The 55812-nt window shown below is 74.2% G+C and carries 53 protein-coding genes and 1 riboswitch (2 of these 54 only partly in view); of the genes, 27 read left to right on the top strand and 26 right to left on the bottom strand.

The features are described 5' to 3' along the window. From ACZ6J5_RS14730 to tyrS, 3 genes are all read left to right on the top strand, one after another. A protein-coding gene (locus ACZ6J5_RS14730) for a TldD/PmbA family protein (RefSeq protein WP_469391299.1) crosses the window boundary here: on the top strand, positions 1 to 1405 show its 3' portion. It extends 128 nt beyond the left edge of the window; 1405 of the gene's 1533 nt are visible here — the last part of the coding sequence; its start codon lies off the left edge, out of view; it ends in the stop codon at positions 1403 to 1405. Further along, positions 1402 to 2793, top strand: a complete 1392-nt coding sequence (locus tag ACZ6J5_RS14725) for a metallopeptidase TldD-related protein (protein WP_469391297.1) — start codon at positions 1402 to 1404, stop codon at positions 2791 to 2793. The genes ACZ6J5_RS14730 and ACZ6J5_RS14725 overlap by 4 nt, the downstream gene beginning before the upstream one ends. A gap of 61 nt (positions 2794 to 2854) precedes the next feature. Further along, positions 2855 to 4120 carry a tyrosine--tRNA ligase gene (gene tyrS / locus ACZ6J5_RS14720; protein ID WP_469391295.1) on the top strand — a complete coding sequence of 422 codons (1266 nt, stop codon included), beginning with the start codon at positions 2855 to 2857 and terminating at the stop codon, positions 4118 to 4120. Between the two features lie 261 nt (positions 4121 to 4381). On the opposite strand, the gene ACZ6J5_RS14715 is transcribed toward tyrS, so the two are convergent. After that, positions 4382 to 4657 (bottom strand): GlsB/YeaQ/YmgE family stress response membrane protein, encoded by a 276-nt coding sequence (locus ACZ6J5_RS14715; protein ID WP_362476881.1) that lies wholly within the window; start codon positions 4655 to 4657, stop codon positions 4382 to 4384. A 168-nt stretch (positions 4658 to 4825) separates the two neighbouring features. Here ACZ6J5_RS14715 and ACZ6J5_RS14710 point away from each other — a divergent pair, with 168 nt between their 5' ends. After that, positions 4826 to 5161, top strand: a complete 336-nt coding sequence (locus ACZ6J5_RS14710; protein ID WP_469391293.1) for a DUF3099 domain-containing protein — start codon at positions 4826 to 4828, stop codon at positions 5159 to 5161. 183 nt (positions 5162 to 5344) lie between these two features. Further along, positions 5345 to 5584, top strand: a complete 240-nt coding sequence (locus ACZ6J5_RS14705) for a hypothetical protein (protein ID WP_469391291.1) — start codon at positions 5345 to 5347, stop codon at positions 5582 to 5584. On the opposite strand, the gene moaA is transcribed toward ACZ6J5_RS14705, so the two are convergent. The 3 genes from moaA to ACZ6J5_RS14690 form a co-directional block, all read right to left on the bottom strand. Continuing rightward, the gene (moaA, locus tag ACZ6J5_RS14700) at positions 5567 to 6556 is read right to left on the bottom strand and encodes a GTP 3',8-cyclase MoaA (RefSeq protein ID WP_469391289.1); all 990 of its coding nucleotides are present in this window, start codon (positions 6554 to 6556) and stop codon (positions 5567 to 5569) included. The two genes, ACZ6J5_RS14705 and moaA, sit on opposite strands and share 18 nt — an antisense overlap. A 163-nt stretch (positions 6557 to 6719) precedes the next feature. Continuing rightward, positions 6720 to 8369 carry a solute symporter family protein gene (locus ACZ6J5_RS14695; RefSeq protein WP_469391287.1) on the bottom strand — a complete coding sequence of 550 codons (1650 nt, stop codon included), beginning with the start codon at positions 8367 to 8369 and terminating at the stop codon, positions 6720 to 6722. Next, positions 8366 to 8737, bottom strand: a complete 372-nt coding sequence (locus tag ACZ6J5_RS14690) for a DUF485 domain-containing protein (RefSeq protein ID WP_469391285.1) — start codon at positions 8735 to 8737, stop codon at positions 8366 to 8368. The genes ACZ6J5_RS14695 and ACZ6J5_RS14690 overlap by 4 nt, the downstream gene beginning before the upstream one ends. Before the next feature lie 272 nt (positions 8738 to 9009). Between ACZ6J5_RS14690 and ACZ6J5_RS14685 the strand changes: the two genes are divergently transcribed. Both ACZ6J5_RS14685 and ACZ6J5_RS14680 read left to right on the top strand, forming a co-directional pair. Next, entirely contained in the window at positions 9010 to 10545 is a 1536-nt protein-coding gene (locus ACZ6J5_RS14685) for a S8 family peptidase (RefSeq protein WP_469391284.1), read from the top strand. A 106-nt stretch (positions 10546 to 10651) separates the two neighbouring features. After that, complete coding sequence (locus ACZ6J5_RS14680) at positions 10652 to 12034, top strand: CoA transferase (protein ID WP_469391282.1); 1383 nt, start codon at positions 10652 to 10654, stop codon at positions 12032 to 12034. On the opposite strand, the gene ACZ6J5_RS14675 is transcribed toward ACZ6J5_RS14680, so the two are convergent. The 3 genes from ACZ6J5_RS14675 to ACZ6J5_RS14665 are packed head-to-tail and all read right to left on the bottom strand — an operon-like array spanning position 12024 to position 14627. After that, positions 12024 to 13067: a zinc-dependent alcohol dehydrogenase family protein gene (locus ACZ6J5_RS14675; protein WP_469391280.1), complete on the bottom strand. Its 1044-nt coding sequence runs from the start codon at positions 13065 to 13067 to the stop codon at positions 12024 to 12026. The two genes, ACZ6J5_RS14680 and ACZ6J5_RS14675, sit on opposite strands and share 11 nt — an antisense overlap. Positions 13068 to 13122: 55 nt before the next feature. Then, positions 13123 to 13779 (bottom strand): lysoplasmalogenase, encoded by a 657-nt coding sequence (locus tag ACZ6J5_RS14670; protein WP_469391278.1) that lies wholly within the window; start codon positions 13777 to 13779, stop codon positions 13123 to 13125. Further along, positions 13776 to 14627 carry a sterol desaturase family protein gene (locus tag ACZ6J5_RS14665; RefSeq protein ID WP_469391276.1) on the bottom strand — a complete coding sequence of 284 codons (852 nt, stop codon included), beginning with the start codon at positions 14625 to 14627 and terminating at the stop codon, positions 13776 to 13778. Before ACZ6J5_RS14665 ends, ACZ6J5_RS14670 begins: the two co-directional genes overlap by 4 nt. A 148-nt stretch (positions 14628 to 14775) precedes the next feature. Here ACZ6J5_RS14665 and ACZ6J5_RS14660 point away from each other — a divergent pair, with 148 nt between their 5' ends. Continuing rightward, entirely contained in the window at positions 14776 to 17853 is a 3078-nt protein-coding gene (locus tag ACZ6J5_RS14660) for an NACHT domain-containing protein (protein WP_469391274.1), read from the top strand. A 9-nt stretch (positions 17854 to 17862) separates the two neighbouring features. On the opposite strand, the gene ACZ6J5_RS14655 is transcribed toward ACZ6J5_RS14660, so the two are convergent. Genes ACZ6J5_RS14655 through ACZ6J5_RS14635 form a run of 5 tightly spaced genes read right to left on the bottom strand, consistent with a single transcriptional unit; the run spans position 17863 to position 22846 of the window. Then, positions 17863 to 18576: a VIT1/CCC1 transporter family protein gene (locus tag ACZ6J5_RS14655; RefSeq protein ID WP_469391272.1), complete on the bottom strand. Its 714-nt coding sequence runs from the start codon at positions 18574 to 18576 to the stop codon at positions 17863 to 17865. A 24-nt stretch (positions 18577 to 18600) separates the two neighbouring features. Then, positions 18601 to 19827 (bottom strand): amidohydrolase family protein, encoded by a 1227-nt coding sequence (locus ACZ6J5_RS14650; protein ID WP_469391270.1) that lies wholly within the window; start codon positions 19825 to 19827, stop codon positions 18601 to 18603. Further along, positions 19824 to 21116, bottom strand: coding sequence for an amidohydrolase family protein (locus ACZ6J5_RS14645; protein WP_469391268.1), 1293 nt, complete (start codon positions 21114 to 21116; stop codon positions 19824 to 19826). Before ACZ6J5_RS14645 ends, ACZ6J5_RS14650 begins: the two co-directional genes overlap by 4 nt. Before the next feature lie 12 nt (positions 21117 to 21128). Beyond that, on the bottom strand, positions 21129 to 22013 hold the full coding sequence (locus ACZ6J5_RS14640) for an SDR family NAD(P)-dependent oxidoreductase (protein ID WP_469391267.1): 885 nt from the start codon (positions 22011 to 22013) through the stop codon (positions 21129 to 21131). Next, positions 22013 to 22846: an acetoacetate decarboxylase family protein gene (locus tag ACZ6J5_RS14635; RefSeq protein WP_469391265.1), complete on the bottom strand. Its 834-nt coding sequence runs from the start codon at positions 22844 to 22846 to the stop codon at positions 22013 to 22015. The genes ACZ6J5_RS14640 and ACZ6J5_RS14635 overlap by 1 nt, the downstream gene beginning before the upstream one ends. A gap of 98 nt (positions 22847 to 22944) precedes the next feature. On the opposite strand from ACZ6J5_RS14635, the gene ACZ6J5_RS14630 reads away from it, so the two are divergent. The 6 genes from ACZ6J5_RS14630 (at position 22945) to ACZ6J5_RS14605 (ending at position 28433) form a co-directional block, all read left to right on the top strand. Next, a complete protein-coding gene (locus ACZ6J5_RS14630) occupies positions 22945 to 23637 on the top strand; it encodes a TetR/AcrR family transcriptional regulator (RefSeq protein WP_469391264.1) in 693 nt (230 codons plus the stop codon). Between the two features lie 61 nt (positions 23638 to 23698). After that, positions 23699 to 24673: a DEDDh family exonuclease gene (locus ACZ6J5_RS14625; RefSeq protein ID WP_469391262.1), complete on the top strand. Its 975-nt coding sequence runs from the start codon at positions 23699 to 23701 to the stop codon at positions 24671 to 24673. A gap of 64 nt (positions 24674 to 24737) precedes the next feature. Next, complete coding sequence (locus ACZ6J5_RS14620) at positions 24738 to 24971, top strand: hypothetical protein (RefSeq protein ID WP_132919147.1); 234 nt, start codon at positions 24738 to 24740, stop codon at positions 24969 to 24971. 68 nt (positions 24972 to 25039) lie between these two features. After that, a complete protein-coding gene (locus ACZ6J5_RS14615) occupies positions 25040 to 25843 on the top strand; it encodes an SURF1 family cytochrome oxidase biogenesis protein (protein ID WP_469391260.1) in 804 nt (267 codons plus the stop codon). 39 nt (positions 25844 to 25882) lie between these two features. Further along, positions 25883 to 27673: a glycoside hydrolase family 15 protein gene (locus ACZ6J5_RS14610; protein ID WP_469391258.1), complete on the top strand. Its 1791-nt coding sequence runs from the start codon at positions 25883 to 25885 to the stop codon at positions 27671 to 27673. A 4-nt stretch (positions 27674 to 27677) separates the two neighbouring features. Then, on the top strand, positions 27678 to 28433 hold the full coding sequence (locus tag ACZ6J5_RS14605; RefSeq protein WP_469391257.1) for an SDR family oxidoreductase: 756 nt from the start codon (positions 27678 to 27680) through the stop codon (positions 28431 to 28433). A gap of 7 nt (positions 28434 to 28440) precedes the next feature. Here the strand turns inward: ACZ6J5_RS14605 and amaP are convergent, their stop codons facing one another. Genes amaP through ACZ6J5_RS14580 form a run of 5 tightly spaced genes read right to left on the bottom strand, consistent with a single transcriptional unit; the run spans position 28441 to position 30789 of the window. Further along, a complete protein-coding gene (gene amaP, locus ACZ6J5_RS14600) occupies positions 28441 to 29034 on the bottom strand; it encodes an alkaline shock response membrane anchor protein AmaP (RefSeq protein WP_469391255.1) in 594 nt (197 codons plus the stop codon). A 4-nt stretch (positions 29035 to 29038) separates the two neighbouring features. Beyond that, positions 29039 to 29749, bottom strand: coding sequence for a DUF6286 domain-containing protein (locus ACZ6J5_RS14595; RefSeq protein WP_469391253.1), 711 nt, complete (start codon positions 29747 to 29749; stop codon positions 29039 to 29041). After that, positions 29746 to 30096, bottom strand: coding sequence for an Asp23/Gls24 family envelope stress response protein (locus ACZ6J5_RS14590; RefSeq protein WP_469391380.1), 351 nt, complete (start codon positions 30094 to 30096; stop codon positions 29746 to 29748). Before ACZ6J5_RS14590 ends, ACZ6J5_RS14595 begins: the two co-directional genes overlap by 4 nt. Positions 30097 to 30111: 15 nt before the next feature. Next, entirely contained in the window at positions 30112 to 30303 is a 192-nt protein-coding gene (locus ACZ6J5_RS14585) for a hypothetical protein (protein ID WP_362476925.1), read from the bottom strand. A 30-nt stretch (positions 30304 to 30333) separates the two neighbouring features. After that, positions 30334 to 30789, bottom strand: coding sequence for an Asp23/Gls24 family envelope stress response protein (locus tag ACZ6J5_RS14580; protein ID WP_469391251.1), 456 nt, complete (start codon positions 30787 to 30789; stop codon positions 30334 to 30336). A gap of 120 nt (positions 30790 to 30909) precedes the next feature. Here ACZ6J5_RS14580 and ACZ6J5_RS14575 point away from each other — a divergent pair, with 120 nt between their 5' ends. Further along, the gene (locus ACZ6J5_RS14575) at positions 30910 to 31575 is read left to right on the top strand and encodes a hypothetical protein (protein ID WP_469391249.1); all 666 of its coding nucleotides are present in this window, start codon (positions 30910 to 30912) and stop codon (positions 31573 to 31575) included. Positions 31576 to 31600: 25 nt separating this feature from the next. Here ACZ6J5_RS14575 and ACZ6J5_RS14570 read toward each other — a convergent pair whose 3' ends face one another. The 3 genes from ACZ6J5_RS14570 to ACZ6J5_RS14560 all read right to left on the bottom strand — a co-directional run bounded on the left by ACZ6J5_RS14570 (position 31601) and on the right by ACZ6J5_RS14560 (position 34730). After that, positions 31601 to 32401 carry an enoyl-CoA hydratase/isomerase family protein gene (locus tag ACZ6J5_RS14570; RefSeq protein WP_469391247.1) on the bottom strand — a complete coding sequence of 267 codons (801 nt, stop codon included), beginning with the start codon at positions 32399 to 32401 and terminating at the stop codon, positions 31601 to 31603. A gap of 129 nt (positions 32402 to 32530) precedes the next feature. Beyond that, positions 32531 to 32752 (bottom strand): helix-turn-helix domain-containing protein, encoded by a 222-nt coding sequence (locus tag ACZ6J5_RS14565; RefSeq protein WP_006123601.1) that lies wholly within the window; start codon positions 32750 to 32752, stop codon positions 32531 to 32533. Between the two features lie 379 nt (positions 32753 to 33131). Next, positions 33132 to 34730 carry an ABC-F family ATP-binding cassette domain-containing protein gene (locus tag ACZ6J5_RS14560; protein WP_469391245.1) on the bottom strand — a complete coding sequence of 533 codons (1599 nt, stop codon included), beginning with the start codon at positions 34728 to 34730 and terminating at the stop codon, positions 33132 to 33134. Between the two features lie 220 nt (positions 34731 to 34950). Here ACZ6J5_RS14560 and ypfJ point away from each other — a divergent pair, with 220 nt between their 5' ends. After that, on the top strand, positions 34951 to 35841 hold the full coding sequence (gene ypfJ / locus ACZ6J5_RS14555; protein WP_469391243.1) for a KPN_02809 family neutral zinc metallopeptidase: 891 nt from the start codon (positions 34951 to 34953) through the stop codon (positions 35839 to 35841). A gap of 61 nt (positions 35842 to 35902) precedes the next feature. Then, positions 35903 to 36307, top strand: a complete 405-nt coding sequence (locus ACZ6J5_RS14550) for a VOC family protein (protein WP_469391241.1) — start codon at positions 35903 to 35905, stop codon at positions 36305 to 36307. Positions 36308 to 36398: 91 nt separating this feature from the next. On the opposite strand, the gene ACZ6J5_RS14545 is transcribed toward ACZ6J5_RS14550, so the two are convergent. Next, the gene (locus ACZ6J5_RS14545) at positions 36399 to 37778 is read right to left on the bottom strand and encodes a hypothetical protein (RefSeq protein WP_469391239.1); all 1380 of its coding nucleotides are present in this window, start codon (positions 37776 to 37778) and stop codon (positions 36399 to 36401) included. Positions 37779 to 37879: 101 nt separating this feature from the next. Further along, positions 37880 to 39007 carry an alpha/beta hydrolase gene (locus ACZ6J5_RS14540; RefSeq protein ID WP_469391237.1) on the bottom strand — a complete coding sequence of 376 codons (1128 nt, stop codon included), beginning with the start codon at positions 39005 to 39007 and terminating at the stop codon, positions 37880 to 37882. Positions 39008 to 39366: 359 nt separating this feature from the next. Between ACZ6J5_RS14540 and ACZ6J5_RS14535 the strand changes: the two genes are divergently transcribed. The 7 genes from ACZ6J5_RS14535 (at position 39367) to ACZ6J5_RS14505 (ending at position 47799) form a co-directional block, all read left to right on the top strand. Beyond that, positions 39367 to 40656 (top strand): inorganic phosphate transporter, encoded by a 1290-nt coding sequence (locus ACZ6J5_RS14535; protein WP_469391235.1) that lies wholly within the window; start codon positions 39367 to 39369, stop codon positions 40654 to 40656. Positions 40657 to 40672: 16 nt separating this feature from the next. Next, positions 40673 to 40894, top strand: coding sequence for a hypothetical protein (locus ACZ6J5_RS14530; RefSeq protein WP_351664959.1), 222 nt, complete (start codon positions 40673 to 40675; stop codon positions 40892 to 40894). 134 nt (positions 40895 to 41028) lie between these two features. After that, a riboswitch (cobalamin riboswitch) is annotated at positions 41029 to 41148 on the top strand. A gap of 32 nt (positions 41149 to 41180) precedes the next feature. Beyond that, positions 41181 to 42173 (top strand): cobalamin biosynthesis protein, encoded by a 993-nt coding sequence (locus ACZ6J5_RS14525; protein WP_469391233.1) that lies wholly within the window; start codon positions 41181 to 41183, stop codon positions 42171 to 42173. Further along, a complete protein-coding gene (locus tag ACZ6J5_RS14520) occupies positions 42170 to 43678 on the top strand; it encodes a cobyric acid synthase (protein ID WP_469391231.1) in 1509 nt (502 codons plus the stop codon). The genes ACZ6J5_RS14525 and ACZ6J5_RS14520 overlap by 4 nt, the downstream gene beginning before the upstream one ends. An 85-nt stretch (positions 43679 to 43763) precedes the next feature. Then, positions 43764 to 45839, top strand: coding sequence for a putative cobaltochelatase (locus ACZ6J5_RS14515; RefSeq protein WP_469391230.1), 2076 nt, complete (start codon positions 43764 to 43766; stop codon positions 45837 to 45839). Then, positions 45839 to 46447, top strand: coding sequence for a cob(I)yrinic acid a,c-diamide adenosyltransferase (gene cobO / locus ACZ6J5_RS14510; RefSeq protein WP_469391228.1), 609 nt, complete (start codon positions 45839 to 45841; stop codon positions 46445 to 46447). Before ACZ6J5_RS14515 ends, cobO begins: the two co-directional genes overlap by 1 nt. Continuing rightward, positions 46441 to 47799, top strand: a complete 1359-nt coding sequence (locus ACZ6J5_RS14505; protein WP_469391226.1) for a cobyrinate a,c-diamide synthase — start codon at positions 46441 to 46443, stop codon at positions 47797 to 47799. Before cobO ends, ACZ6J5_RS14505 begins: the two co-directional genes overlap by 7 nt. Before the next feature lie 2 nt (positions 47800 to 47801). Here ACZ6J5_RS14505 and ACZ6J5_RS14500 read toward each other — a convergent pair whose 3' ends face one another. Beyond that, complete coding sequence (locus tag ACZ6J5_RS14500; protein ID WP_469391224.1) at positions 47802 to 48530, bottom strand: ZIP family metal transporter; 729 nt, start codon at positions 48528 to 48530, stop codon at positions 47802 to 47804. A 60-nt stretch (positions 48531 to 48590) separates the two neighbouring features. Here ACZ6J5_RS14500 and cobC point away from each other — a divergent pair, with 60 nt between their 5' ends. Further along, positions 48591 to 50159, top strand: coding sequence for an Rv2231c family pyridoxal phosphate-dependent protein CobC (cobC, locus tag ACZ6J5_RS14495; RefSeq protein WP_469391222.1), 1569 nt, complete (start codon positions 48591 to 48593; stop codon positions 50157 to 50159). A 133-nt stretch (positions 50160 to 50292) separates the two neighbouring features. On the opposite strand, the gene ACZ6J5_RS14490 is transcribed toward cobC, so the two are convergent. Both ACZ6J5_RS14490 and ACZ6J5_RS14485 read right to left on the bottom strand, forming a co-directional pair. After that, positions 50293 to 51276, bottom strand: a complete 984-nt coding sequence (locus ACZ6J5_RS14490) for an SCO1860 family LAETG-anchored protein (RefSeq protein ID WP_469391220.1) — start codon at positions 51274 to 51276, stop codon at positions 50293 to 50295. Positions 51277 to 51622: 346 nt separating this feature from the next. After that, a complete protein-coding gene (locus tag ACZ6J5_RS14485) occupies positions 51623 to 52354 on the bottom strand; it encodes a siderophore-interacting protein (protein ID WP_469391219.1) in 732 nt (243 codons plus the stop codon). Positions 52355 to 52482: 128 nt separating this feature from the next. Between ACZ6J5_RS14485 and ACZ6J5_RS14480 the strand changes: the two genes are divergently transcribed. Together ACZ6J5_RS14480 and ACZ6J5_RS14475 are read left to right on the top strand one after the other, a co-directional pair. Then, entirely contained in the window at positions 52483 to 54636 is a 2154-nt protein-coding gene (locus tag ACZ6J5_RS14480; protein WP_469391217.1) for a penicillin acylase family protein, read from the top strand. 5 nt (positions 54637 to 54641) lie between these two features. Continuing rightward, the gene (locus ACZ6J5_RS14475) at positions 54642 to 55232 is read left to right on the top strand and encodes a GNAT family N-acetyltransferase (RefSeq protein ID WP_469391379.1); all 591 of its coding nucleotides are present in this window, start codon (positions 54642 to 54644) and stop codon (positions 55230 to 55232) included. Between the two features lie 123 nt (positions 55233 to 55355). Here the strand turns inward: ACZ6J5_RS14475 and ACZ6J5_RS14470 are convergent, their stop codons facing one another. Beyond that, a protein-coding gene (locus tag ACZ6J5_RS14470) for an amidohydrolase family protein (RefSeq protein ID WP_469391215.1) crosses the window boundary here: on the bottom strand, positions 55356 to 55812 show its 3' portion. 638 nt of this gene lie beyond the right edge of the window; only the last 457 of its 1095 coding nucleotides appear in the window; its start codon lies off the right edge, out of view; its stop codon occupies positions 55356 to 55358.

Below are 55812 nucleotides of genomic sequence, written 5' to 3'. Positions count from 1 at the left end.
CCGCAGCGCCTCCTGGCGGCTGCGCGACGCCAAGCCGTCCGGCTCCTCGGACACCACCGACCTCGGCTACGCGGTGCGGGTGGTGCACGGCGGGGCCTGGGGCTTCGCCTCCGGCGTCGACCTCACCATGGACGGCGCCGCGAAGGTCGCCTCGCAGGCGGTCGCCATGGCCAAGCTCTCCGCCAAGGTGATCGCGGCGGCCGGCTCCAGCGAGCGCGTCGAGCTGGCCGACGAGCCCGTGCACGCGGACAAGGTGTGGATCTCCTCGTACGAGATCGACCCCTTCGCCGTCTCCGCCGAGGAGAAGAGCGGACTGCTCGCCGACTGGAGCGCCCGGCTGCTGCGCGCCGACGGCGTGGCGCACGTGGACGCCTCGCTGCTCACCGTGCACGAGAACAAGTTCTACGCGGACACCGCGGGCACCGTCACCACCCAGCAGCGGGTCCGGCTGCACCCGCAGCTCACCGCCGTCGCCGTGGACGAGTCCACCGGCGAGTTCGACTCCATGCGGACCCTCGCGCCGCCGGCCGGGCGCGGCTGGGAGTACCTGACCGGCACCGGCTGGGACTGGGACAAGGAGCTCGACGAGATCCCCGGGCTGCTCGCCGAGAAGATGCGCGCCCCGAGCGTCGAGGCGGGCCGCTACGACCTGGTCGTCGACCCGTCGAACCTGTGGCTCACCATCCACGAGTCCATCGGCCACGCCACCGAGCTCGACCGCGCCCTCGGCTACGAGGCGGCCTACGCGGGCACCTCCTTCGCCACCTTCGACCAGCTCGGCAAGCTGGCCTACGGCTCCTCGATCATGAACGTGACCGGCGACCGCACCGCCGAGCACGGGCTCGCCACCATCGGCTACGACGACGAGGGCGTCCAGGCCCAGTCCTGGGACCTGGTCAAGGACGGCACGCTCGTCGGCTACCAGCTGGACCGCCGGATCGCGAAGCTGACCGGCCTCGGGCGCTCCAACGGCTGCGCCTTCGCCGACTCCCCCGGCCACGTGCCGGTGCAGCGGATGGCGAACGTCTCGCTCCAGCCCGACCCGGGCGGCCTCTCCACCGAGGACCTCATCGGCGGCGTGGAGCGCGGCGTCTACGTGGTCGGCGACCGCTCCTGGTCGATCGACATGCAGCGCTACAACTTCCAGTTCACCGGCCAGCGCTTCTTCCGCATCGAGAACGGGCGGCTCGCCGGGCAGCTCCGGGACGTCGCGTACCAGGCGACGACCACCGACTTCTGGGGCTCCATGGAGCAGGTCGGCGGCCCCCAGACGTACGTGCTCGGCGGCGCCTTCAACTGCGGCAAGGCCCAGCCGGGCCAGGTCGCGGCCGTCTCGCACGGCTGCCCGTCCGCCCTCTTCCGGGGCGTCAACATTCTGAACACGACGCAGGAGGCCGGTCGATGAGCCGCGTCAGCAAGCCGTACGAGATCGTCGAGCAGGCCCTGGAGCTGTCCCGCGCGGACGGCTGCGTCGTCATCGCCGACGAGGAGTCCTCGGCCAACCTGCGCTGGGCCGGGAACGCCCTCACCACCAACGGCGTCACCCGGGGCCGCACCCTCACCGTGATCGCCACCGTGGACGGCGCCCAGGGCACCGCCTCCGGGGTCGTGTCCCGCTCGGCGGTCACCGCCGCCGACCTGGAGCCGCTGGTCCGCGAGGCCGAGGCCGCCGCACGGGCCGCCGGGCCCGCCGAGGACGCCCAGCCGCTGGTGTCCGGGGTGCCCGTCTCGCCCGGCTTCACGGACGCGCCGGCCGAGACCACCTCCGCGGTCTTCGACGCCTTCGCGCCCGCCCTCGGCGAGGCCTTCGCGCGGGCCCGGGCCGGCGGCCGGGAACTGTACGGATTCGCCAACCACGAGCTCACCTCCAGCTACCTCGGCACCTCCACCGGGCTGCGGCTGCGGCACGACCAGCCGAACGGCACCCTGGAGCTCAACGCCAAGTCGCCCGACCGCTCGCGCTCCGCCTGGGCGGGGCGCTCGACCCGTGACTTCAAGGACGTGGACCCGGCGGCCCTCGACGCCGAGCTCGCCGTCCGGCTCGGCTGGGCCGAGCGCCGGATCGAGCTGCCCGCCGGGCGCTACGAGACGCTGCTGCCCCCGACCGCCGTCGCCGACCTGCTGATCTACCAGCTCTGGTCGTCCATCGCCCGGGACGCCGTCGAGGGCCGCACGGTCTTCTCCAAGCCCGGCGGCGGCACCCGCCTGGGCGAGACCCTCTCGCCGCTGCCGCTCACCCTGCGCAGCGACCCGCACCAGCCGGGCCTGGAGTCCTCCCCCTTCGTGCTGGCGCACTCCTCCGGCGACGACTCCTCCGTCTTCGACAACGGCCTGCCCATCGAGCCGGTGGACTGGGTACGGGACGGGAAGCTGGCGCACCTGATCACCACCCGGCACACCGCCGGGCTCACCGGCCTGCCGGTGGCCCCGGGCGCCGGGAACCTGATCCTGGACGGCGGCGGCGAGCGCTCCCTGGAGGAGATGGTCGCGGCCACCGAGCGCGGGCTGCTGCTGACCTGCCTCTGGTACATCCGCGAGGTGGACCCGGCGACGCTGCTGCTCACCGGCCTGACCCGGGACGGCGTCTACCTCGTCGAGAACGGCGAGGTCGTCGGCGAGGTCAACAACTTCCGGTTCAACGAGTCGCCGGTGGACCTGCTGTCGCGGGCCACCGAGGCGGGCCGGACGGAGCAGACCCTGCCGCGCGAGTGGAGCGACTGGTTCACCCGGGCCGCGATGCCCGCCCTGCGGGTGCCCGACTTCAACATGAGCTCGGTCAGCAAGGGCGTCTGACCCGCCTAGACTGGCCGGGACAGCCCTGACCGCATTCCATCCCCCGAAGGAGACGGACGACGTGACCGACATCGTCGACGAGCTGAAGTGGCGCGGGCTCTTCGCCCAGTCCACCGACGAAGAGGCCCTGCGCGCGGCCCTCGCGGACGGTCCCGTCACGTTCTATTGCGGCTTCGACCCGACCGCGGCCAGCCTGCACGTCGGCCACCTGGTCCAGGTGCTCACCGTCCGCCGGCTCCAGCGGGCCGGACACCGGCCGCTGGCGCTGGTCGGCGGGGCCACCGGCCAGATCGGCGACCCCCGGCCGACCGCCGAGCGCACCCTGAACGACCCCGAGACGGTCGCGAACTGGGTGAACCGGCTGCGTTCGCAGATCGAGCCGTTCCTGTCCTTCGAGGGCGAGAACGCCGCGGTCATGGTGAACAACCTGGACTGGACCGCCGGCCTGTCGGCGATCGAGTTCCTGCGGGACATCGGCAAGCACTTCCGGGTCAACAAGATGCTGACCAAGGACTCCGTCGCCCGGCGCCTGGAGTCCGAGCAGGGCATCAGCTACACCGAGTTCAGCTACCAGCTCCTCCAGGGCATGGACTTCCTGGAGCTCTACCGGCGGCACGGCTGCACCCTCCAGCAGGGCGGCTCCGACCAGTGGGGCAACCTGGTGGCCGGCCTCGACCTGATCCACCGGCTGGAGCCGGAGGCCAAGGTCCACGCGCTGGCGACCCCGCTGATGGTCAAGGCCGACGGCACCAAGTTCGGCAAGACCGAGAGCGGCGCCGTCTGGCTGGACCCGGAGATGACCACGCCGTACGCGTTCTACCAGTTCTGGCTGAACGTCGACGACCGCGACATCTCCACGTACATGCGGATCCTGTCCTTCGCCTCCCGCGAGGAGCTGGAGGAGCTGGAGAAGCTGACGGCGGAGCGGCCGCAGGCCCGGACCGCCCAGCGGGCGCTGGCCGAGGAGCTCACCACCCTCGTGCACGGCGCCGACCAGTGCCGGGCCGTCATCGACGCCTCCAAGGCGCTGTTCGGCCAGGGCGAGCTGGCCGAGCTGGACCCGGCGACCCTGGCGGCGGCGCTCTCCGAGCTGCCGCACGCGAAGGTGTCCGAGCTCGGGCAGGTCGTGGACCTGTTCACCGAGGTCGGCCTCGCGCCGAGCCGCTCGGGCGCCCGCCGCACGGTGAAGGAGGGCGGCGCCTACGTGAACAACGTCAAGGTGACCGCCGAGGACGCCGAGGTGGCGGCGGACGAGCTGCTGCACGGGCGCTGGCTGGTGCTGCGCCGCGGCAAGAAGAACCTGGCCGCGATCGAGTTCACCGGCTAGTCCGCGGCGGAGCACGAAGCCGGAGGCCCGGTGCGCGCGGGGTGCGCGCACCGGGCCTCCGGCGTGCTCCGGGGTCCCTCCGGGGCCCGGCGGCGTCTAGGGGGTGTCTGACAATTCCCGCCGGATCAGGCCGGGTCGTCCGGTGCGTGCGCTCGGCGCCCGGCCGAAACGCCCTCGTAGCGGAGCTACTTGGGCGTTTCGGCCGGGCGCCGAGCGTGCGTGCCGGGCGGGCCGGACCCGGCGGGAATTGTCAGACACCCCCTAGGTCCGCTGTTTGTTGCCCTTGATCGAGGCCCACAGCATGTCGCCCACGCCCACCACGGCGACGGCGCCGATGAGCTGGAGGAGATGGCGGGTCCAGTCGATGCCCTTGGTGTCGTTGACCCCGATCCAGGTCGCGACCGCGTTGCCGAGCACGCTGCCGATGATGCCGAACACCGTCGTCAGCCACAGCGGGATCTGCTGCTTCCCCGGAAGGATCGCCTTCGCGATCAGGCCCAGGACGAAGCCCACAATGATCGCCCACAACCAACCCATCGTCGCCTCCTCGTGCGCGTGTGTGCCCAGTCTCCGGCCGTGGGCCATACGGCGCATGTCGGGCGCCGCCATACGTGCCCCGGTCTCCTCCGCCGGGAACCCTCGGCGTACCGTGGGATCCAGAGCGGACCGGGGAGAGTCCGCACGGCTCGTGGGTGGTGGAATGTGATGCGGAAGCATGGCGGAACCGAGGTCTTCCGGATCACCGGCGCCCGGCAGGGACTCGCCGAGGACGTCCGGGGCCGGCAGCGGCGGTACGTGATCTCGATGTCGATCCGCACCCTCTCGGTGATCGCCGCCGCCTCGCTGTGGAACGTGGAGCGGCACGTGGCCGTCGTGGCGCTCGTCGTCGGGGCGCTGCTCCCCTATGTCGCCGTGGTGATCGCCAACGCCGGACGCGAGACGCCGAAGTCCCTTCCCTCCACCTTCATGGCCCCTCCCGCGCGGCCCGCGCTGGAAGCCGATGCGGAACGCGGGGGCCGTGCGGACGGTCACACAGCGTGAGATCGAGCTCAAGAAAAGCTCAGATCAATCATGAAGTTCCGGTGCACCGCACCCCATGGGCCGTGACATACTGCCTACGCGCTCCGCATCCCCCGTCGGAGCGACGGACCGATGCCGGGCAGCTCCCCCCGTGGCTGCCCGGCATCGCCCTTGCTGGACAATGAATCCGTGATCATTGGTCCCGTGAGCGAAGAGAAGCCGATCTGTTCCGCCAAGGGCTGCCGGGCGGACGCCGTCTGGGTGCTGGCCTGGAACAACCCCAAGCTGCACACGCCGGAGCGGCGCAAGACCTGGCTGGCGTGCGAGGAGCACCGCGAGCACCTGTCCCAGTTCCTGGGCGTACGGGGTTTCCTGAAGGACGTCGTCCCGTTCGCCGAGTGGGACGGGGAGTCCCCCGCCGGGGAGTCAGCCGCCGATCGCTGACATCGGGCGGTCGGGCTGGAGGAAGCTCGGGTCGTCGAGGCCCGAGCCGGCCTTCTTGCCCCACATCGCCTTGCGCCAGATCTCGCCGACCGCCTCGTCCGGCGCGTCCGAGCGGAGCGCGGCCCGCAGGTCGGTCTCCTCGGTGGCGAACAGGCAGGTCCGCACCTGCCCGTCGGCGGTGAGCCGGGTGCGGTCGCAGGCCCGGCAGAACGGGCGGGTGACGGAGGCGATGACGCCGACCGTGTGCGGTCCGCCGTCGACGGTCCAGCGCTCGGCGGGGGCCGAGCCGCGCTCGTCCGCGCCCTCGGCGGTGAGCTCGAAGCGGGTGCGCAGCGAGGCGAGGATGTCCCCGGCGGTGATCATGCCGTCGCGCTTCCAGCCGTGCTGGGCGTCGAGCGGCATCTGCTCGATGAAGCGGAGCTCGTAGCCCTCGGCGATCGCCCAGGCCAGCAGGTCGGGGGCCTCGTCGTCGTTGAGTCCGGGCATCAGGACCGCGTTCACCTTGACCGGGGTGAGGCCGGCGTCGCGGGCGGCGGCCATGCCGTCGAGGACGTCGTGGTGCCGGTCGCGGCGGGTGAGGGTCTTGAAGACCTCGGGGCGCAGGGTGTCGAGCGAGACGTTGACCCGGTCGAGGCCGGCGGCCTTGAGGGCGGCGGCGGTGCGCTTGAGGCCGATGCCGTTGGTGGTGAGCGACATCCGGGGGCGGGGCTCCAGGGCGGCGCAGCGCTCCACGATGCCGACGAGGCCGGGGCGGAGCAGCGGCTCGCCGCCGGTGAAGCGGACCTCGGTGACGCCGAGGTCGGTGACGGCGATCCGGATCAGCCGGACGATCTCGTCGTCGGTGAGCAGGTCCGGCTTGGCCAGCCACTGCAGGCCCTCTTCGGGCATGCAGTACGTGCAGCGCAGGTTGCACCGGTCGGTCAGGGAGACGCGCAGGTCGGTGGCGACCCGCCCGTAGGTGTCGATGAGCACTGGGCCCCCCTCCCCTTCTTCCGCCGGATGGTCCGGTTCTTCTTCGTTCGAGCCTACGTGACGGCTCGGACACCGGGCACGGCCCGATTGTCACGAGGACGGGACCGGCCGCGTCGTAGAACTCTACGACGCGGCCGGCGGAGTGTGGCGGAGCGTATCCGGATCAGTGCGCTCCGACGCCGGTGAGGGACTTGACCTCCAGTTCCGCGTACTTGCCCTTGTCCGCCTTCTCCTTGGAGAGGACGGAACCGAGCCAGCCGAGCAGGAAGCCGAGCGGGATGGAGACGAGGCCGGGGTTCTCCAGCGGGAACCAGTAGAAGTCGGCGTTCTTGAACATGGAGGTGGGCTTGCCGGAGACGACCGGGGAGAACAGCACCAGGACGACGGCGGAGACCAGGCCGCCGTAGATCGACCAGAGCGCACCGGTGGTGGTGAAGCGCTTCCAGAAGAGGCTGTAGAGGATCGTCGGCAGGTTGGCGGAGGCCGCGACGGCGAAGGCGAGGGCGACCAGGCCGGCGACGTTGAGGTCGCGGGCGAGGGCGCCGAGGGCGATCGAGACGACGCCGATGAGGACGGTGGCCCAGCGGGCGGCCCGCATCTCCTCCTTCTCGGTGGCCTGGCCGCGGCGGATGACGTTGGCGTAGATGTCGTGCGCGAAGGAGGAGGACGAGGCCAGGGTGAGGCCGGCGACGACGGCGAGGATGGTGGCGAAGGCGACGGCGGAGATGACGGCGAGCAGGATCGCGCCGCCGGTCGAGCCGGCGCCGCCGCCGATCTCCAGGGCGGCGAGCGGTGCGGCGGTGTTGCCGGCCTTGTTGGAGGCGATGATGTCGCTGTTCTTGAGCAGGGCGGCGGCACCGAAGCCGAGCACGATCGTCATCAGGTAGAAGGCGCCGATGATGCCGATGGCCCAGTTGACGGACTTCCGGGCGGCCTTGGCGGTGGGCACCGTGTAGAAGCGGATGAGGATGTGCGGCAGGCCGGCGGTGCCGAGGACCAGGGCGATGCCGAGCGAGAGGAAGTCCAGCTTGGAGACGGCGGTGGCGCCGTACTTGAGGCCGGGCTCCAGGAAGGCGTCGCCCTTGCCGCTGTTGGTGGCGGCGGCGCCGAGCAGCTCGGAGATGTTGAAGTGGAACTTCAGCAGGATGAGGAAGGTGATCAGGAGCGTGCCCGCGATGAGGAGCACGGCCTTGACCATCTGCACCCAGGTGGTGCCCTTCATGCCGCCGATGGTCACGTACACGATCATCAGGACGCCGACCAGGGCGACGATGCCGATCTTGCCGCCGTCGCTGGTGATGCCGAGGAGCAGCGAGACGAGGACGCCGGCGCCGGCCATCTGGGCGAGCAGGTAGAAGATCGAGACGACGATGGTGGAGGTGCCGGCGGCGGTGCGGACCGGGCGCTGGCGCATCCGGTAGGCGAGGACGTCGCCCATGGTGAAGCGACCGGAGTTGCGCAGCGGTTCGGCGACCAGGAGCAGGGCGACCAGCCAGGCGACGAGGAAGCCGATGGAGTAGAGGAAGCCGTCGTAGCCGAAGAGGGCGATGGCGCCGGCGATGCCGAGGAAGGACGCGGCGGACATGTAGTCGCCGGAGATCGCGAGGCCGTTCTGGAAGCCGGTGAACTGGCCGCCGCCCGCGTAGAAGTCGGCGGCGCTGTGGGTCTGCCGGCCGGCCCAGACGGTGATGACCAGGGTGGCCACGACGAAGGCGGCGAACAGCCCGATGATCAGCGGGCGGTGCTCGCTCGCGCCGCCGCCGGCGGCGAGCAGGGCGGTGGTGTCGGCGGCCAGGGGGGCGGGGGTTCTCATGCGTCGGCCTCCATACGGGCCTTGATGGCCTCGGCCTTGGGGTCGAGGCGGCCGGCCGCGTGGCGGGAGTAGAGCCAGGCGATGAGGAAGGTGGTGGCGAACTGGCCGAGGCCGAGGACGAGGGCCACGTTGATGTTGCCGAAGAGCTTGGTGCCCATGAAGCCGCCCGCGTAGTTGGAGAGCAGCACGTACAGCAGGTACCAGGCGATGAAGGCGATCGTCAGCGGGAAGGCGAACGAGCGGTAGGTGCGGCGCAGTTCGCCGAACTCCTCACCCGCCTGGACCTCGATGAACTGCTCCGTGGTGGGCTGCGCGGGACCGGTGGTCTCGGTGCTGTTTCTCGGCGGCGGCGGTGCTTCGGTGGCCACGGACTCTCCTCGGGACGCGGGGGCGGACGGCTTGGACAAGGGGGCCTCACCAGAGTGCGGAGCGGGGGCTTCCGGGACGGAGCCCCTCCCCTGCTCAACGGCACGGAGGGCGTCGCGAAGCGGTTCACGGCGTGGATTTCTTTTGCCTGATCTTCATGAAGTCTTCTCAACTCATTGAATCGCGGGGAAGATCGGCGATAGCTTCACTCGTCATGCACCTGTTCGCACGCAATCGGCGCGCGGACAGTACAGACGGATGATGTGGAGAACCCATGGCTCATCTGGGATCGAGGCGCGGCCGAGTACTCGCTCTGCCGGTTGGTCTCGCGCTCACGGCCTCGCTCGGCTTCCTGCCCTCCGGCGCCGCCTCCGCCGCGGAGCTGAGCGACGTCAAGGCCGCCGTTTCCACCGACGGCCCGCAGCTGTCGTACGTCGTCAACGTCGAGGGGGGCCGCTGGACGGCCGCTTCGGTGAAGAAGGCGATCGCCGCCGCCGGTGGCGAGGTGGTCGTCGCGTACGACCAGATAGGCGTCATCGTCGTCCACTCGAAGAACCCGGACTTCGGCCCGACGATCCGCAAGGCGCGCGGCGTGGTCTCGGCCGGCGCCACCCGCACGGCCCCGCTGAGGGCCGCGCAGGACGACGCCGTCGACGAGGGCGCCCAGGCCCTCACCCCGGCCGAGGTCAAGGCCGCCGCGGCCGCCGCCACGGACGAGCAGGACCCGCTGGAGCCGCTGCAGTGGGACCTGCCGGCCATCAAGGCGGACAAGGCGCACCAGAAGACGCTCGGCAGCAAGCGCGTCACCGTCGGCATCATCGACACCGGTGTGGACGACACCCACCCGGACCTGGCGCCGAACTTCAACGCCAAGGCGTCCGCCAACTGCGTGAGCGGCAAGCCCGACACGACCCCCGGTTCGTGGCGTCCCAACGCGGGCGAGTCGGACCACGGCACGCACGTCGCGGGCACGATCGGCGCCGCCAAGAACGGAGTCGGCGTCACCGGTGTCGCGCCGGGCGTCAAGCTGGCCGGCATCAAGGTGTCGACCCCCGACGGCTTCTTCTACACCGAGGCCGTGGTCTGCGGCTTCGTGTGGGCGGCCGAGAACGGCGTCGACATCACGAACAACAGCTACTACACCGACCCGTGGATGTTCGCCTGCAAGAACGACGAGGACCAGAAGGCCCTCATCGAGGCGGTCACCCGCGCGACCCGCTACGCGGAGCGCAAGGGCACGGTCAACGTGGCGGCGGCCGGCAACTCGAAGTTCGACCTCGCGGCCGACTCGATCGTCGACAACAGCAGCCCGAACGACACCACCCCCGGCGACCGGGTGATCAACCCGAAGGAGTGCTTCGACTACCCGGCCCAGCTGCCGGGCGTCGTGACGGTCTCCGCGACCGGCGCGAAGGGCCTGAAGGCCTCGTACTCCAACTACGGTCTCGGCGTCATCGACGTGGCGGCGCCCGGCGGCGACCGCACCGAGTACCAGACCCCGGACGCCCCGGCGGTCAACGGCCGCATCCTGTCGACCACGGTCAACGGCGGCTACAACTACAAGGCCGGCACCTCGATGGCCTCGCCGCACGTGGCGGGCGTCCTGGCGCTGCTGAAGTCGACCCACCCGTACGCCTCCCCGGCGGCCCTGAAGGCGCTGCTGTACGCGCAGGCCGACGAGCACGCGTGCACCAACCCCTACGACATCGAGGGCGACGGCACGATCGACGCGGTGTGCGAGGGCGGCAAGTACAAGAACGGCTTCTACGGCGCGGGCATCGTCGACGCGCTGGCGGCGGTCCGCCGCTAGCCGGATGTGACGCTTCGTGACGAGGCCCTGGTGCGGCGCCCCCGCACCAGGGCCTCTTCGCTGTCCGCGCCCCGGCGTCCGGGGGCGCCGGTGCCATCATGCGGGCATGGACACGACGATGGGCGCGGGCACGGAGCGGTTGTGGGCGGAGCTCGGCGGCGATCCCGCCCTGCTCGGCCGGGTGGTGTACGGCGGGCCCCCGGGGCTGCTGCCGGCCCGGCTGCCGGTGAGGGACCTGGCCCGCGCGACCGTCGCGGTCTGCGCGCTGGCCGCCGCCGAGCACGCCGGGGCCGCCGGGCCGGTCCGGGTGGACGACGGGGCGGTCGCCACCGCCTTCGTGAGCGAACGGCACCTGCGGGTGGACGGCCGGGCGCCGGTCTCCTTCGCGCCGCTGTCGCGCTTCTGGCGGGCCGCCGACGGCTGGGTGCGCACCCACGCCAACTACCCGCACCACAAGGCCGCGTTGCTCCGCGCGCTCGGCGCGGCCGACTCGGTGGAGGCGGTGGCGGCGGCGATCGGCGGGCGGCCGGCGCGGGAGGTCGAGTCGCTGGTGTACGGGGCCGGGGGCCTGGCCGTCGCGCTGCGCACGCCCGAGGAGTGGGCGGCGAGCGAGCAGGGGCGGGCGGTGGCGAGCCGGCCGCCGCTGACCCGGGAGCGGCTGGACGGGGCGGCGCCCCGGGCGCGCGCGGGGCGCCCGCCCCGGGTGCTGGACCTGACCCGGGTGATCGCGGGTCCGGTCGCCACCCGGACGCTCGCGCTGCTCGGCGCGGACGTGCTGCGGATCGACCCGCCGCGCAACCCGGAGCTGCCGGACCAGCACGCCGACACGGACGTCGGGAAGCGGACGGCGGCGCTGGACCTGGACCGGCCCTCGGACCGGCGCACCTTCGACGCACTGCTGGACGCGGCGGACGTGCTGGTGACCGGCTACCGGCCGGGCGCCCTGGAGCGCTTCGGCCTGGACCGGCCCGGCCTGGTGACGGCCCGCCTGTCGGCGTGGGGCGACTACGGGCCGTGGGCCGGGCGGCGCGGCTTCGACAGCCTGGTGCAGGTGGCGACGGGCATCGCGGCCGTGGAGGGTTCGGTGGCGGAGCCGGGGGCGCTGCCGGCGCAGGCGCTGGACCACGGCACGGGCTATCTGCTGGCGGCGGCGGTGCTGCGCTCGCTGACGGAGCAGCGGCGGGAGGGCGGCACCCGGCTGGTCCGGCTGGCGCTGGCGCAGACGGGCCACTGGCTGACCGGGACACTGCCGCGCCTCGCGCCCGAGGGCGGGGCGAAGGGGGCGGGCGCGACGGGCGCGCTGGACACGCCCGGCACGCCCGGCACCGCTTACGACCCCGGCCGGTACCTGACGGAGTCGGACGGCCCGCTCGGGCGGCTGCGGTACGCGCGGTCGCCGGTGGCGTCCGCGTACGAGGGCGGCCCGACGGGCTGGTCCGCCCCGCCGGGGGTGGCGGGCGCGGACGCGCCCGCCTGGGTCACGGCTTGACGAGGACCTTGAGCGCGGTGCGCTCGTCCATGGCGCGGTAGCCGTCGGGGACGCCGTCCAGGCCGACGGTCAGGTCGAAGACCGGGGAGGGGTCGACGGTGCCGTCGAGGACGTCGGGGAGCAGCTCGGGGATGTAGGCGCGGACGGGGGCGACGCCGCCGCGCAGGGCGATGTTGCGGTCGAACATGTCGGAGAGGTCGAGCCCGGTGGCGCTGCCGTGCGGGACGCCGACGTAGCCGACGGAGCCGCCGTCGCGGGTGATGGCGACGGCGGTGCGCATGGACTGCTCGGTGCCGACGGCCTCGATGACGGCGTGGGCGCCCTGGCCGCCGGTGAGCTCGCGGACGGCGGCCACGGCGGCGTCGCCGCGCTCGGCGACGACGTCGGTGGCGCCGAAGACGCGGGCGATGTCGGTGCGGGCGGTGTGGCGGCCGAGGGCGATGATCCGCTCGGCGCCCAGGCGGCGGGCGGCGAGGACGCCGCAGAGGCCGACGGCTCCGTCGCCGACGACGGCGACGGTGGAGCCCTTGGCGACGCCCGCGCCGAGGGCGGCGTGGTGGCCGGTGCCCAGGACGTCGGAGAGCGCGAGGAGGGCGGTGAGCAGGTGGTCGTCGGAGGCGGCGTCGGCGGGCAGCGCGACGAGGGTGCCGTCGGCGAAGGGCACGCGGACGGCCTCGCCCTGGCCGCCGTCGGAGCCGACGGTGCCCCAGAAGCCGCCGTTGGGGCAGGAGGTCTGGAGGCCCTCGGCGCAGTAGGCGCAGCTGCCGTCGGACCAGACGAAGGGGGCGACGACGAGGTCGCCCTTGCGGAAGCCGCGGACCTCGGCGCCGGCCTCCTCGACGATGCCGAGGAACTCGTGGCCGATGCGCTGGCCGGGCTGCCGGGCGGACTCGCCTCGGTAAGCCCACAGGTCGCTGCCGCAGATGCAGGCGCGGACCACGCGGACGACGACGTCCGTGGCGTCCTGGATCACGGGGTCGGGCACGTCCCGCACGCGCATGTCGAAGGGGGCGTGGATGGTGGTGGCGCGCATGACGGACGTTCCCTGCTGTGCTCGGAGCGGTGCCGCTCAGACTGTTGTACGACGTTCACCGTACATTGATCACGGCGGCTTTCGTACGACGGTCACCGTACGTCGCCCTGAGCGCCCCCTCGGTGAGCAGGCACTGGGCGGCGACGTAGGTGAGCATGACCCAGAAGTCGGCGGCGGGCGGCTGGGGCAGCCCGGCGACGCCGGTGGCGATGAGGGTGTCCGAGAGCAGGAAGAGCGCGCCCCCGGCCCCGGCGAGCGGGCCGAGCGAGCCGGCCCGCCAGGCCATGGCGGTGAGCAGCAGGGAGTACCCGGCGACGGGGATCCGCAGCCCGCCGGGGAGCCCGGACCAGAGCGCGGCGACGGTCGCGATCAGCACGAGGAGGTAGCCGGCGCCGAGCGGGAGCGGGGCGGGCCGGCGCCCGAAGAGCACGAGGTAGCAGACGTGCCCGGCGGCGAAGGCGGCCATGCCGAGGAGGAAGGCGGTGCCGTCGCCGAGGAGCAGCAGCACGTCGCCGGCCCACCCGAGGAGCAGCGCGCCGAGCAGCGCCCGGGGCGCGCCGCGCCCGGCCGCGTATCCGGCGAGCAGGGGCATGAGCAGCACCTTGGCGGCACGGTGCCCGTTCTCCGCCCCGAGCAGCAGGGAGCCGAGGTCGACGGCGACGGCGAGGAGCAGGGCGCCCAGGAGGAGGCGCAGCAGGAGGGCGCGGCTCACGCGGCACCGCCCCGGTCCGGGCGCGGCTGCCAGCCGGGCCCGCGGAACAGCCGCCCGGCCCGCTCCCGCCAGTCCCGGGCGGCGCGCAGGTCGCGGGCGATGGCGGCGTACTCGTGGGTGGCGACGCGCAGCGGGTTGTACGTGTCGATGTTCTTGGTGAGCCCGTAGACCGGCCGCTCGGTCTCCGCCGCGAAGGAGCCGAACACCCGGTCCCAGACGATGAGGACGCCGCCGAAGTTGCGGTCCAGGTAGCCGCCCTGGGAGGCGTGGTGGACCCGGTGGTGGGAGGGGGTGTTGAGGACGTGCTCGAAGGGGCGCGGCAGCCGTCCGATGCGCTCGGTGTGGATCCAGAACTGGTAGACGAGGCTCACCGAGGAGCAGAAGGCGACGGCCGCCGGGTGCACGCCGAGCACGATCATCGGCAGGTAGAACGGCCAGGAGGTCACCCCGGTCCAGGGCTGCCGCAGGGCGGTGCTGAGGTTGAACCGGCGGCTGCTGTGGTGCACCACGTGGCTGGCCCACAGGATCCGCACGACGTGGTGGCCGCGGTGCTGCCAGTAGTAGCAGAAGTCCTGCGCGAGCAGCATGAGCGGGAGCGTCCACCACACGACGGGCACACGCAGCGGGGTGAGCTCGTACACGGCGGCGTAGACGGCGACGACCGGTACCTTCCACAGCGCGTCGAACCCGAGGCTCCCGAGCCCCATCCCGACGCTGGTGGCCGCGTCCTTCCCCTCGTACCCGACGGCGTCCCGGTCGGGGCGCAGCCGGTGAACGGCCATCTCCACCACGGTGAGCAGGACGAACGCCGGTATGGACCAGAGGACGGCATCGGGGAGCTGCGGCATGGCGACGACGGTAGGGGCGGGGGGCGGGCGGGGCTAGACGTCGTTACTTACAAGTATGCGAGACGAGTTGTCAGCAAGCTTTGGCACCTTTCGACAAGCCCCCGCGCCGTAGGATCGCGGGGAGCGGCGAGCAAGGGGAGGAACTCCGTTGCAGGGTCTGGACGTTGCGCTGCTGCGCCTCGCGGGGACGGTGCTGGGGGCACTCGCCCGGTCCGCCGTGGCCCCGGGAAAGGGAGCGGGCCTCGTCCCCTCCCCGGTACGCCCGCTCCCCCGCCCGGCGAAACCCGACCGCCTGGCGAAGGTGCTGAGCGGACGGCTCACGGAGCGGTACGCGACCCTGCCCGAGCACGAACGGCTCGCGGCGGTCGACGGAGTGCGCGACGCCTTCGCCGCGGCGGGCCCGCTCGGCCCGGACCGGCTGTTCGCCGTCGCCCTCGACCCCCTGCGGCTGCGCGAGGAGCTGCGCTCCCCCGACCACGGGCTGTCGGGCCGGACCCTGGAGCTCCACGACGAGCTGCTCACGCTGTGCTGCGCCCACCTCGTGGAGCAGCTCACGGCCGAGCCGTCCTTCGCCACGCGGGCCGCGGTGGAGCAGGTCCGCACGGCCGACCGGACCCGCGACGCGGTCGAGTCCCTCGCCGCCGCCCGGCCGAGCCCCGTGGCCGAGGCCCTCACCTTCGAGGAGAAGTACGCCCGGTACGTGGCCCGGACCCACGGCCGGCTCGAACTGTTCGGCCTCACCCTCGGCCGCTCCGCGCGCGAGTGGCCGCTGGACACCGCGTACATCACCCTCGCGGTGAGCGGCGACCGCGAGACCGTCCACGGGCTCGCGCACTCCGGGCCCGCCACCGTGAGCACGGAGGTGGCGCTCACGACGACGGACCGGCTGCTGCTGCGCGGCCCGGCGGGCTCCGGCAAGAGCACGCTCGTCCAGTGGCTCGCCCTCAACGCCGCCCGGCGCACCTTCGACGGCGACCTCGCCGACTGGAACCGGTGCGTGCCCTTCGTCCTGCGGCTGCGCGCCTTCACCTCCTCGGACGCGCTGCCGGTGCCGGAGGACTTCCTCAAGGCCACGGGCGTTCCGCTGGCGCCTCCGGCGGGCTGGGTGGAAGACCTGCTCGCGGGAGGACGGGCCCTCGTCCTCGTGGACGGCGTGGACGAGGTGCCGGTTCGGCTCCGGCAGCGGACCGAGACCTGGCTCAAGAATCTCGTGACGGCCTTCCCCCAGGCCAGGTACGTGGTGACGACCCGCCCCTCGGCCGTCCCCGAGGCATGGCTCTCCCGGCAGGGCTTCGCCCCGCACACCCTGCTCCCGATGGACCGGAACGGCATCCGCGCCTTCCTCGCCCACTGGCACGACGCGGCACGACGGGAGGACCCCGAGGACGACACGCTCACCACGTACGAGGACTCCCTCCGGCAGGCCGTCGCCACCCGCCGGGACCTGGGCCGGCTCGCGACCAACCCGCTGATGTGCGCCCTGCTGTGCGCGCTCAACCGGGACCGGCGGATGCAGCTGCCCCGCGCCCGGAAGGAGCTGTACGACTCGGCGCTCGACATGCTGCTCGTACGGCGGGACACGGAGCGGGAGATCTGCGCGGTCGAGGGGGTCGACCTGACCCGGGAGGAGCAGACGGCGCTGCTCCAGCGGCTGGCGTACTGGCTCATCCGCAACGGGCAGGTCGAGGCCGACCGGGACGAGGCGGAGGAGATGGTCGCGGAGTGGCTGGCGGCGATGCCGCAGGTCCGGGGGACGAGCGAACAGGTCTTCGCCCATCTGCTGATCCGCAGCGGGCTGCTGCGCGAACCGGCACCCGGCTCGGTGGGCTTCGTGCACCGCACCTTCCAGGACTACCTCGGGGCCAAGGCGGCGGTGGAGGCGCGCGACTTCGGCGTCCTCGTCAGGAACGCCCACGACGACACCTGGGACGACGTGGTCCAGATGGCCATCGGCCACGCCCGCCTGGAGGAACGGGCCCGTCTGCTCAAGCAGTTGCTGCGCCGCGCGGAACGGGCCCCCCGGCTCCGCCACCGGCTGGTCCTGCTGGCGGCGGCGTGCCTGGAACACGCGCCGGAGCTGGAACCGGGCGTACGGGCGGAGGTGGAGCGCCGGGCCCGCGAGCTGATCCCGCCGCGCTCGGTCCTGGACGCCGAGGAACTGGCGAAGGCCGGCGAACTCGTCCTGGAACTGCTGCCGGGGCCGGAGGGCCTGGACGCCGACGCGGCGGCGGCGGTGGTGCGCACGGCGGCGCTGGTGACGGGGGACGCGGCGTTCGAGGTGGTGGCGCGGTTCCGGGGGGACGAGCGGACTCAGGTACTGCACCAGGTGAGCGACGCCTGGGGCGCGTTCGACACGGAGCGGTACGCCAGCGAGGTGCTGTCGGCGAACACCTGGGAGGGGCCCTACCTCGACGTGCAGTCCCGGGACCAGTTGGCGGCCCTCCGTCTCCTGCCGAAGAGCCGGAGCGTCCGTCTCGCCGGCCTGGACGTCGACCTGACGGCCTTGCACGTGCTCGACAACCCGCAGAAGGTCTTCGTCTACGAGAATCCGTCGCTGACGGACCTGTCCCCGCTGCTGCGCTTCCCGGAGCTGACAGGTGTCGGCCTCAGCCGCTGCCCCCTGTTGCACGACCTCTCGCCGCTCGCGCGCCCCGGCCTGACGTGGCTGTCCGTCAACGAGCTCCAGCCGGCGCTGTCGGTCGCGCCGCTCCGCGACATGCCGGACCTCTCCTCCTTCCACCTGGGGGTTCCCCTGCTGGTCGAGCGGCTGGACGAGTTGCCCATCCAGCCGAGTCTGGAACGTCTCTCCCTCGGCGCGCAGGCCCGCTACATCGACCTCGGCGGCATCGAGCGGTGGCCGCTGCTGTCCGACCTCAGCGTCCAAGGGCGCTCACAGACCGATCAGCTGCTCGCCCTGCGTACTCCTCCGAGGCTCACGAGCCTGCAGTTCTCGGAGATCGCCCTGCCCGACCTCACCGCGCTCGCCCGCCTGGAGGACCTGCGAAGGCTGTACCTGTTCCGCTGCGTGATCTCCGACCTCACCCCGCTGCGCGAGCTCCCCTCGCTCGGCCACCTCAACCTGTGGCGGTCCACCGGGCCCGGCGCCGGACCGCTCGATCTCACCCCGCTCGCCGGTCGGCAAGGGCTCCACATCAAGGTGGCGCTCGATGCCCGGCTCCTCGGCGAGGAGCTCTTCGAGCCGGGCCGGATCGAGCGCACCCTCTAGCTCGCGTCGTCACACTCCCGCCGCCCCCAGCAGCGACCCCGCCCCGTAGGTCACCGCCATCGCCAGGGCTCCGCCGCCCACGTTGCGCAGGATCGCGCGGCCCGGCGGGGCGGCGCCGAGGCGGGCGCTCCACCAGCCGGTGAGGGTGAGGGCGGCCAGGACGGAGAGGACGGTGATCCACAGGCGGGTCGACTCCGGGGGCAGGACGATCGCGAGGAGGGGGAGAAGGGCGCCGACCGTGAAGGCGAGGAAGCTGGCGCCCGCCGCGTGCCAGGGGTTGGTGAGGGCGTCGGGGTCGATGCCCAGTTCGACGCGGGCGTGGGCCTTCAGGGCGTCGCGGGCGGTGAGCTGTTCGGCGGCCTCGCGGGCGACGGACGGGGAGAGGCCGTGGCCCGTCAGGAGGCCGGTGAGCTCCGCGAGTTCGGCCTCCGGCCGCTCCTGGAGTTCGCGGCGTTCCTGGGCGAGGGCGGCCACTTCGGAGTCGCGCTGGGTGGAGACCGAGACGTACTCCCCCGCCGCCATCGACATCGAACCGGCGAGGAGGCCGGAGAGGCCCGCCGTGAGGAGGGCCGCCTGCGACCCGGTCGCGCCCGCCACGCCGACGACGAGGCCCGCGGTGGAGACGACTCCGTCGTTGGCTCCGAGCACGGCGGCCCGGAGCCAGTTGAGACGGGAGCCGAGGGCACCGCCGTGGGCCTCGTCGTGTGCGGGGGTTTCGGTCACCTCAGGAGGGTCGCACCCGGTGGCTCACCAGACGCGGACCGACCCGCCCAGCGCGAACGCGGGGCTGGTGGCGCCCGCCGGGACCTCCTTCAGGGGCTCGGCGATCTCCTCGACGGTCGGACCGTGGACGGCTGCCAGCGCGTCGAGCAGGCGCAGGTCGAAGCCGTAGACGCGGGCCGCGTTGCCGCCGACCATGGCCGCGACCTCCTCCCTCGGCAGTCCCGCGTACGCGATGCGCAGCCCTTCGCGGGAGTACGGGGTGGTGCCCTCGTCGTGCGGGTAGTCGCTGCCCCACATGATCTTGTCGAGGCCGATCCGTTCGCGCAGCGGCACCTCGTGCGGGCGCATGAAGCTGGCGCCGACGAAGCAGTTGTCCCGCCAGACCGCGCTCGGGCCCTTGCCCATGGACTCCGCGAGGCCCGCACCGAACTTCGATTCGGCCGTGGACGCCTTCGTCGAGGCCGCGACCAGGCGGTCGTGGTAGTAGTCCAGCATCCGCAGCACACCGGGGATCCAGCCCGAGCCCTGCTCGGTGAGGACCAGCTTCAGGTCCGGGTGGCGGCGGAAGGCGCCGCCGAAGATCAGGTGCCACAGGGCCCGGTGCGAGAACCACGTGGTCTCCACCATGAAGACGGCGCGGGCGGCCGGTTCGTCGCCCAGCGGCGGGGAGGCGGAGCCGCCGTGGTGGTTGACCGGCACGTCCAGCTCCGCGCAGACCGCCCAGATCGGGTCGTACGCCGCCGCGTACAGCTCGGGCACGGGCGAGCCGGGCGGGACGCCGGGCAGCAGGATGCCGCCGGTCAGGCCCGCCTCGCGGGTGCGGCGGATCTCGGCGACCGCCGCGTCCACGTCGTTGAGCAGGATCTGCGCCACGCCCGCCCGCCGCCCCGGCGCGTCCGCGCAGAAGTCGGCGAGCCAGCGGTTGTGCGCCTGGAGCCCGGCCCAGCGCCGCTCGTACTCGTCGCGGGTGGGCGGCTGCGCCATCAGCGACGCCTTCGGGAAGAAGGGCGGGATGGTGTTGGGGAAGACGACCTCGGCGACGATGCCGTCCGCCTCCAGCTCGCGCAGCCGGCGCTGCGAGTTCCAGTTGCGGTCGGCGGTGTCGGCGAGCAGGTCCTCGTACGGGTTGACGTAGGTCGCCGCCCATGCGTCGAAGTCCTCGTGATGCTTCTTCTCCAGGTACGGCTTGTAGTCGAGGAGGTCGCCGCCGGCGTGGCAGTCGGCGGAGATCACCGTGTAGCGGTCGGTCACGGCGCGCCCCCCGTCGTCCCCAGGACCGGGAAGTCGTGCTCGGTCAGCCAGTGCCGGCCGACCTCGCGCGAGCGGGCCCAGGACGCCTCCACGGCCGCCTGGTCGGCGGACTGGCCGAGGTCGGCGGGGGTGGGGCCGATACGCCGGGCGATCGGCGCCAGTTTCGCCACGTCGAAGCCGAAGACCTCCGCCGCCGCCAGGCCCAGCATCCGGCGGGTCTCCCCGACCGGGATGTCGTGGAAGGTGTTCCGCAGCCAGGTGCGGGTGTTCGGCCAGGTGCCCTCCGGGTGCGGGAAGTCGGAGCCCCAGAGGATGTTGTCGACGCCGATCTCGTACCGCTGGGCGAGTTCGCGCCGCTTGGTGTTGGTGGCGCAGACGAACATCTGGCGGTCCAGGTACTCGCTCGGCGGACGCTTCATCTCCGCGAACGGCGAGAGCTTCTTGCCGCCGTGCGCGCCGAGGTAGAGGCGGTCCATGAACCACAGCAGGTTCGGCAGCCACCAGCAGCCGGACTCGGCGACGCCGAAGCGCAGCCCCGGGTGCCGCTCGAACGCCCCGGACCAGAGCAGGAACCACAGCGGGCGGGCCGGCCAGAACGTCACCTCGGAGACGTAGATGCCGAGGTGGTCGCCGTACTCCTCGCGCGGCGCCGCGCCCGAGTGGGTCACCACCGGCATCCCGGTCTCCGCCGCGGCGGCCCACACCGGGTCGTAACGCCGGTCGTGGTAGGGCGCCTTGTCCACCCACATGGAGGGGATCATCAGCGCGCCGAGCCCGGACTCCTTGGCCCGGTGGATCTCGGCGACGACCTCGGCCGGGTCGGCGGTGACGGGCAGCAGGGCGACCCCGCAGTGGCGTTCCGGGTTGCGGGAGACGAAGTCGGCGAGCCAGCGGTTGTGCGCCTTGGCGCCCGCCATGCCGAGCTCGGGGTCCTGGTCGCCGGAGAGCCCGAGGCCGACCCCGAAGGGCGCGGCGGTCTGGCTGTCGACGGCGTCCGCGTCGGGGAAGACGACCTCGGCGGCCACCCCGTCGCCGTCGAGCTCCTTGAGCCGCTGGGCGGTGTCCCAGCCGCCCCGCAGCCCCTCCTCGTTCTCGCGGAACCACTTGTCGGCGAAGGCCTCGTTGCGCACCCCGAGCCGGGTCATGGCCTCGCGGCGGGCCTCGCGCCCGGCCAGGAACTCGTCGAAGGCGCGGTGGAAGCGGGATTCGAGATAGGGCCGGTACTCCTCGGTGGGGAGCCCGGCGTGGCAGTCGGACGAGATGATCAGATACGGGTCCTCATGACTCATGGCCAGGCCCTCTCAGTCGAGGATGAAGCTCTCCAGGTACGACGGGTTGGCGCGGTCGAGCATCGACTGCGAGCGCGCCCTGATCTGCCGGTCGCTGTGCTCGCTGGCCGGCAGCATCCAGAAGCGGTCGGCCCGGATGCCGTCGACGACGTGCTCGGCGACCTCCTCGACCGGGGTGAAGGCGATCTCGTGCCCGGCCTCCTTCATGGCCGACTCCCACTGGTCGAGGCTGCGGTACGGGGTCCTGCGCGGGCGCTCCTTGGCGTACCGCTCGGGCCGGTTGCGGTGCGACTCCCACAGGCCGGTCCGGAGCATGTGCGGGCCGGGGAAGAGGACGGAGGCGCCGACGGCGGCGCCCTCCGCCTTGAGGTGGGCGTAGAGCGACTCGGTCATGGTGACGACGGCGGACTTCGTCACGGCGTAGACGGAGGCGGTGGGCAGCGGGGCGATGCCGCCGTCGCCGGAGGAGGTGTTGACGACGTGGCCGGGCGCGCCGCCCGCGATCATCCGGGGGACGAAGGCCTGGACGCCGTGGAAGACGCCCCACACGTTGACCGCGAAGGCCCATTTCCAGTCGTTGGGTTCGTGCTCCCACATGCGGCCCTCGGCGCCGGAGCCGACACCCGCGTTGTTGCAGAGCACGTGGACGGCGCCGAAGGTGTCGAACGCGGCGTCGGCGAAGGCCCGTACGGAGTCGGGGTCGCTGACGTCGACGGTACGGGCGAGGATCTGGGCCCCGTCGGCCATCAGCTCCTCGGCGGCCTTGGCCAGCGGGGCCTCCTCGACGTCGCCGAGGACGACGGCGAGGCCCTCGGCGGCGAAGCGGCGGGCCATGGCGAGCCCGATGCCGCTGGCGGCGCCGGTGACGACGGCGACCTGTCCCTGTCGCAGCTCCATCAGGCCCGCCCTCCCCCGGAGCTCCCGGCGCCCTCGGCGCCCTCGGGCGGCGCGTCGAGGATCTGCCGGGGGTCGTCGTACCGCTGGTGGACGTAGGGCAGCAGGGCCTGGGCGCTGACCCGTTCGACGACCCGGCCCTTCTGGTCGGTGGTCTTCTCGCCGATGGTGATCTCGACGAGCCGGCGCACCGGGAGGTCGGCGACCGGGTCGTACATCGACTCGCGCAGCACGATGTCGCCGGTGACCCGCTCCAGGCGCCGGACCTTCTCGTTGCGGACGCAGTGGACGAGGACCGGGTCGGTGTCGAAGCCGGTGCCCGCGCCGTCCACGGAGGGCAGGAACTTGAAGTAGAAGTCGGTCTTCTCGGCCGGCTCGGGCAGCGGCAGGGCGCCGGAGACGGCGCCGCGCACCTCGACGAAGGCGATGCCGTGCCGGGCGAGCGAGGCACGGACGGTGAGGCCGTCGCGGTCGACGAGGACCTCGCCGAGCTTCTTCGGCTCGCCGAAGACCTCGCGCCCGCCGGTCAGGGCGCGCTCGTGGGTCATCGGCATGACCAGCGGATACCAGCCCTCGACGTCGCCGTGGGCGGCCGCGACGGCGACGGAGCCGGCGCCGAGCGGATAGCCGGGCAGGTCGACCTTGCTGATGTTGACGCGCACCAGCGGGCGCGCGGTGGGCTTGAGCGGGGGCGGCAGGACGGCCGCCACGACGTCGGGGTCGGTCTCCCAGACGGCGACCACTCCGGTGGACCAGATGTCGGGGAGCCCCGCGCTCTTCTCGCGGGTCGCGGCGATCTCCGCCTCGGTGCGCGCCCCGTACCGTACTCGTGCCATGACGTACCGCCTTTCGGGAACGTATCGGCCTGTAACACAGTTACACCGACGGCCCGGAAGGGTAAAGAGCCGTGCACGCACTGGAGTTGGGGGACCCGATGGCACGCAGCGCACTCAGCCGCGAACAGGTGCTGGACACCGCCGCGACCCTGGTGAAGGAACACGGCCCCGCCGCGCTCACCATGCGCCGGCTCGCCGCCGAACTCGGCACCGCCGTGACCTCGATCTACTGGCACGTCGGCAACCGCGAGTCGCTCCTCGACGCGCTCGTCGAGCGCACCGTCGCCGACCTCGGCACCCTGCGCCCGCGCGGCGCGGACCCGGCCGCGCGGATCGTCTCGGTCGCGCTGCTGCTGCGCCGCGCCCTGCGGGACCGGCCGCACCTGGTGGCGATGGTCCACGAACGCGGCCTGACGGAACGCATGTTCCTGCCCGCCCAGCGCGCCCTGATCCACGAGGCCCACGCGGCGGGCCTGCGCGGCGCCCGGGCGGCGGAGCTGGTGCGGGCGGTCCAGTTCCAGGTCGTCGGGCACGTCCTGGTGGAACGCAACCGCGAACGCTCCCCGGCCCAGTCGCCGGGGGAGACGGAGCTGTGGGCGGCGGGCACGGGCACCGCGATCGCGGAGTCGGACCCCGGGCTCGCGCGGGCGCTCACGGCACCGGTCGACGCGGAAGCCCTGTTCAGGAGCATGGTGCGGGCCCTGGTGGCGGGGCTGCTGGGCCGGCCGGAGGCCCCGGACGGGGCCGCGCCGGAGGGCTCGCCGGCGCGCCCCGGGCCGTCAACCGGATGACCGGTTCCGGCCGCCGAGGGGACACCGGGGCCCGCGCTGTCGGTGGCGGGCCGTATTCTCAGTGACCATGCTCGACGACCGTACGACAGCAGCGACGTGGCCGGCCGCCTACCCACAGGGGTACGCGGTCGTCGACGTGGAGACCACCGGACTCGCCCGCGACGACCGGATAGTGTCGGCTGCCGTCTACCGGCTGGACGTCCAGGGCAACGTCGAGGACCACTGGTACACGCTCGTCAATCCCGAGCGGGACCCCGGTCCTGTGTGGATCCACGGGCTGACCAGTGACGTGCTCGCGGGGGCGCCGCTGTTCCCGGAGATCGCCGAGGAGTTCTCGGCGCGGCTCGACGGACGGGTGCTCGTCGCGCACAACGCGATGTTCGACTGGCAGATGATCGCCCGCGAGTACGCGCGCGCCGACCGCACCGCGCCGGTGCGGCAGCGGCTGTGCACCATCGCGCTCTCCAAGGAGCTGGCCCTGCCGCTGCCCAACCACAAGCTGGAGTCGCTCGCCGCGCACTTCGGCGTGGTGCAGCAGCGGGCGCACAACGCGCTGGACGACGCGCGGGTGCTCGCCGAGGCCTTCCGGCCGAGCCTGCACGCCGCCGCCGAGCGGAACGTGCGCCTTCCGCTCCTGGAGTGCCGCCCGCTGACCGAGTGGGCCTCCGCCCCGGCGCAGCCGCGGATCGGCTATCAGGCCTCCTACCGGCAGGCGGGCTGGCGGCCCTCCCGGAAGCGCCCGGCGTGCCCGTATCCGAACCCGGGCCGCTACGAGACGGACAAGCCGCTCAAGCAGGGGATGCGGGTGGCGTTCTCCGGCGACACCTCCGTCGACCGCGAGCTCCTGGAGGACCGCACGGTCGAGGCCGGGCTGCACGTGGCGACCAGTGTGTCCCGCGTCACCAGCCTGCTGGTGACGAACGACCCGGACTCGGCGACCTCCAAGACCGTGAAGGCGAAGGCCTTCGGCACGCCGGTCGTCGACGAGGCCGCGTACACCCAGCTGCTGCGGGACGTGACCCCGGCAGACGGGTGACGGGCCGCGGCGGGCCGGGCGTGCCGCCGGGCCGCCGCCCGCCCCCGGCCGCACCCTGTGGCGCATGGCACGTTGCGAGGTCTGCGGAAACGATTACGGGATGTCCTTCGAGGTGCACGCGCAGGGCGCGGTGCACGTCTTCGACTGCTTCTCCTGCGCCATCCACCGCATGGCGCCCATCTGTGAGCACTGCCGGGTCCAGATCATCGGCCAGGGGGTCGAGGTCCAGGGCAACTGGTACTGCGGGGCGCACTGCGCCCGCGCGGAGGGGAGGGCGGGGATCGTCGACAAGGTGTGACGCGGCCTCCGCGAGGTCACCCGGCCCCGCCGCGAGGGGGGCCGGCACGACGCTGTACGGTCGAAGACGTGTACCGCTTCCTGTTGTCCCGGCAGTGGGTGATCCTCACCCTCGTCGCCCTCGTCCTCATCCCCACGATGATCGAGCTGGGCTTCTGGCAGTTCCACCGGCACGAACGCCGGGTCGCCCAGAACGCGCTGATCGAGGACAACCTGAGGGCCCGGGCCGTCCCCGTCGAGGAGCTGGCCTCGCCGGGGCACACCGTCCCGCGCGCCGACTACTGGCGCCAGGTGACCGCCACCGGCACCTTCGACACCGCCCACGAGGTCGTCGTGCGCCGGCGCACCTCGGCCGACGACCGGGTCGGCGTGCACGTGCTGACCCCGCTCGTCCTCCAGGACGGCAAGGTGGTCCTGGTCAACCGGGGCTGGGTGCCCAGCGCCGACGACCAGCGCTCCTTCCCCGAGGTGCCGCCCGCCCCGCGCGGCGAGGTCACCGTCACCGGGCGGCTCAAGGCCGACGAGACGACCGGCGCCAGCGGCATCAAGGACCTCAAGGGGCTGCCCGACCGGCAGGTCATGCTGATCAGCAGCGAGCAGCAGGCCGCCCTCCTCGGGAAGACCGTGCTCGGCGGCTATGTCGAGCAGACCGCGCCCGAGCCCGCCGGGGACTCCCCCGAGCTGATCCCCGAGCCCGACCACGACTCGATCGGCGCGCACATGGCGTACGCCGTCCAGTGGTGGCTCTTCACCGCGGGTGTGCCGGTCGGCTGGGTGATCCTGGTGCGCCGCGAGGTGCGCGACCGCAGGGCCGCCTCGGCGCGGGCCGAGGCGACGGACGGGGCTCCCGAGCCCGCCGGGGCACCCGCCTGAGCTGATTGACCGTCGCCGCTTCCGGGAACAGCCCAGAGCGTGACGCAAGGTATCGACGCCTACGCCCTCATCGGCGACCTCCAGACCGCCGCGCTCGTCGGCCGGGACGGCTCGGTCGACTGGCTGTGCCTGCCCCGCTTCGACTCGGCCGCCTGTTTCGCCGCGCTCCTCGGCGACGAGGACAACGGCCACTGGCGGATCGCGCCCAAGGGCGCCGGCACCTGCACCGGCCGCCGCTACGCGGAGGACAGCCTGGTTCTGGAGACCCGCTGGGAGACCCGTACCGGCACCGTCGAGGTCGTCGACTTCATGCCGCAGCGGGACAGGGCCCCCGATCTCGTCCGGATCGTGCGGGGGGTCAGCGGCAGCGTCGAGATGAGCGGCGTGCTGCGGCTGCGCTTCGACTACGGCTCGATCGTGCCGTGGATGCGCCGCTCCGAGGGGCACCGGGTCGCCGTCGCCGGGCCCGACGCGGTCTGGCTGCGCAGCGAGCCGCCGGTGAAGACCTGGGGGCAGCAGTTCTCGACCTGCTCCTCCTTCACCGTGCGCGCGGGCGAGGAGGTCGCGTTCGTCCTCACCTGGCACCCCTCGCACGAGCGCCGCCCCCCGCTGGTGGACCCGTTCACGGCGCTGGAGCAGACCCTCGCCGACTGGCGTGCGTGGACGGCCCGCTGCACGTACCAGGGCCCCTACCGGGACACGGTGGTGCGCTCGCTGATCACCCTGAAGGCCCTCACCTACGCCCCCACCGGCGGGATCGTCGCCGCCCCGACCACCTCGCTGCCCGAGGAGCTGGGCGGCGTGCGCAACTGGGACTACCGGGCCTGCTGGCTGCGCGACTCCTCCCTCACCCTCGGCGCGCTGCTCTCCGCCGGGTACGTGGAGGAGGCGGCGGCCTGGCGGGACTGGCTGCTGCGCGCGGTGGCCGGCGACCCGGCCGACCTCCAGATCATGTACGGGCCGGGCGGCGAGCGGCGGCTGCCCGAGACGACGCTGCCCTGGCTGCGCGGCTACGCCGAGTCGGCGCCGGTGCGGGTGGGGAACGCGGCCGTGGAGCAGTTCCAGCTCGACGTGTACGGCGAGGTGATGGACTCGCTCAGCCGCGCCCGGGAGGCCGGGATCCCCGCCGAGCGGCACGCCTGGAACCTCCAGCTGAGCCTGCTCGGCTTCCTGGAGTCGCACTGGCGCGAGCCCGACGAGGGACTGTGGGAGGTGCGCGGCCCGCGCCGCCACTTCGTCCACTCCAAGGTGATGGCCTGGGTGGCGGCCGACCGGGCGGTGCGCACGCTGGAGGCCGAGCCGGCGCTGCCGGGCGACGTGGCGCGCTGGCGGGCGCTGCGGGACGAGATCCACGCGGACGTGTGCGCGAAGGGCTACGACCCGGTGCGCAACACCTTCACCCAGGCGTACGGCTCGCGCGAGCTGGACGCGGCGACGCTGCTGATCCCTCAGGTCGGCTTCCTGCCGCCGGACGATCCCCGGGTGGTCGGGACGGTGGACGCGGTGCGGGCGGAGCTGACGCAGGGCGGTTTCGTGCGCCGCTATTCGGCCGGGGGCGACTCGGTGGACGGGCTGCCGGGCGACGAGGGCACCTTCCTGGTCTGCTCGTTCTGGCTGGCGGACGCGCTGCGGCTGACCGGGCGGACGGAGGAGGCGCGGGCGCTGTTCGAGCGGCTGGTCGGGCTGTGCAGCGACGTGGGGCTGCTGGCGGAGGAGTACGACCCGGCGGCCGGGCGGCAGCTCGGGAACTTCCCGCAGGCCTTCAGCCACATCGGTCTGGTGGGCACGGCGCTGGCGCTGGCCGAGGCCGAGCCGGAGGCGGCAGGATAGGCCCATGGATCTTGGACTGAGGGACCGGGTGTACGTGGTGACCGGCGCGACGCGGGGGCTCGGCCGGGCCTCCGCCGAGGCGCTGCTCGCGGAGGGCGCGAAGGTGCTGGTCACCGGGCGCGAGGAGGGCGCGGTCGACGCGGCGGTGAAGGAGCTCGGCGCGGGCGCGGCGGGCCTCGCCGCCGACAACGCGGACCCGGGGACGCCGGAGCGGCTGATCGCGGAGGCACGGGCGCGGTTCGGCGGCCTGGACGGCGTGCTGATCAGCGTCGGCGGTCCGGCGCCGGGCTTCGCCGCGGAGAACACGGACGAGCAGTGGGCGGCGGCCTTCGACACGGTGTTCCTGGGCGCGGTGCGGCTGGCCCGCGCGGCGGCGGAGGCGCTGCCGGAGGGCGGGGTGATCGGCTTCGTGCTGTCGGCGTCGGTGCACGAGCCGATCGCGGGGCTGACCATCTCCAACGGGCTGCGCCCGGGGCTCGCCGGTTTCGCGAAGTCCCTCGCCAACGACCTGGGTCCGCGCGGCATCCGGGTGGTCGGCCTGCTGCCGAACCGGATCGACACCGACCGGGTGCGCTCGCTGGACGCGCTGTCCGGGGACGCCGACGCGGCCCGCGCGGCGAACGAGGCGGGGATCCCGCTGCGCCGCTACGGCACGCCGGAGGAGTTCGGGCGGACGGCGGCGTTCCTGCTCTCGCCCGCGGCCTCGTATCTGACGGGCGTGATGCTGCCGGTGGACGGCGGGGCGCGCGGCGGTTTCTGAGCCCCGGTCAGTTGACCCGGCGGGCGCGGTGCTTGACGGCGCGCAGCCGGGCCTCGGTCGGCAGCGCGGGCAGGCCGGCCGAGGTGCGGGCGTTGCCCAGGGCCTCGGCGGCGAGCGCGGTGAGCGCGTCGGCGGGGGCGGCGTAGGGCTCCAGGAGGAGCGCGACGCGGGTACGGGGGGCGGTGCGGCGGCCGGTGAGCGCGACCTTGGCCCGGGCGACGCCCTCCTGGGCCGTCGCGTCGGCTTCCAGGACCGCCTCCAGGGCCCGGCCGCGCAGCACGGCCTCCTCGCCGTCGCCGCTGTCGACGAGGACCTCGGCGAGGCGGGCGCGGCGGAACTGGGCGATCAGCCACCACAGGGCGAGCAGCACGATCACCCCGAGGGCGGCGATGACCACCGGCCACCACCAGCCGTCGGCGCGCCAGTGCTGCCGCTGGGCGCGGGTGAGCAGGACGTCGTCCGGGCCCGACCAGAGCCACCAGGACGGGACGGACAGGCCGAGGCCGGCCGCGAGCACGGCGCCGCCGCCCGCCAGGAGCAGCAGTCCGGCGAGGGCGAGCACGGTCCGGTTGACGCGGCGGAGCACGGGTACGACGGTCACGCCGTCACCCCTTCCTGGGCGGCCGGGCCACCCGTACCGTCAGGGCCGGCGGGCGGGCCAGCCCGAGCTCGTCGATGCCGGTGGTGAGGACCTTCTCCAGGTCGGAGCGGACCTCGTCCAGTTCGCGGAAGTGCGAGACCGCGCGTACGGCGGCCTTGGCACGGCCCATCCTGACCCGTACGGACTGCACGCCGGACACCTCCATGGCCCGGTCGCGCAGGGCGAGCGCGGCGGCCTCGCGGTCGAGTCCGGCGCGCACGTCGGGGTGTTCGCGGCGCATCGGCAGGACGGCGCGCAGGCCCGGGGTGAGGGCGAGCAGCAGCAGCCAGAGGCCGAGGGCGGCGGCGATCCCGGCCCCGGCCAGGACGGCGGTGTCGTCGAGGGGACGGGTGGCGAGGCCGTCGGCGAGGGAGCGGCGCCAGGCCATCGCGGTGTGCCCGGCGCGGACGGCGGCGACGTCGTAGAGGAGCAGTCCGGCGGCGCCGAGCAGCACGACGGCGACGAGGGCGGCGGGGATCCGGCGGACCGACCAGAACCGCCGCGCGGCGCCCCGGCCGGCCGGGTCCGCGCCGCCGGGTCCGGGGCCGCCGCCGTCGCCCGTGCGCCCGGCGTCCGTACGCCCCTGGTCCGGGCCCGTGAGGACGGGCACGGCGCCGGGGGCGGGGTGCGCGGGGTCCGGTCCGGGGCCCGGCTCCGGGCCGGCCGCGGGGGTCACCGGAGCCGCTCGCGGGTCTGGGCGGTGTGCGCGGAGTGCAGCTTCTCCACGTGGACGGCGACCTCGTGGACCTCCAGGCCCGCCAGCTCCTCGACCCGGTGCCGGACCCGGCCCCGGACGGCCCCGCACTGGCGGCCGAGGTCGGAGGGGTAGCCGAGTTCGAGGCTGACCGAGACCCGGGCGCTGTCGCGGTGGACGACCACCGAGGCGTGCGGCCGGGTCGCCCCCTGGGGGACGTGTTCCAGGGCCTCGCGCGCCGCCTGTGCGGCGATCTTCGCGACGACGCGGTCGGCGATCGTGGTCGCGCCCCGCCGCGCCGCCCCCACCCGGTCCCGGGCCGGTTCCACTGCCACCACCCCCGGTCACCTCCGCCGGTCGTCGCGCTCGCGGCCCCGGAACAGGTCGCCGAACTCCAGGTCCCCGTCGAGGAAGCGCCCGGCCACGAAGCCGATCGCCCCCAGCGCGGCGACCAGGAGGAATGCTCCGAAGCCGCCGAAGTACCCGGCGAAGCCGAGCGCCATGCCGGCCACCAGGCCGACCCCAGCCATGCTCATGCTGAGCCCTTTCGTCGTCCGTGCCGTCGGCTACTGGAGCCGCGACTCCGGCTCCTCGTCCTCGTCGTCCGGCAGCTTGACGTCGCTGACGGCGATGTTGACCTCGACGACCTCCAGGCCGGTCATGCGCTCCACGGCGGCGATCACGTTCTCCCGGACGGCGCCGGCGACCTCGGCGATGGAGACGCCGTAGTCGACGACGATCTCCAGGTCGAGGGCGGTCTGCACCTCGCCGACCTCGGCCTTCACCCCTCGGGTCACGCCGGACTTGCCGCCGCCCCCGCCGGGGACGCGGTCGCGGACCGCGCCGAGGGTGCGGGAGAGTCCGCTGCCCATGGCGTGGACGCCGACGACATCGCGCGCCGCCATTCCGGCGATCTTCTCGACGACCCCGTCGGCGATCGTGGTCCGCCCCCGGGAGGCGGGGTCGCCGCCGCCCCGCTTGGTCACCGAGGTCTGCTGTTCGGAATGCGTGCTGTCGGCCATCACCGTCCGCCCTTCCGTCGAGGCCCGTCACCGGCGTGAGAGCCATGAGGCTTTTGCCTTATTTGCCCACACTAAGGGTGCTTGCCCGGTATCGCGCCGGGGATGCGGCAGGCTGGGGCGATGACGACCCCGATGACGACATGGCGTACAGGACATGCGACGGACCGGCTGCTGCCGCTCGGCGGGCCGGAGGACGGGGCATGGATCGCGGAGCGCGCGGTGCGGGAGGCGCTCGCCTCGGCGGCGGGCGCGGTACGCGGCGCGGTGCCCGGACCGCCGAGGTTCCGGCTCGTCGAGGCGGCCGCCGGGACGCCGTTCCCGGTGCCGCCGGGCGGGCTGCCGCCCGGCGGGCTGGGGATCGCGCTGGGTTTCGCGGCGGTGCTCGGGCGCCCGCTGCCGCAGCTGGCCGCCCGGCTGCGGACGGCGCTGCTGCGGGTGGCCGAGGAGGACTTCGGCCTGGTGGTGGCGCGGGTGGACCTGCGGGTGACGGAGCTGCTGGACGCCCCGCCGGATCCGGTGGCCCCCGTTCCGCCGGCCGGGGGAACCTCGCCGCCGGCGCCCGAGGACCCGGCGGCCCTCGCCGCCCTCGCGGTGCCCGGCGTGGCGGCGCTGACCGACGCGTACGGCGGCCCGGTCCGGCACGCGGACGGCGGGGGGCTGTGCCTGGAGTTCGCGGTGACCTCGGGCCGGCGGGCGCTGGACGTGGCCCGCGCGGTCCGGACGGCGGTGACCGCCGCCGCCCCGGGGGCGACGGCGGTCACGGTGGTGGTGTCGGAGCTGCGCTGAGCCGGCCCGGGGCGGCCCCGGGCGTTCAGTCGCCGAGGCCCGCGAGGTCGCGCAGCCGGCGGGCCTGCGCGGCGCGCTCGGCGGTGCGCTGCTCCTCGTACGAGCGGCCCGAGGCGCCCTGGAGCAGCGCCTTGGTCTCGATGAGGGCGGAGCGCGGCGCGGCGAGCAGGGCGGCGCTGAGGTCCCGTACCGCGGCGTCGAGCTCGGCGGCGGGCACGGCGATGTTGGCCAGGCCGGTGCGCTCGGCCTCCTCGGCGTGGACGAACCGGCCGGTGGCGCAGATCTCCAGCGCGCGGGCGTAGCCCACGAGGGAGACGAGGGGGTGCGTGCCGGTGAGGTCCGGGACCAGGCCCAGGCTGGTCTCGCGCATGGCGAACCGCACGTCGTCGGCGACGACCCGCAGGTCGCAGGCGAGCGCGAGCTGGAAGCCCGCACCGATGGCGTGGCCCTGGACGGCCGCGATCGACACGAGGTCGCTGCGGCGCCACCAGGTGAACGCCTCCTGGTACTCGGCGATGAGCGCGTCGAGGTCCGCGTCGGACCCGCGCGCCATCTCCAGGAAGGACGGCTCTCCGTCGAAGCCCTCGGGCGTGAACGCCTGCCGGTCGAGCCCCGCGGAGAAGGACTTGCCCTCGCCGCGCAGCACCACGACCCGCACGCTGCCCGGGAGTGACCGGCCGGCCTCCGTCAACGCCCGCCACAGAGCGGGAGACTGGGCGTTGCGCTTCGCCGGGTTGGTCAGGGTCACCGTGGCAACGGCGTCCTCGACGGTGAGCCGTACACCGTCCTTGTCGAAAACGAGCTCAGAGTCGTCGAGCGTAGTCATGGGGGCGCCTCCGGTTCCGGTGCAGCACGTCAGCCGATGCTAAGTGACTGCACAGTAACCACCCGGCCGGTCACACGTCCGACCGGGTGGTCACCGGAGACCCGGTGGACCGGTGGGGCCGCCCCGATGTCAGGCCGAGGCCGCCTTCTTGCCCCGTGTCGCTCCGCCGCGTCCCCGCAGCGTGACTCCGGACTCGCTGAGCATCCGGTGGACGAATCCGTAGGAGCGGCCGGTTTCCTCGGCCAGCGCCCGGATGCTCGCACCGGAGTCGTACTTCTTCTTCAGGTCTGCCGCGAGCTTGTCGCGCGCGGCGCCGGTCACCCGGCTGCCCTTCTTCAGAGTCTCGGCCACCCGTGCCTCCTCATGGGAAGTGCGCTCTGGACTTCTCATGATCACCCCTCCCGGACTTCCTGGCCACCCATTCGACAAGGTCCGTGCCATCCGCTTGGCGCGGACGGCGGCGGACGAACGGAGCGGAAGGGGCTCATCCGCTGCGTCCCGGGACGCCCACCGGCCCCTCTCGCCCGGGAAGTACCAGGTCAGCGCGGCGCCGGGAACACCAGCCCGGTGCGAGCCCAGGCGGAAGGATTCCGCAGGGCCCGCGCCGGGGGGTACGAGACGCACTCACTCAGATGAAGGATCACCCATGAGCCGAATGATCCAGCCCGGCATGATCACTCCACGGCCGGGGGCGGGGCGACGGGCCCCGCGGGGGGGGACGCCGGGCCGGTCAGGCGAGGGCGACCAGGTCCGCGTAGTCCGGGCCCCACAGGTCCTCGACGCCGTCCGGGAGCAGGATGATCCGCTCCGGGTCCAGCGCCTCGACCGCGCCCTCGTCGTGGGTGACCAGCACGACCGCGCCCTTGTACGTGCGCAGCGCGCCGAGGATCTCCTCGCGGCTGGCCGGGTCGAGGTTGTTGGTGGGCTCGTCGAGGAGCAGCACGTTGGCCGAGGAGACGACCAGCGTCGCCAGCGCGAGCCGGGTCTTCTCGCCGCCGGAGAGCACTCCGGCCGGCTTGTCGACGTCGTCGCCGGAGAACAGGAAGGAGCCGAGCACCTTGCGCACCTCGACCAGGTCGAGGTCGGGCGAGGCGGAGCGCATGTTCTCCAGGACCGTGCGCTCGGGGTCCAGGGTCTCGTGCTCCTGCGCGTAGTAGCCGAGCTTGAGGCCGTGGCCCGGGGTGACCTCGCCGGTGTCGGGCTGCTCGACCCCGCCGAGGAGGCGGAGCAGGGTCGTCTTGCCGGCGCCGTTGAGGCCGAGGATGACGACGCGGGAGCCCTTGTCGATGGCCAGGTCGACGTCGGTGAAGATCTCCAGGGAGCCGTACGACTTGGACAGGCCCTCCGCGGTGAGCGGGGTCTTGCCGCAGGGCGCGGGGTCCGGGAAGCGCAGCTTGGCGACCTTGTCGGAGACGCGGACCGCCTCCAGGCCGGAGAGCAGGCGCTCGGCGCGCTTGGCCATGTTCTGCGCGGCGACCGTCTTGGTGGCCTTGGCGCGCATCTTGTCGGCCTGCGAGTTGAGCGCGGCGGCCTTCTTCTCGGCGTTCTGGCGCTCGCGCTTGCGGCGCTTCTCGTCGGCCTCGCGCTGCTGCTGGTAGAGCTTCCAGCCCATGTTGTAGACGTCGATCGCGGAGCGGTTGGCGTCCAGGTAGAAGACCTTGTTGACGACCGTCTCGACCAGGTCGACGTCGTGGGAGATCACGATGAAGCCGCCGCGGTAGGTCTTCAGGTAGTCGCGCAGCCAGACGATCGAGTCGGCGTCGAGGTGGTTGGTGGGCTCGTCGAGGAGCAGGGTGTCGGCGTCCGAGAAGAGGATCCGGGCCAGCTCGATCCGGCGGCGCTGACCGCCGGAGAGGGTGTGCAGGGGCTGGCCGAGGACCCGGTCGGGCAGGCCGAGCGCGGCGGCGATGGTGGAGGCCTCGGCCTCGGCCGCGTAACCGCCCTTGGTGAGGAACTCGGTCTCCTGGCGCTCGTACTGCCGCATGGCCTTGTCGCGGGTGGCGCCGGCGCCGGTGGCGATGCGCTCCTCGTTCTGGCGCATCTTGCGGATCAGGGTGTCGAGGCCCCGGGCGGACAGGATGCGGTCGCGGGCCAGCACGTCCAGGTCGCCGGTGCGCGGGTCCTGCGGCAGGTAGCCGACCTCGCCGGAGCGGGTGATGGTGCCGCCGGCCGGCTGGCCCTCGCCCGCGAGGCACTTGGTGAGGGTGGTCTTGCCCGCCCCGTTGCGGCCGACCAGGCCGATGCGGTCGCCCTTGGCGACACGGAAGGAAGCGGACTCGATGAGGACGCGCGCGCCGGCGCGCAGCTCGATACCGGAAGCGGTGATCACGGACGGACTCCTGGGCGGTGGGAAAGGGCGGAAGGACGGCTGATGCGGGCTTCGACGCCGCTAATGCACCCAGAGGAGACAGACCATGCGGTCAGTCTAACGGGCTTCCGCAACTGATTTTCGGCCGAGCGGCAAATGTCACATACCTCGCATGACGCACAAAAGGGGTGACAACCGGCGGTGCGCTCGATACTCGGCAGAGACGCGGAGGGCGGTGGCCATGCAGTTCGACGACGATGCCGACCTGGACACCTCGGAGGTCAAGGACGTCCGGGGCAGCCGGGTGCCCGGCGGCAGGGCCACCATCGGCGGCGGGATCGCCGGTGTCATCGCGCTGATCCTCGGCCTGCTCTTCGGGGTGGGGCCGGAGCAGCTGGGGCTGTCGTCCGGGAACGACGAGCCGGCCGTGAGCGCCTCGTCGGCGGCCCAGGTCGACCAGGCGTGCAAGAAGGGCGCGGACGCGAACGCGCGCGAGGACTGCCGGATCGTGGCGGTGGTCAACAGCGTGCAGGACTTCTGGCGCGCCGAGTACACCCGGCGGGGCGGCACCTACTCCCCCGCGCGGACCGTGATGTTCACCCAGCGGGTCGCCACCGCCTGCGGCAACGCGACCTCCGCGGTCGGCCCGTTCTACTGCCCGGGCGACCGGCAGGTCTATCTGGACCTCGGCTTCTTCGACGAGCTGCGCACCAAGTTCGGCTCGACCGGCGGCCCCTTCGCGCAGGCGTACGTGGTGGCGCACGAGTACGGGCACCACGTGCAGAACCTGATGGGGACGCTGTCGAAGGCCCAGGACGGGCGGACCGGGGCGAACTCCAACGCGGTCCGGGTGGAGCTCCAGGCCGACTGCTACGCGGGGGTGTGGGCGCGGCACGCGACGACCACGCCCGACGAGCGGACCGGCCGGCCGCTGTTCACCCGGCTGACCGAGCAGGACATCCGGGACGGGCTGGACGCGGCGGCGGCGGTGGGCGACGACCGGATCCAGGAGCGCTTCCAGGGGCGGGTGACGCCGGAGAGCTGGACGCACGGCTCGGCGGCCCAGCGGCAGCAGTGGTTCTACACCGGCTACAGCACCGGCGACATGGCGAAGTGCAACACCTTCCGGTGAGACACCCGGCCGCCGGACCGAGACTCGGGGCACACGAACCACCGGAGAGGAAGTGATCGGGATGGCCGAGGCACCCGACATCTGCCCGACACTGCGGTACGCGGACGCGAAGGCCGCGATCACCCTGCTGACGGAGGCCTTCGGCTTCACGGCGACGGCGGTGTACGAGAGCGAGGACGGGCGCGTGACCCACGCGGAGCTCACGTACGGGAACGGGATGGTGATGCTCGGCAGCGCGGGCTCGGGCAGCGAGTTCGACCGGCGGATGGCGGGCGGCGGCCCGACCGGGGTGTACGTGCGCGTCGCCGACGTGGACGAGCACCACGCGCGGGCCGTGGCGCACGGCGTGGAGATCGCGATGCCGCCCACCGACCAGGACTACGGCTCCCGGGACTACATGGCGCTGGACACGGAGGGCAACGTCTGGAGCTTCGGGACGTACGCGCCCGGCGCGGCGGACGAGTAGCCGGCCAGATCGCCCGACGGGCGGGCCGCCACCGGTGGGTGGCGGCCCGCCCGCGTTCCGGGTGCTCCGTGCTCCGGGTGCTCCGGGCCTTTCAGGCGCCGCCCGTGTGGACCTGGAAGGCGGCCCGGCGGACCGCCTTCGCGAGGGCCGGGTCGGGGTGCGCGGCGGCGAGCGCGACCAGGACCTGGACGGTGCGCGGGTGACCGACGGCCCGGACCGCGTCGAGCAGGGCCGGGACGGTGCCCTGGACGGCCGAGTCCAGGTGGCGCACCAGCAGGGTGCCCTCGCCGTGGTCGGCGACGGCGGCCGCGGTGTCCACCCAGAGCCAGGTCGCCTCCTCGCGGGTGAGCACCTCGGGGGCGTCGTCGGGGTCGGCGCCCTCGTACTCGGCGAGCCAGAGCAGCGCGTAGGGGCGCAGCGAGGGCTCGGCGAGGGCGGCGCGGACCTCGGGCTCGGCGGGGGCGCCGACCACCCGCAGGGCCTCGAAGGCGAGGCCGCGCAGCAGGGCGTCCTCGCCTCGGGCGACGGCGAGGAGTTCGGCGACGGCGCTGGAGAGGGTGCGGGCGGCGAGCCAGGCGCGGTACTCGTCGCGGGCCGGGCCGGGGGTGAGCCGGGCGCAGCCGCGCAGCATGTCTTCGGCGGACTGCTCGATGTTGCCGGCGGGGCTCTGCGCGGCGACGCAGATCTGCTCCAGCTTGACCCAGACCGCCCAGTTCCCGAGCGGGGTCAGGGTGGCCTGGCCGGTGCCGAGGGTGAGGGCGCCGACGTCGGCGAGGCCCTCCAAGGCCCAGTCGAGGAGCGCGGGCAGCCCCTCGGCGACGGGGGCGGTCCAGGCGGGGGTGCCGGGGGCGGGGACCTCGCAGCGTTCCTCGCGGAGCTCCTCGACGCGCTGGCCGAGCAGGTCGAGCAGGGTCGGCACCGGGACGGGTCCGGCGGAGAGCTGGAGCAGCGAGAGGACCTGGGGGACGGCCTCGACGACCTCGGAGACGGCGCCGGGGACCACGTCCTCGGGCAGCGGGTGGACCAGCGACCAGGCGTCGAAGAGGGCGACCCAGCCGCGCAGCACGGCGGAGTCGTCGCGGTCCCAGGCGTGCAGCCGCCAGCCGGGGCGGGCGGTGTCGCCGTGCAGTTCGACGAGTCCGGCGAGCCGGGCCCGGTCCCAGCCGGCCAGGACCTGGGCCGGTGTCAGGGCGAGGGCCGCGGCGGCGCGTTCGCCGTCGCCGAAGTCGGGGGAGGCCACGCCCGCGGTGCGGTCCACGGCGGCCCAGCGGGCGATGCGCACGGCGTCGGCGAGGACGGCGCGGGCCTGGCCGGCCAGCTCCGCCCGGGGCGGTGTCCCCTCGGGCGGCCGGGGTGCCGGGCGGGTGCGCCGGGTCGTCACGGCCCGCCGCGCGGTGGCGAGGGCCCGCGGACGGACGAGTCGGAGTCTGGAGTTGCGCGCCAATGGTTCATCGGGCTTTCGAGACGTCACGGGGGCAGTCTTCCCGCTGACGGCCCGAAAGCCCAATCGGAATCCGCAACGCCGCTGCATTGGTCCGGGCGTCGGCGCCGGTCCGGTCGGGGCGGCGGGCCTCAGACGAGGGGGGTCAGGAAGCGCCGCAGGGCCTCCTCGTAGCGGAGCGGGTCCGCGTTCCACATGGCCGCGTGGGGGGCGTCGCGGACGGTGGTGAGGGTGACCAGGTCGGGGCGGAGCGCGGCGAGTTCCTGGGAGCGGCCCCAGGGGGCGAGCGTGTCGTCGGGCCCGTGCAGGACGAGGGTGGGCACGCGCAGGCCCCGGGGGTCGGCGGCCTCGGCGAGCCGGTCGCCGTGGAGTCCGGTCCTGCCCTGCGCGGCGCGGACGGCGAGCGGGACGAGCGGGCCGGGCACGCCCCGGGCGGCGGCGAGGTTGCGCAGGGTGGCCTCCCAGTCGAGGACCGGGGAGTCGAGGACCAGGCCGCGGATCCGGTCGCGGACGCCGGAGCCGGCGGCGGCGTGCAGGGCCATCGCGGCGCCGGTCCCCCAGCCGAGCAGGACGACCTGTCCGGCGCCCCGGCGGACGGCGTAGCGGAGGGCGGCGTCGACGTCGCGCCACTCGGAGTCGCCCAGGTGGGCGAGGCCGTCGGGGGCGGGCGGCGCGCCCTCGTCGCCCCGGTAGGCGGGGACCAGGACGGGGATCTGGCGGCGCTGGAGGAAGGGGACGAGGTTGAGGGCGTGCTCGCGGGTGGTGCCGAGGCCGTGCAGTGCGATCACCCAGGTGGAGCGGGCGCCGGGGACGAGCCAGCCGGGGAGGGGGCCGAGCTCGCCGGGGATCTCGACGTCCTCGTGGGCGAGGCCGAGGGCGGTCTCGGGGGTGCCGCGGTGCAGCTGGGGGGTGAGGCGGACCCGGGCGCCGGTGGCGAGGGCGCCGAGCTCGACCCGTTCGAGCCGGCGGACCACGGTGTCGGCGGTGTGCGGGACGCGGTCGAGGACGGGGCCGACGACGGCGTGCAGTCCGGGGGCCTCGATCCCGTAGGTGCCGGGGCGCAGCGAGGCGAGGCCGCGGGTGAGGGTGATCCGGCCGGGTGCCGTGGCGTGCACGGTGAGCCGGGGGTCGCCGGGCAGCGGGCGTCCGGACGGCACCCTGAGGGCGGCGTCGCTGGCGTACCGGCCGGCCGCCACCGCGGCCGCGCCGACACCGATCACTGTGGTGACGGCCGCTGCCGTCGCTGTAGCCGGGCGCACGCTCCCAGTGTCGGCAGTGGGGGCGGAGGCTGCCACCGGGCGGCACCCCGGACGGGTGACGGCGCGTGACGAGGGTCTCGTCGGCGGGGTCGTCCGTACGGCTGACGGGGCGCGCGGGGTCCACGGGGCGGACCGGCCGGCGGGCGGCGGAGCGGGCGGATGTCGCGGGTGTCCTGGTTCGCCTGCGATTACCCCGGGTCGCACCCTGCCCGCATGGTGGACAGGGGGGCGGCCAGGAGCGGAAGCGGAAGCTCCGGACCCCGGTTGGGGACACCGCACAGCCCGGCCTAGTTCATCTTCCGTTCACCCAGGTTGCGTACGTTCGACCAGCCACTGACGTCAAACGATTGCCTGGGTAAATGGAACACATCACGCTGCTGCTCGCGATTGTGGTCGTGACAGCTCTCGTGTTCGATTTCACGAACGGTTTCCACGACACCGCCAACGCGATGGCGACGACCATCTCGACCGGTGCTCTCAAGCCCAAGACGGCGGTGGCCATGTCCGCCGTGCTGAACCTCGTCGGCGCGTTCCTGTCCGTGGAGGTCGCCAAGACGATCTCCGGCGGGATCATCAACGAAGAGGGCATTCGCACAGAAGTGATCTTCGCGGCGCTCGTCGGCGCCATCCTGTGGAACCTGCTGACCTGGCTGCTGGGCCTGCCGTCCAGCTCCTCCCACGCCCTCTTCGGCGGCCTCATCGGCGCCGCCGTGATGTCGGCCGGCTGGGACGCGGTGAACGGCCCGACCATCGTCACCAAGGTCCTCATCCCCGCCGTCGCCGCCCCGATCGTGGCCGGTCTGGCCGCGATGGTCGCGACCCGCCTGACGTACCGCCTCGGCAAGAAGTCGAACACCGGGACCAAGGCGACCGCCAAGGGCTACCGGGCCGGCCAGATCGCCTCCGCCGGTCTCGTCTCGCTCGCGCACGGCACCAACGACGCGCAGAAGACGATGGGCATCATCACCCTCGCCCTGGTCACCAGCGGCGTCCTCGCCCCCGGCGCCAACCCGCCCCTGTGGGTCATCGTCTCCGCCGGTCTCGCGATCGCGCTCGGCACCTACCTCGGCGGCTGGCGCATCATCCGCACCATGGGCAAGGGCCTCACCGACCTCCAGCCGCAGCAGGGCTTCGCCGCCCAGACCAGCGCCGCGACGGTCATCCTGGCCTCCTCCCACCTGGGCTTCTCGCTCTCCACCACCCAGTCCTGCTCGGGTGCCGTGATGGGCGCCGGCCTCGGCCGCAAGGGCGGTGTCGTCCGCTGGTCGACCGCCACCCGGATGTTCGTCGCCTGGGGTCTGACCCTGCCCGCCGCGGGCCTGGTCGGCGCCGCCGCCGAGTTCCTCACCAAGCAGGGCACCTGGGGCATCGCCGCCGTCGCGGTCCTGCTCGTCGCCGGCTCGGCCGTCATCTGGTCGCTCTCCCGCCGCAAGCCGGTCGACCACACCAACGTCACCGCCGACGACCTCGACAACCCGGCCGCCCCGGCCGAGCCCGCCGGTGTGGTCACCACCGCCATCGCGGCCGTCACCCCGCCGCCGGCCGCCGGCTCCGTCGCCGCCGTCGCGGACACGGACCTGAAGGCCACCATCCCCACCCCGGGCCCCACGGACCCGGCCGCTCCCCCGGCCCCCGCCGCCGCGGTCTAAGGAACTGGAACCAAGCATGAAGATCGACTGGGCAGCCCTCGGCTCCGTCTTCGGAGTCAGCCTCGTGGCGACCGTCGCCCTGGTGGGCCTCTTCACCCTCGGTGTCATGGGCCTCTCCAAGCAGGAGGAGGCCGCCGAGAACGGCGGCTCCGCCACCCTGGCCGTCACCGGCGCCTACGCCTGCTTCGCGCTGTGCCTGGCCGCCGTCTCCTACGGCATCTACCTGATCGTCGCCTGACGCACCGCGCACACCGGCCGGGCGGCCCGCACCCCGAGGTGCGGGCCGCCCGGTTCTCGTGTCTGTGGCGCTCCGCACAGTGACCCGACGCAGGTCAAGGGTGAGTTGACGGCTGTTCGCGGAGCGTGGTGGACTTCCGGGGCCATTACGGCGGCAGTAGAGGAAGTCCGGTGCGAATCCGGCGCGGTCCCGCCACTGTGACCGGCCCCCACGGGCCGGGAGCCAGGAACTCTCGCCGCCGGTCACGTCGATCCAGGGCGCGGACCCTGAGTGAGGACAGAGCGCCATGCCCGGCCGCGGCCTCAGCCTTCCCGGTGCCCCCGGCACCTCGGGCGCCACCAGCGTCTTCGCGTACGGAGCGGCCCTCGGCCTCGCCGTCGACCGGCTCGCCGGCGATCCCCGCCGCGGCCACCCCGTCGCCGCCTTCGGCCGGGCCGCCGGCGCGGTCGAGAAGCGCCTGTGGCGCGACCACCGCGGCTGGGGCGCCCTGCACACCGCCGTCTGCGCCGGCTCCACCGTCGCGCTCGGAGCGCTGGCCGCCCGTACGGCACGGAACAGCCGCGCCGCCGCCGTCGCCCTGACCGCCGCCTCCGTGTGGGCCGTCGTCGGCGGCACCACGCTCGGCCGCGAGGCCCGCGCGATCGGCGGGGCGCTCGCCGCCGGGGACCTGGAGGCCGCCCGGGAGCGCCTGCCGCACCTGTGCGGACGCGACCCGCACTCCCTGGACGGCCCCGCGATGGCCCGCGCGGTCGTCGAGTCCGTCGCCGAGAACACCTCCGACGCCGTGGTCGGCGCCCTGTTCTGGGGAGCCGTCGCGGGCGTGCCCGGACTGCTCGGCTTCCGGGCGGTGAACACCCTGGACGCGATGGTCGGCCACACGTCTCCGCGGTACCGCCGCTTCGGCTGGGCCTCGGCCCGGCTCGACGACCTCGCCGGCTGGCCGGGCGCCCGGCTCACCGCCGCGCTCGCCACCGTCGCCGGCGGGAACCCGCGCGGGGCCGCCCGCGCCTGGCGCGCGGACGCGGCGAAGCACCCCAGCCCCAACGCCGGACCCGTCGAGGCCGGCTTCGCCGGGGCCCTCGGCGTACGGCTCGGCGGCACCCTGGCGTACGGCGGGCGGGTCGAGCACCGGCCCGTCCTCAACGCGCCGGGCCGCCCCGTCGAGGTCGCCGACATCGACCGGGCGGTGCGGCTGTCCCGCCGGATCACCGGACTGACCCTGGCCGCCTGCGTGGGCGGCCGGCTGATCGCGAGCACGCTGAAGCGGAGGAACGCATGAGGGGCGGGGGGCTGCTCGTCGCCGGGACCACGTCCGACGCGGGCAAGAGCGTCGTCACGGCCGGCATCTGCCGCTGGCTGGTCCGGCAGGGCGTCAAGGTGGCGCCGTTCAAGGGACAGAACATGTCCCTCAACTCCTTCGTGACCCGGGAGGGCGCCGAGATCGGGCGTGCCCAGGCCATGCAGGCGCAGGCCGCGCGCGTCGAGCCGACCGCGCTGATGAACCCGGTGCTGCTCAAGCCCGGCTCCGACCGCTCCAGCCAGGTCGTCCTGATGGGGAAGCCGGTCGGTGAGATGAGCGCCCGCGGCTACCACGGCGGACGCCAGGGGACCCTCTTCGAGCCGGTGATGGCGTGCCTGGAGGAGCTCCGGAGCACGTACGACGCCGTCATCTGCGAGGGCGCGGGCAGCCCGGCCGAGATCAACCTGCGGCGCACCGACATCGTCAACATGGGCATAGCGCGGGCCGCCCGGCTGCCCGTCGTGGTCGTCGGCGACATCGACCGGGGCGGCGTCTTCGCCCAGTTCTTCGGCACCACCGCGCTGCTCGCGCCCGAGGACCAGGAGCTCGTCGCCGGGTACCTGGTGAACAAGTTCCGCGGCGACGTGACGCTCCTGGAGCCCGGTCTGGACATGCTCCACGGCCTCACCGGGCGCCGCACCTTCGGCGTCCTGCCGTACGCGCACGGCCTCGGCATCGACGAGGAGGACGGCCTGCGGGTCTCGCTGCGCGGCACGGTCCGCGAGTCGGTGGTGGCCCCGCCGGTCGGCGCCGACGTGCTGCGGGTCGCCGTCTGCGCCGTCCCGCTGATGTCGAACTTCACCGACGTGGACGCGCTGGCCGCCGAGCCGGGCGTGGTCGTCCGCTTCGTCGACCGGCCCGAGGAGCTCGTCGACGCGGACCTCGTCGTCGTGCCCGGCACCCGCGGCACCGTCAAGGCGCTGGCCTGGCTGCGCGAGCGCGGACTGGCCGACGCGCTGGTCCGGCGCGCCGCCGAGGGCCGCCCGGTGCTCGGGATCTGCGGCGGCTTCCAGGCGCTCGGCGAGCGGATCGAGGACGAGGTCGAGTCGAGGGCGGGCCTGGTCGACGGGCTCGGGCTGCTGCCCGTACGCATCCGCTTCGGCGTCGAGAAGACCCTGGCCCGGCCGGCCGGGGAGGCGCTCGGCGAGCGCGTCGAGGGGTACGAGATCCACCACGGCGTCGCCACCGTCGAGGGCGGCGAGCCCTTCCTGGACGGCTGCCGGGTCGGCGCGGTCTGGGGCACCCACTGGCACGGCTCGCTGGAGAGCGACGGCTTCCGGCGCGCGTTCCTGCGCGAGGTCGCGGCGGCGTCCGGCCGGCGCTTCGTCCCGGCCCCCGACACCTCCTTCGGCACGCTCCGCGAGGAGCAGCTGGACCGGCTCGGCGACCTCATCGAGCAGCACGCCGACACGGACGCGCTGCTGCGGCTCATCGAGGAGGGCGCCCCGAAGGGGCTGCCGTTCGTGCCGCCGGGGGCGCCGTGACCGCCGTGCCCGGGCCGCCCGCGCCCACCACCTCCGTACGACCCTCCGTACGACCCTCCGTACGACTCGAAGGAGTGACCACCCGATGAGCACCCGCTATCCGTTCACCGCCGTCGTCGGCATGGACGACCTGCGGCTCGCGCTGCTGCTGAATTCCATCAGCCCGGCGGTGGGTGGCGTCCTCGTACGCGGCGAGAAGGGCACCGCCAAGTCCACCGCCGTGCGGGCCCTCGCCGAGCTGCTGCCGTCGGTGGCCGTCGTCGCGGACTGCCGCTTCAGCTGCGACCCGGCCGCGCCCGACCCGGGCTGCCCGGACGGGCCGCACGGCACCGGGGCGGCCGACGCGCGGCCCGCGCGGATGGTCGAGCTGCCGGTCGGCGCGTCCGAGGACCGGCTCGTCGGCGCGCTCGACATCGAGCGGGCGCTCGCCGAGGGCGTGAAGGCGTTCGAGCCCGGACTGCTCGCCGCCGCGCACCGGGGCATCCTCTACGTCGACGAAGTCAACCTCCTGCACGACCACTTGATCGACCTCCTGCTCGACGCCGCCGCCATGGGCCAGTCGCACGTCGAGCGCGAGGGCGTCTCCGTGCGGCACGCCGCCCGCTTCCTGCTGGTCGGCACGATGAACCCCGAAGAGGGCGAGCTGCGCCCGCAGTTGCTCGACCGCTTCGGGCTGACCGTGGAGGTCGCCGCCTCCCGGGTGCCCGAGGAGCGCGTCGAGGTGGTCCGGCGGCGGCTCGCCTTCGAGGACGACCCGGCCGCGTTCGCCGCCCGCTGGGCCGGCGAGGAGGCCGCGCTGCGCGCACGGATCGTCGGCGCGCGGGAGCTGCTGCCGAAGGTGGTCCTCGGGGACGCGGTGCTCCTCCAGATCGCCGCGACCTGCGCCGCGTTCGAGGTGGACGGGATGCGCGCCGACATCGTGATGGCCCGGACCGCGACCGCGCTCGCCGCGTGGGCGGGGCGGACCGAGGTGACCTCCGAGGACGTCCGGCAGGCGGCGCTGCTCGCGCTCCCGCACCGGCGGCGGCGCAATCCCTTCGACGCGCCGGGCATCGACGAGGACAAGCTGGACGAGACGCTGGAGCGGTTCAAGGGCGAGGACGAGCCGGACCCCGACCCGGAGCCCGACGGCCCGGATGACGGTGGTCCGGGTGACGGCGGTCCCGGCGGTGGCGGCGGGATCCCGCCGCAGGGCGACGGACCCGAGAGCGACGGCGCCCCGCCCGAGGAGGCCCCGGCCCCCGGCGAGGCACCCGCGCCCGAGCCCGCCCAAGCCCCGCAGAACAGCGGGTCCGGCTCCGGCGAGCGCGCCGCCGTCCAGGCCGCCGAGCCGTTCCGTACGAAGACGCTGAGCGTGCCCGGTCTCGGCGAGGGCGCCGCCGGGCGCCGCTCCCGGGCCCGCGCCGAGCACGGCCGCACCACCGGCGCCACCCGCCCCCGGGGCGCGCTGACCAAGCTGCACCTGACCGCCACCGTGCACGCCGCCGCCCCGCACCAGAAGGCGCGCGGGCGCAGCGGCCCCGGCCTGATGGTGCGCAAGGACGACCTGCGGCAGGCGACCCGGGAGGGCCGCGAGGGCAATCTGGTGCTGTTCGCCGTGGACGCCTCCGGTTCGATGGCGGCCCGGCAGCGGATGAGCGCGGTCAAGGGCGCGGTGCTGTCGCTGCTGCTCGACGCCTACCAGCGGCGCGACAAGGTCGGTCTGATCACCTTCCGGGGCCGTGCCGCGGAGCTCGCGCTGCCGCCGACCTCGTCGGTGGACGCGGCCGCCGCGCGGCTGGAGCAGGTGCCGACGGGCGGCCGTACGCCGCTGTCGGCGGGGCTGCTGAAGGCGCACGACGTGCTGCGGATCGAGCGGCTGCGCGACCCCTCGCGGCGTCCGCTGCTGGTGGTCGTCACCGACGGCCGCGCGACCGGCGGCGGCCCCGATCCGCTGGCGCTCGCCGCCCGCGCCGCGCGGCTGCACGCCGCCGAGGGCACCGCGAGCGTCGTCGTGGACTGCGAGACGGGACCGGTGCGGCTGGGCCTCGCCGGGACCCTCGCCCGTGAACTCGGCGGCACCGCCGTCACCCTGGACGAGCTGCGCGCCGACGCGATCGCGGGCGTCGTCAGGGACGTGAGGGACGTACAGGACAACCGTTTCGCCAGGAGGGCCGCCTGATGCCACAGGGACAGCCGACCGTCGTTCCCGACGACGGTCTCACCACCCGCCAGCGCCGCAACCGCGCACTCGTCATGGTGCACACGGGCGTCGGCAAGGGGAAGTCGACCGCCGCGTTCGGCATGGCGCTGCGCGCCTGGAACCAGGGCTGGCCGATCGGGGTGTTCCAGTTCGTGAAGTCCGCCAAGTGGAAGGTCGGCGAGGAGAACGCCCTCAAGGCGCTCGGCGAGACCGGCAAGGGCGGCACGGTCACCTGGAACAAGATGGGCGAGGGCTGGTCCTGGATCCAGCGCGAGGTCGCCGAGGGCGAGCAGTCGCACGAGGACAAGGCCCGCGAGGGCTGGGAGCAGGTCAAGCGGGACCTGGCCGAGGAGCGCTACAAGTTCTACGTCCTCGACGAGTTCGCGTACCTGCTGCACTGGGGCTGGATCGACGTGACGGAGGTCGTCGAGGTGCTGCGGGACCGTCCCGGTCACCAGCACGTCGTCATCACCGGCCGCAACGCCCCGCGGGAGCTCGTGGACTTCGCGGACCTGGTGACCGACATGTCGAAGGTGAAGCACCCGATGGACGCGGGTCAGAAGGGCCAGCGGGGCATCGAGTGGTAGCACGTCTCGTCATCGCCGCGCCCTCCTCGGGCGCGGGCAAGACCACGGTCGCGACGGGCCTGATGGCCGCGTTCGCCGGCCGTGGCCTCGCGGTCTCCCCGCACAAGGTGGGCCCGGACTACATCGACCCGGGCTACCACGCGCTGGCCACCGGCCGGCCGGGCCGCAACCTCGACGCGTACATGTGCGGTACGGAGCTGGTCGCGCCGCTCTTCGCGCACGGCGCGCGGGGCTGCGACCTGGCGGTCGTCGAGGGCGTGATGGGGCTGTACGACGGGGCCGCCGGGCAGGGCGAGCTGGCGTCCACGGCGCAGGTGGCGAAGCTGCTGCGGGCGCCGGTGGTGCTGGTGGTGGACGCCTCCTCGCAGTCCCGGTCGGTGGCCGCGCTGGTGCACGGCTTCGCCTCCTGGGACCCGGAGGTGCGCCTGGGCGGGGTGATCCTGAACAAGGTCGCGAGCGACCGGCACGAGCTGCTGCTGCGGGAGGCGCTGGAGGAGTCGGGCGTGCCGGTGCTCGGCGTGCTGCGGCGGGCGCCCTCGGTGGCGACGCCCTCGCGGCACCTGGGTCTGGTGCCGGTCGCGGAGCGGCAGGCGCAGGCCGTGGAGGCGGTGGCGGCGCAGGCGGAGCAGGTGCGGGCGGGCTGCGACCTGGAGGGGCTGCTGGCGCTGGCGCGTTCGGCCCCGGAGCTCGGCGCCGAGCCGTGGGACCCGGCCGCCGCGCTGGGCCCGCTGCCGGCGGCCGTCACGGGCGGCGGCCGGCCTCGGATCGCCGTCGCCGGGGGCGCGGCGTTCACGTTCTCGTACGCCGAGCACGCGGAGCTGCTGACGGCGGCGGGGGCGGAGGTCGTCACCTTCGACCCGCTGCGCGACGAGGCGCTCCCCGAGGGGACGCGCGGCCTCGTCATCGGCGGCGGCTTCCCCGAGATGTACGGCGAGCGGCTGTCCGCGAACGAGCCGCTGCGCGAGGCGGTGGCGGAGCTCGCCGCGTCGGGGGCGCCGGTCGCGGCGGAGTGCGCCGGGCTGCTGTATCTGGCGCGCTCGCTGGACGGGCACCCGATGTGCGGGGTGCTGGACGCGGACGCCCGCATGTCGGAGCGGCTCACGCTGGGCTACCGGGACGCGGTCGCGGTGAACGACAGCGTGCTGGCGGCGGCGGGCGCCCGGATGCGGGGGCACGAGTTCCACCGCACGGTGATCGAGCCGGGCGCCGGGGAGCTCGCGGCCTGGGGGCTGCGGCAGCCGGAGCGCCGGGTGGAGGGCTTCGTACGGGGCGGGGTGCACGCCAGCTATGTGCACACGCACTGGGCGGGTGCCCCGGGCGCGGCCGCGCGCTTCGTGGAGCACTGCGGGTGAGTTCAGCCGCTGGACAGGCCCACCACCAGCCAGATGAAGCCGACGCCCGCCACCGTGCACAGCAGGGTGGTGCGGGCGGGGTGGTCGTGGTGGGCCTCGGGCAGGATCTCGGCGGCGGCGAGGTAGAGCAGGGCGCCGCCGAAGAAGCCGAGATAGCTGCCCAGCAGTTCCTCCGGAAGGGTGAACAGCAGCGTGGAGGCGGCGCCGACGATCGGGGCGAGGGCGTCGGCGACCAGCATGGCGAGGGCCTTGCGGCGGGCGTTCCCGTACAGGCTGGTGATCGTGTACGTGTTGAAGCCGTCGGCGAAGTCGTGGGTGATGACCGCGAGCGCGACGGTGGCGCCCATGCCCCCGCCGACCTGGAAGGCGGCGCCGAGGGCGATGCCGTCCATGAGGCTGTGGCCGACCATCGCGGCGGCGGCGGTGAGCCCCACCTGGGGGACGCGCTCCCCCGGCTCGGCGCCGTGCGCGGCGCTGCGGACGGCGAGCAGGCGTTCCATCACGTGGGCGAAGAGGAAGCCGCCGACGAAGAGCAGCAGGGCCTGCGGGACGCCGAAGACCTTCTCGCCCGCGGCCTCCATGGCCTCGGGGAGCAGGTCGAGTCCGACGACGCCGAGCATGAGTCCGCCGGCCAGGCCGAGGACGAGGTGGCGCCGGTCGGTGACGCGTTGGGCCGTCCAGCCGCCGAACAGCGTCATCAGGAACGCGCCGAGCGCGACGACTACAGCCATGGGCCTTTGCTATCCGATGGCGGCTCGTCTCCGCACCTTGAGGCGGGGGCCCGCCGGCTCGTGGCCGGCGTCGGCGCCCGGTCCGGGGCGACGGCGGACGAGGTGCTGGGGCTGATCGGGGCGGCGCTGGCCGAGGCGGGCGCCGCGGCCGGCGCGCTGGCCGCGCTGGCGACGCTGGAGGCGCGGGCCGGGGAGCCGGGGATCGCGGGCGCGGCGGCGCGGCTCGGGGTGCCGGTGCGGGCCTTCCGGAGCGAGGAGCTGGCGGGGGTGCCTGTACCGCATCCGTCGGGGCGGGCGCTGGCGGAGACGGGGACGGCGTCGGTGGCGGAGGCGGCGGCGCTGCGCGGGGCGGGTCCGGGGGCGGTGCTGGTGGTGCCGAAACGGAAGGTGCGGAGCGTGACGTGCGCGATCGCCCGTTCTATGGAGGTTCGTTCGGGTGACACGGTTCACTGGGACGAAGTTGACTTAGGCGTGCGGTTGTTGGGCCGGGGCCACGGGTACATCGCAGGCGAGCCCGGCTCATCCCCCACACGCACGCTCCCCCTCCCCACCCCCCACGCGACGGCGGCCATGGACATCCACACTCATGCTGATGCACACGACCTGCGCCACCACGGCGACGCCGAGGTCCGGGACGAGAAGCTGACCGATCTCGCGGTCAACGTCCGGACGAACACCCCGCCGGACTGGCTGCGGGAGCGGATCGCCGACTCCCTGACCGGCCTGGCGGCCTATCCGGACGGGCGGGCGGCGCGGGCGGCGGTGGCCGAGCGGCACGATCTGCCGGCCCGGCGGGTGCTGCTGACGGCGGGGGCGGCGGAGGCGTTCGTCCTGCTCGCGCGGGCGCTGCCGGTGCGCCGGCCGGTCGTGGTGCATCCGCAGTTCACCGAGCCGGAGGCCGCGCTGCGGGACGCCGGGCACGCGGTGGAGCGGGTACTGCTGCGCGAGGAGGACGGTTTCCGGCTGGATCCGGCCGCCGTGCCCGAGGACGCGGACCTGGTGGTGATCGGCAATCCGACCAACCCGACGTCCGTGCTGCATCCGGCGGCGGCGATCGCGGCGCTCGCCCGGCCGGGGCGGACGCTGGTGGTGGACGAGGCGTTCATGGACGCGGTGCCGGGCGAGCGGGAGTCGCTGGCGGGGCGGACGGACGTGCCCGGTCTGGTGGTGCTGCGGAGCCTGACGAAGACCTGGGGTCTGGCGGGGCTGCGGATCGGCTACGTGCTGGCGGCGCCGGAGACGGTCGCGGCGCTGGAGCGGACGCAGCCGCTGTGGCCGGTGTCGACGCCCGCGCTGGTGGCGGCGGAGGCGTGCATGTCGCGGGCGGCGCTCGCGGAGGCGGAGGACGCGGCGCACCGGATCGGGGTGGAGCGGGCGCATCTGCTGGCGGGGCTCGCGGAGTTCGACGAGGTGCGGGTGGTCGAGGCGGCCGAGGGCCCGTTCGTGCTGGTGCGGATCGAGGGCGCGGACGCGGTGCGGGACCGGCTGCGGGGGCTCGGCTTCGCGGCCCGGCGCGGGGACACCTTCCCGGGTCTGGACCGGAACTGGCTGCGGCTGGCGGTACGGGACCGGGCGACGACGAATCGTTTCCTCCAGGCCCTGGACCAGGCGCTGCTGATGCTGGGCTGACGGCGGATCGACGCTGGGGCGACGGCGGGCCGATGCCGGGCCGACGCCCGCCAGGCCCCCGGATCCCCCACCGGGGGCGGCGTCTGTGCGCGGCGCCGCCCCCGGTGTCCCCTGGTGTTCCCCCTCGGGCCGGTCAGCCCCGGGCGCGGGCGCGCCCGCGGGCGAGGACCATGGCGCCGCCGCCGACGCCGAGCAGCAGGACGGCGCCGCCGGCCAGGTACGGCGTCATGGAGCTGCCGCCGGTCTCGGCCAGGTTCTCGGTGGGCGTGGTGCCGCCGTTGTTGGTGCTGATGCCCGTGGCGTGGCTGGGCGAGGGCGAGGGGCGCTCGGACGGCTGCTCGGACGGCTGCTGGGAGGGCCGCTCGGACGGGCGCTCGCTGGGCTTGGTGCCCTTGGGCGTGGCGCAGGTGGCCTCGGCGAGGGTGACGGTGCCGTTGACCTCGGCGACGTTGAGGTTGAGCGGGTTGAGCGTGACCTTCAGCTCCAGCGCGGTGGCCGCGGCGGTGCGGGAGGTGGTGGAGGTGCGGGAGAGGTCGAGGACGACCTCGCCGACGCCGGGCACGCTCACCTTGGTCTGGCCGCCGGTGGACAGGGTGGTCTTCTTGCCGAGGACCGTGATGTGACCGAGCAGGTTGGACTCGGCGACGGGGCGCTTGCCGGCCTCGCAGACCGCCTTGGAGGTGACCTTCTCGATCTCCACGAGGGAGAGCAGCGGGAGGCCGGGGACGTGGACGCGGGCCTTGACCAGGTTGACGTACCCCTGGGCGGTGTTCCCCTCGACGGTCGCCTCGGAGGTGGCGACGTCGGCGCGCAGGACGTCGACCGGCTCGTTGTTCTCCGCGCCCCGCACGGTGACCGAGAGAGCGGTCTTCTTGGCGGTGGCGGGGGCCTCGACCGCGTTGAGGGAGGCGCGCAACGGCACGCTCACCGCCTTGTTGAGCAGGTTCACGTCGAGGCCGGTGCGCAGGACGACGGCGGTGGCGTGCCCCTCGGCGCCCTGGCCGCCCGTGGCGTGGGCCGCCGGGGCGGCGAGGAGCACGGGGCCGACGGCGAGCGCGACGACGCTCGCGGCGGCGGCGGAGCGGCGTACGGGCAGGCGGAAGGTGTTGCTGTTCAAGACGGTGGAACCCCCACAAGAGACAAATGGCGTCGCCGGCCGCTCGCCACGGGGACTGTGGGTCGTCGCGGCCGCGGCGACTTGAGACACCGGAATCTTTACGCACTGTGGGTGAACTGGCAGACACCTGACGTGAGTTCACTCCAAAGGGTGGTTTCCGTGCCCATATTCGAATCTTTCGACACACGCGTTCTCGCGAGCCCCGCGCGTCGCGGTGCGCGCGGGCCCGGAGCTCGGCGCGGATCACTTCTAACGATCCGCGCCGAGCGGGAGTAACGGAACGTCAACCGGCCGCACGGCCGGCGGCGGCCGACAGGAGACCGCGCGCCCCGCCGGGATGCCGGCGTCAGGGCCGCCAGTAGCCGAGCGCGTGGGTCCGCTCCCTGGGCAGGGCGAGCTCCTTGCGGACGAAGCCGGCGAGGGCCCGGGTGGTGACGGTGTCGCAGGCGATCCAGACGTACGGGTCGGAGGCGGCGGCCAGGAGCGCGGGCAGTTCCGCGCGGACCCGGGCCGCGAGCGCCGCGCCCGCGCCCTCGCGCGGGACCGGACGGAGCTCGTGCAGCGCCGGGTCGACGCGCAGCGGCAGGGCCTCGTCGGAGGCGTGGGCGGTCTCGAACCAGAGCGTGGCGGGGGTCGCCGGGAAGGCGTCGAGCAGGGAGTTCACGGCGGGCAGCGAGGCGGCGTCGCCGACCAGGAAGAGGTGCCCGGGAGCCGGGTCGGGGGCGGTGAAGCCGGTGCCCTGGAGGGTGGCCTCGACGGTGTCACCCGGGGCGCAGGAGCGGGCCCAGCGGCTGGCGACGCCGTCGTGGAGGGCGAACTCCAGGGCGAAGGCGCCGGTCTCGGGGTCCGGGTCGACGAGGGTGTAGGCGCGCTGGTGGGGCTTGCCGCCCTCCTCGAACCAGAGCCGCACCCACATGGTGGGGTGCGTCCCGGCGGCGGCGAGCAGCCCGCCGTCGGTGAGGCGCACCCGGCGGTAGCCCTCGGTGACCTGCTCGGCGCCGGTCACCGTGAACGTGAAGTCCCTGCCTCGGAACAGCTTGAGGACGACGCCCTCCCAGCCGTGGCCCGTACGACCCACTCCGGTCCCCTCTCACGCCGGGCGCGCGGATCCGGCCGGTCCCGGGGGTCTGCCGGCACCGCGCGTCCTGTAGATTAATTTAGGTCAGCCTAACCTAAGAAAAGACGAGCGGATCGGGGCGGGACGCAGTGAGCATCGAGGTCTACCGGGACCCCTACGGCATCCCGCACCTGCGCGCCGACGGACCGCGCGAACTGGCCCGCGCCCAGGGCCTGGTGACCGCGCGGGACCGGGCCTGGCAGCTGGAGGTCGAGCGGCACCGGGCGCAGGGCACGACGGCCGCGTTCCTCGGCGCGGCGGAGACCGGCTGGGACGCCTTCGTCCGGCAGGCCAGGCTGGCCGACACCGCGCGCCGCTGCCACGACCGGCTGGACGCGGAGACGGCGGCGTGGGTGCGGGCGTACGTGGACGGGGTCAACGAGGGCCTCGCGGAAGGCGCCCGGCGGGCCCCGGAGTTCGCGGCGACCGGTCTGGAGCCGGGGCGCTGGGAGCCCTGGACGCCGCTGGCGGTCTGGCTCTCCACCCACATCCTGTTCGCCGGCTTCCCCACCAAGCTGTGGCGCGACACGGTCGCGCGGCGGCTCGGCGAGGAGTGGACCGAGCTGTTCGCGACGGACGGCCCCGGCACCGCGGGCTCCAACGGCTGGGTCGTCTCCGGCGCCCGGACGGCGAGCGGGGCGGCGATCGTGGCCGGCGACCCGCACCGCTTCATCGAGGCGCCGGGCGTCTACCAGCAGATCCGGCTCTCCTGCCCCGGCCACGACGTCCTCGGCCTCGCCGTGCCGGGCGTCCCCGGCCTCGCCCACTTCGGGCACACGGGCCGGGTGGCCTGGGCGATCACCAACGCCATGGCCGACTACCAGGACCTCTACCGCGAGCGGCTGCGCCGGCTGCCGGACGGGCGGGTCGAGGCCCTCGGCCCGGCGGGCTGGGAGCCCGCGACCGCGCACACGGAGACGATCCGGGTCGCGGGCGGGGCGGAGCCGGCCGAGATCGAGGTGATCGAGACGGCGCGCGGGCCGGTGATCATCGGGGCGGACGGCGCTGCGGGCGAGGCCCCGGCCGGGGGCCCCGCCACCGCCGAGGACACCGCCGACGCCGAGGACACCGCCGCCGACGGACCCGCCGCCGAGGCCACCGAGTGGGAGGCGGTCAGCCTGCGCTACCCGCCCCGCGTCACCGGCGAGTCCGGCTTCGCCGCGCTGCCCGCGCTGCTGGAGGCGCGGAACGTCGGGGACGTGGACCGGGCGCTGGACCGCTGGATCGAGCCGGTGAACGTGGTGCAGGCGGCCGACACGGACGGCGGGCTGCTGCACCGGGTCGCCGGGTACGTGCCGGTGCGCGACCGGCTCAACTCGCTGCGGGTGGTGCCCGCCTGGGAGAGCGCGTACGCCTGGACCGGCGAGGCCGCGGCCACCCCGCGCGCGGAGGTCGAGGGGCACGCCGTGATGGCGAACGCGCGCGGGCTCGCGGCGCCGCTGGGCGTCGAGTTCGCCCCGCCGCACCGCGCCGAGCGGATCTCCGCGCTGCTGGACGGCTCGAAGGCGTGGACGCCGGGCGCGATGGCCGCCGTGCACACCGACACCGACAACCCCTCCGCCCGGCGCCTGCTCGACGCGCTGCGCGGCACCGACGAGGCGGCCCTGTCGCCCTCGGCGCGGGCCGTGCGCCGGACGCTGCTCGGCTGGGACCGGCGGATGGACGCCGACAGCGCCGACGCGGGCCTGTACGCGGCGGTGCGCGGGGCGGTCGTGCGCCGCCTCGCGGCCCACGAGGCCTTCGCGGAGCTGCGCGAACCCGCCCCGTACCCCGCCCTGTTCCAGCCCTGGCTGGCGCTCGGCCCGCGGGTCGCGTTCGCGCTGGAGACGCTGCTCGTCACCGGGCCCGTACCCGCCGGGGACGTCCGGCGGATCGTGCGGGAGGCGGTCGAGGAGGTCGCCGCCGGCGAGGCGCCGCCCGCCTGGGGCGTCACGCACCGGCTGGCGCCCTGGCAGGCGCTGCCCGACCCGGACGACGCCCGGTGGCCGGGGCTCGCGGGCGACCACGACTGCGTGCTGTCCACGTCGAGCGTGCCCGGCTGGACCGACCGCAGCGCCCGTGCGTCGGCCGCCCGCTACGTCTGGGACCTCGGCGACCGCGCGCGCAGCCTGTGGGCCGTGCCGTTCGGCGCCTCGGGCGTGCCCGGCGACCCGCACCACGAAGACCAGCTGGCCCTGTGGCTGAGGGGCGGCCTCGCCCCGGTCGTCACCGACTGGAACGATCTCTCGAAGGAAGAGGCATGAGCGGCATGAGCGGCATGGACGGTACGAGCGGCACCCGCCGGACCGAGTACACCCGGGACGTCGAGGGCTTCGGCACCGTGCGGGTCGACCGCATCGACCCCGAGCGGGACGCCCCGCTGATCCACGGCTGGGTCAACGAGGAGCGCGGCCGGTTCTGGGGCATGGGCGGCACGACGGTGGAGCAGGTCCGGGAGATCTACGCCCACCTCGACTCGCTCACCACCCACCACGGCTTCCTGGTGCACCGGGACGGGGAGCCGGTCGCGGTCTTCCAGACGTACGACCCCGAGGCCGACCGGATCTCCGAGTGCTACGAGGCGCTGCCGGGCGACATCGGCGTGCACCTCTTCGTCGCGCCGTCGGCGGCGCCGGAGCGGGGCTTCACGGAGCGGCTGTTCGGCGTCCTGCTCGACTTCGCGCTGACCGGCCGCGACCGCGTGGTGGGCGAGCCGGACGCCGCCAACGAGAAGGTCCTGGACCGCCTCGCCCGCACCGGCTTCGAGCTGGGCCCGGAGATCGTGCTGCCGGAGGTGGACCTGCCGGAGGTGTTCATCCCGGAGAAGAAGGCGCGGCTGGTCTTCTACAGCAAGGGCTGAGCGCGGTCCGGGGGACCCGGGCGGGGGCGGCTGCCGCCCGGTCCGGGGCCTCGTGGCGGGTGGAGGCCGGGCGGTCCGGGGCCCCGTGGCGGGTGGAGGGCGCCCGGTCCGGGGCGCCGCCCCTCAGCCGATGACGCGGCCGTTGACGACGACCCGGCGCGGGGCCGCCAGGATCCGGACGTCGGCGCGCGGGTCCTCGCCGTAGACGACGAGGTCCGCCGGGGCGCCCTCCTCCAGGGCGGGGCGGCCCAGCCAGGCGCGGGCGGCCCAGGCCGTCGCCGAGAGGGCGTCCAGGGCGGGCAGGCCCGCCCTGGTCAGCTCCTCGACCTCGGCGGCGACCAGGCCGTGCGCCAGCGAGCCGCCCGCGTCGGTGCCGACGAAGACCGGGACGCCCGCGTCCCAGGCGGCGCGGACCGTGTCGTAGCGCCGCTCGTGGAGCCGGCGCATATGCGCCGACCAGCGCGGGAACTTCTCCTGGCCGCCGTCCGCGAGGTGCGGGAAGGTCGCGATGTTGACCAGGGTCGGGACGATCGCGACGCCCCGCTCGGCGAAGAGCGGGATGGTCTCCTCGGTGAGCCCG

This window comes from Streptomyces sp. NPDC042100 (genome assembly GCF_055582325.1).
The sequence above is the reverse complement of the archived record's forward strand: the minus strand, read 5'-3'. Positions and strand labels throughout refer to the sequence as shown.

Coding starts and splice junctions, on each gene's coding strand:
- ACZ6J5_RS14530 (WP_351664959.1), top strand. CDS start 40,673: ATGAAGATCGACTGGGCAGCCCTCGGCTCCGTCTTCGGAGTCAGCCTC.
- ACZ6J5_RS14715 (WP_362476881.1), bottom strand. CDS start 4,657: ATGGGTTGGTTGTGGGCGATCATTGTGGGCTTCGTCCTGGGCCTGATC.
- ACZ6J5_RS14680 (WP_469391282.1), top strand. CDS start 10,652: ATGGACACGACGATGGGCGCGGGCACGGAGCGGTTGTGGGCGGAGCTC.
- ACZ6J5_RS14535 (WP_469391235.1), top strand. CDS start 39,367: ATGGAACACATCACGCTGCTGCTCGCGATTGTGGTCGTGACAGCTCTC.
- ACZ6J5_RS14515 (WP_469391230.1), top strand. CDS start 43,764: ATGAGCACCCGCTATCCGTTCACCGCCGTCGTCGGCATGGACGACCTG.
- ACZ6J5_RS14520 (WP_469391231.1), top strand. CDS start 42,170: ATGAGGGGCGGGGGGCTGCTCGTCGCCGGGACCACGTCCGACGCGGGC.
- ypfJ (WP_469391243.1), top strand. CDS start 34,951: ATGCAGTTCGACGACGATGCCGACCTGGACACCTCGGAGGTCAAGGAC.
- ACZ6J5_RS14620 (WP_132919147.1), top strand. CDS start 24,738: ATGGCACGTTGCGAGGTCTGCGGAAACGATTACGGGATGTCCTTCGAG.
- ACZ6J5_RS14585 (WP_362476925.1), bottom strand. CDS start 30,303: ATGAGCATGGCTGGGGTCGGCCTGGTGGCCGGCATGGCGCTCGGCTTC.
- ACZ6J5_RS14645 (WP_469391268.1), bottom strand. CDS start 21,116: ATGAGTCATGAGGACCCGTATCTGATCATCTCGTCCGACTGCCACGCC.
- ACZ6J5_RS14605 (WP_469391257.1), top strand. CDS start 27,678: ATGGATCTTGGACTGAGGGACCGGGTGTACGTGGTGACCGGCGCGACG.
- ACZ6J5_RS14675 (WP_469391280.1), bottom strand. CDS start 13,067: ATGCGCGCCACCACCATCCACGCCCCCTTCGACATGCGCGTGCGGGAC.
- ACZ6J5_RS14500 (WP_469391224.1), bottom strand. CDS start 48,530: ATGGCTGTAGTCGTCGCGCTCGGCGCGTTCCTGATGACGCTGTTCGGC.
- ACZ6J5_RS14575 (WP_469391249.1), top strand. CDS start 30,910: ATGACGACCCCGATGACGACATGGCGTACAGGACATGCGACGGACCGG.
- ACZ6J5_RS14635 (WP_469391265.1), bottom strand. CDS start 22,846: ATGGCACGAGTACGGTACGGGGCGCGCACCGAGGCGGAGATCGCCGCG.
- ACZ6J5_RS14550 (WP_469391241.1), top strand. CDS start 35,903: ATGGCCGAGGCACCCGACATCTGCCCGACACTGCGGTACGCGGACGCG.
- ACZ6J5_RS14685 (WP_469391284.1), top strand. CDS start 9,010: ATGGCTCATCTGGGATCGAGGCGCGGCCGAGTACTCGCTCTGCCGGTT.
- ACZ6J5_RS14580 (WP_469391251.1), bottom strand. CDS start 30,789: ATGGCCGACAGCACGCATTCCGAACAGCAGACCTCGGTGACCAAGCGG.
- ACZ6J5_RS14640 (WP_469391267.1), bottom strand. CDS start 22,013: ATGGAGCTGCGACAGGGACAGGTCGCCGTCGTCACCGGCGCCGCCAGC.
- ACZ6J5_RS14710 (WP_469391293.1), top strand. CDS start 4,826: ATGCGGAAGCATGGCGGAACCGAGGTCTTCCGGATCACCGGCGCCCGG.
- cobO (WP_469391228.1), top strand. CDS start 45,839: ATGCCACAGGGACAGCCGACCGTCGTTCCCGACGACGGTCTCACCACC.
- ACZ6J5_RS14725 (WP_469391297.1), top strand. CDS start 1,402: ATGAGCCGCGTCAGCAAGCCGTACGAGATCGTCGAGCAGGCCCTGGAG.
- ACZ6J5_RS14695 (WP_469391287.1), bottom strand. CDS start 8,369: ATGAGAACCCCCGCCCCCCTGGCCGCCGACACCACCGCCCTGCTCGCC.
- ACZ6J5_RS14665 (WP_469391276.1), bottom strand. CDS start 14,627: ATGCCGCAGCTCCCCGATGCCGTCCTCTGGTCCATACCGGCGTTCGTC.
- ACZ6J5_RS14475 (WP_469391379.1), top strand. CDS start 54,642: ATGAGCGGCATGGACGGTACGAGCGGCACCCGCCGGACCGAGTACACC.
- ACZ6J5_RS14525 (WP_469391233.1), top strand. CDS start 41,181: ATGCCCGGCCGCGGCCTCAGCCTTCCCGGTGCCCCCGGCACCTCGGGC.
- ACZ6J5_RS14570 (WP_469391247.1), bottom strand. CDS start 32,401: ATGACTACGCTCGACGACTCTGAGCTCGTTTTCGACAAGGACGGTGTA.
- ACZ6J5_RS14630 (WP_469391264.1), top strand. CDS start 22,945: ATGGCACGCAGCGCACTCAGCCGCGAACAGGTGCTGGACACCGCCGCG.